Here is a 57671-nt window from a genome sequence, read left to right on the forward strand (position 1 = left end):
TTGAATCCAAGCATCTCGTTGAATTTTATATCTATTGTTTTATTTTTAGTTATATTAAATCCACTGGTTAATGAATCCAACATTATTGGGCTTACTCCTGTCATAAACAGCCTTTCTATTATTGTTTCTGTTCCTTTTTTTATTTCTTCATAGAATTTTCTTACAAATCCATGTTTTGTTACACTGTCTTTGAATAAATCAAGGTTAAAACTCAATAGTTCATTTGCAAAATGATCATATTCGTCTATTAATAAGTATATTGGTTTTCTTATTTCATTCTTTATTCCGTCAAGAAATGAGCCAAGAATATCTGCTGGTTCTGTTAGTTCTTTTTCTATTTTTAGTTTTAATTTATAATCATTTTTAAAATTATCAAGAGAACGTATAACTTTATTTTTAAAACTATTTATTAATTTTTCTTTATTTTCTGTTTGTATTCCAGAAAAATTCATTTTTAAAATATAATAATTGTTTTTTAACGATGTTGGATTTTTTCCTATGTATAATTTTCCAAATAATTTTTCAAATTTCTCTGCATAATTGATATCATAATACTTTGCAAGTGTATCTAAGAACAATGTTTTTCCAAATTTCCTTGGCCTTAAAAACACTATATTTTTTTCATTTAATGATTCTAATTTTTCTATATATTCTGTTCTATCTATGTAATAATAATTTTGCATTATTACTCTTTCAAAATTTTGTTCCCCATATGGTATTTTTTTCTTCATAAACACACCTCTTCTAATAAATAATGACAAAATCAAAAATACTTTTTTATTTTATTCTTATATATCAAGCAGAAAGCCGCTATTTTTTATTTCTTGTTTTATATATTTAAAATTTCAGATAACAATTCATTTTTCCTTTCATTTCGCTTTTATTTTAACATTTTTATCATATATTTGTCAATCAGTTTTAGAAAGATATGTGATTTCCCTACGAAAAGAGTGGATAATCAAGATTAATGAATCTGTTTTTACAGTATAAAATATTTATATTTTATCATATATTTCCTCACTTATTTTGGAAGAGAACTTAAAATATTGATAATAATAAAATAATTTGTGGTAGTTGCAATTTATTATTGTATAAATTGTTATATAATAAAAAAGAGAGGCCATTAGACCTCTCTTTTTTATTTTTAGAAAATAGTCCATGGTATAGAACCAGCTGGAACGTTTTTTACAAATCTTGCATCTTCAATAAATCCTTTTGACTCATTTTCTGGAATTATACCAATAACAGGAACTGGGTTTCCATTTATTGTTGCAATTCCTGAGAAAGTTATTTCAGAAGCTGACTTTGTAACATCTCTGTATATTATTAATTTAAATTGTCCACTTAAATTTGATAAATCAGCTGAAAATTCTGTAGCTTCTTCCGAAATACTTATAGATGTTTCAAATGATATAGTGTTTATATTTTCAACTAACAATGTAGCACCGCCAGTTATTGTAGAATCTAATGCGATATCTAATTTAAATGTTGAATCTAATACTAAATAAATTATGGTACTTTCATCGCTTAATGTAATGTTTTTTGTTAATACAGTTGCTTCTTCTGCTCTATAATTTAGTGAATCAAATTGCATATAATCAGGTCCACTTAAAACTAAAGTGTAATCTCCAGGATCTACAGAATAGAATGTGCCATATCCATCATCTGTTGTAACATAATAATTTGCTCCTTCTCCTGATTTTCTTATAAGAGAAATAAATACATTTGATAATGGTGCTCCAGCATTAGACATAACATAAAAATCATAACTTGCTCCCGATGTGGATGGTAATGTTTCATTTACAGCTGCAGCTGCATTTATTCTTCCATAACCTGCAGCATGATCCCAACCTGCAATATCTATGTCATCTGCAGTATTTTCTATCATTTTTCTTATTTGATATGGTGTTGCATTTGGATGTAATTGTTTTAACAATGCTGCCAAAGCGGAAACATGTGGTGTTGCCATTGATGTTCCGGCCCAATAATCATATGGTTCTGAATAAACACCATATATTTGAGCTGAATGTCTTGGAATAGTAGATAAGACCTTTTCTCCGGGTGCAGCTACAGAGATAGTATCACTTCTATTTGAAAAATCTGTAACTTCATCTCTTGCATTTGAAGCTGCTACTGCTATAACTCCAGGGTATGAAGAAGGATAATGCCAGTGTTGGTCAGTATGATCATTTCCTGCTGCTGCAACAAATACTGCATTGTGGAATAATGCGTAATCTATAGCAAGTTTTAGAGTTTTAGAATATCCTCCGCCACCCCAACTGTTTGATAATACTTGAGCACCGTTGTCAACAGCCCATATAATACCTCTTGCAACATACGCATCACCAATATAGTCTGGTTGGAATATTGGTATTGACATTATTTTTGCACCATATGCAAGTCCAACTACTCCATTTCCATCTTTTTTAGCAGCAATAGTTCCTGCAACATGTGTTCCATGATCATCTCCATCATCACCAGGGCCACCAATTACTGCATCATAATCTTCATCAGGCATTATTAAATTTCCACTAACTGGATCAAATCCTGCTACAAATTGACCGGCTAAATCTGGATGTTGTGCATCAATTGGTGTATCAATAACAGCAACTATAACATTTGTTCCAGTTGCAACTTTCCATGCATCAATAGCGTTAATTTTATTCATTCCCCACAAGCTATCTTCAGAAACACCATCTATATTTTTTGTAATTGTATCATCTATTATTTCAGGTTTAGGATCTATTAAATCTCTTTTAAAACTTGGCTCAACATATTTAATTCCATCAAGCTTTAATGATTTTAATTTATCATAAGCCTCTTTTAATGTTCCGTCAAATTTTATTCCAACAACCTTAATTTCTGGAATTTCAATATAAACTTCACCATTTAAAGCTTTTTTTATTTCTTCAATTGAATCTTTATTTTCGTATCCTACAAGTATTCTCCCTTCAAATACTTCTGCATTATTGAATTCGCTAAACACAACATTGTTATCTTTATCATTTTCATTCGGATTCAACAAAGTGGTCTGACAACTAGCAAAAATGAACAATATTGATAAAAGACCTATTAAAATATATTTTAAATTTTTCATATTCACCCCTCCTTATTATTGTTTTGACCAGTCATCGTCGCTTCTTAGACTGATTTCCCAATATGTTTTATAATATTTCAAAATACCTTTCACATCAAGTCTATCTCCAATAGTGGCATCTGAAGTTAATATATTAGATCCACCTTTATATACATATATTGAAGCTGTACTGTCCGTTGTGTCATATTCAAGACTTAACCCATATTTATCAATACTTGTTATTGTTCCTGATGAGCTAACTAAAGCACTTGCATAAGGATTTAATCCTATATCATTTTCCTCTAATATAGAAGGATCTAAAGGTATAGCATTTAATTCATTTCCAGATAGCTGATCTAATATCATAACATTTTTCACAGCAAATGTTTTTCCAAAAGTATCTGAATACATATCGCCTTTTACAATAAGAATATCACCGATATTTACATTATAAACATTAGAATCAAATTTCAATTTTAATGCCTTATTTGTTATAGGATCTTCTAAATATACATAATTTTTATATACATCTACTACAGAACCAACAATATTAGCACCAAATAAATATGTTGAAAGATATTTATCTTGAGATTCCTCTATGGAATATATATCATAAATATCTGTTCCAGTAGTAAATGTATTAAATGCATCGGCATCCACTCTACCAAATGGATCTACACCATATCCCTGATCTATAGAAATTGATATTGCACTTGATACATCATTTTGAGTATAAGCATATGCAAGATCTATTGCCCATGAATATGTTTTATTAGGAGCAAGTGGCTCATTATACATATATAATCCGTTAGCATTTAGTAAGAACCATTGTTGAGATGCATAATTTACTGCTAAAGGATAAGGGCCCATAACATCATACATTTGTTGATATACCTTACCATCTTCACCTATATATCCAGGCAATAAATGTTGTTCAGATTGAACTAAATCATAAATCCATAATGTATATTCAAAAATAGCATTATTCAATGAATTATCATAAACTTTTGGTCGGAATTCAAAAATAGGTTCTCTTGCAACGTTTGTTGATAACATAGATGGTGAGGTTAACTCTACATCAAACATACCAAGTGGAATTACAGAACCTAAATAATGTAATTTTGTTTCACCATCATCATATACAGCCGTAACACCATAATGAACTTCTTTACCAGGTTCCAACTTAGGACTGTAGTCTCTGAAGATAAAGTTATTTTTTGAATATTGTGACACATATCCAGCCTTTTCCCAATTTAAGCCATCAAATGATCTGTATATATTATATCCATTTGGATATTGATAATACATTCCATCAGGATCAAACGCATTAACAGGGATCCACCATACTTCAACCCATAAATTGGAATTTGGTTGTGCTGCTTCAATATTATAATCTAACTTTTTATTAAATTTTGACTCAAGCAATTTAATCTTATTTTCAACATTTCTTTTAATTAAATTATTTATTTTTACATTAGCTTTTTCAATATTGCTTCCTTGACTATAAAATCCTATTTCCATTCTTCTTGTGTAAGAATCCAAATTAGTTCCCATTCCGTAAGATGCCCAATCTGCAGGTGTATATTTCGGAAGAACTATGTCATTATTATTTAAAATATTTAAATACTTTACAATTTCAATTTGATTATCATTGTAATCATAAACTGTTATATGTAAACCCGTTAACCCATTGTAATCAAAAGTATTAAACACAAATGCCACTTCTGAAGCTCCTGATGTATAACCTCTATCGCCAGTCATAAACCCAGATCCTGGAGTTTTTCCTAAAGATGCATAAATAATATTTATATGATCATTTGATACAGGAGTTGCTGTAATTTCAACAAAAATAGGGTAATTAATTACAACATTATCAATATCTAAAGCTTCTGGTTTATTTTCAGGCGTTGCTCCATTTGAAGCCCAAAGATAGTAATCATTGTATTTATAAACACGAAAATCCACTTCTGGTAATTCTTGTGTATCTGGATCTGGATTTAATTCTGCTTTTCTTAATGTAATATAAACATCTTTTACTTCTCCTGCTTTAAGCTTTAGTCCATCAACTTTTGTCAATGCATGATTCAACTTAGTTGCTTCTATAGTTAATGTTGTAGAATCGGAAGTTAAATTCAATGTAATAGTCGCCATGCCATTTGCATCTGTTGTAGTTGAAATATTATTCACCAAAATATTTGCATTATCAACAGCAGGACCTGATTTTGCATCAGTTACATAAACTACAACAGTAGCATTCCCTGTTATTTCAGATGTAGGTGCAGTATATATGAATCCTTTTTCTGCTATTCCGCCAAATGGATCTTTTGCTACGATTATATAATTTCCATCTTTATTTTCAGTATTAAAGAAATTTGCATATTTTTCCCCTATTAAAGTCGAAGCTTCCTGAGTTCCTGAATATATTTCATATTTTAATTCATCGTTATCATTATCAACAGCATTCCATGTGAATTTAACTACAGAATCATTTACGGCTTCAGATGCAACTTCTGTTTCAAATACTGGTGCTGTATTTGATTTTGTTGTAAATAACCATACAGGACTTTTCGTTTCAAATCCTTTATCATCTCTAACAATAACATACCATGAAACACTATTTCCAGGTAAAAAACCGCTTATTGAAATCTGGGTTTGATCTGTTGTCGCAACAAATGTGTTATTAATATAAACATCAAATTCTAGCGGATCATCATCCACATCAGTTGCAACCCATGATAAGTTAACAACAGCACCGCTTTTAAAAGTTGAATACTCCCATGATACATCATTAGCATTATTATCTGGAATAGGTGTATCTATTTCCGGGAAATGATTATCTCCTTCATATACGCTATTAGCAACCTGAAAATTTATTTCAGGACTTTCGATTTCAATATTTCCTAATTCGACAGCTATAATTTTTACAGAATAATTACCAACTGTAATTAAGTTGGTTATTTGGTATGTTTTATTGGTTGTTGTACCATCTAAAGTAAATTCGCTTTCTCCAGGCTTTTTCATCAATATTTTATATTCATAATCTCTTCCATCTATATATGAAAATATTTCCCATGAAATAATTTTTGATGAATTTTTTAATATAGATGTGTTATTCTGAGTAAGAATTTTTATTTCTTTAACACTTGGAACAACTTTAAAAGTTAACTTGTTGGTTTTAACAGTTTGGTCTCCGGCTATAACTTCAACATAATAATCATAATCCCCTAACTCCCAAAGTATATCTTCTGGAATAGTTACATTTGTTAATTTTAAACCGCTCTTTTCAAAAACCTTTTTTCCAGATTTTTCTACAACTAATTTTGCAGTAAACGAATCAACTCCTGCAACAGACCAGCTAATATCTACAGATGTTTTTACAGGCACAACCCCGTTAATACCAGTAACAGCTTTTGTAATAGTTATAGCTATCGGTTTTTGTTGTGTTAAACATGACGTGAAAAGAAATAGTAATACAAAACTAAGGATTAGAAAAACAAGCTTTTTGCTACTTTTCATCCAACTACCCCCTTTTATAAGATATTGATAATTTACTAATTATTTAAATTTTTCTTTTTTTAATTTAACATCATATTATACAATAATTTTTTACTGTTTTCAAGTTACTTAAAGGTAAATTTAAATAATTAGGAAACCGAATATTAATTAATATAAAAAAGAAGCAACGTTAAGTTGCTTCACTCAAATAGTTTTAATATATCATCTTTTGATAAATTTTTTAGTATGGATTTTTCAACAGTTATTGCAAGATTATACAGATCTGATTTTGCCTTTTTTAATTTTAATATTTTTTCTTCTATTGAATTCTTTGTTATAAATTTATATACAAATACCGGTTTTGTTTGTCCAATTCTATAAACTCTGTCTGTTGCTTGATTCTCAACAGCTGGATTCCACCATGGATCATAATGTATTACATAATCAGCACCTGTAATATTTAACCCAGTTCCACCAGCTTTTAAACTAACTAATAGTAGTTTAATCTCATTATTTCTATTAAAATCTTCAATAATCTCTACTCTTTTTTTTGTTTGACCAATTATTTTACTATATTTTATATTCTCTTCATTCAACCATTCTTCCATAATATTAATCATTTTAACAAATTGCGAAAACACAACTATTTTATGATTTTCACTTAGTACTTCTAATACAAATTTTTTAAATTCATTAAATTTAGAAGATTCTATATTTAACCCAAGCAGTTTTGGATGATTTACAACCTGTCTTAATCTTAACAATCCTTCTAATATGCTAAAGTTTAAATTTCCCTGCGACATAGCTATTTTTTGTCTATATTCATGTAAAATTTGATGATATATTTTCACTTGATGTTGCGTCATCTCGTTAAATATATATTCTTCTGTTTTTGGCGGTAATTCGTTTAAAACATTTTCTTTTTTTCTCCTTAATATAAAAGGATTTATCTTTTCTTTTAATTTTTTTATACTTTCTTTATTTGCATAGGTATATTTTCTGTTAAATTCTTTTCTTTTTCCAAAAAAGCCTGGCATTAAAAAATCAAAGATATTGTATAAATCATTTAGTGAATTTTCTAATGGCGTTCCTGTTAAAGCTAACTTATGTTCGGCTTTTAATTTTCTAATTGTCTTATATAATTTGGTTTCATTATTTTTTATGTATTGTGCCTCATCTAAAATGATATAAAATAATTTTATTTTTTTAAATTCTTCAAATGAATTTCTTATTGTTCCGTAAGTTGTAAGTATTACATCAACATCTTCAGGTATTTCTTTTTGATTATTATGATAAATATAATATTTTATATTGGATGTAAATTTTTCTATTTCATATGCCCAGTTATATACAACAGAACGCGGAGCTATTATTAAAAATTTTCTATTATTTCCTTTTAAAGATAAAATTAAAGCTATAGTTTGAAGAGTTTTTCCGAGCCCCATATCATCTGCCAAAATTCCATTGAAATTGAGTTCTTGAAGATATCTTAAAAAATAATACCCGTATATCTGATAATCTCTCATAGGTATTTTTAATTCAGGAATTTCATACTCTTTTATTTTTTCAAAATTTTTAATATTTTCAATAAACTGTTTTGTTTTATCATCAATGGTATTTATTTTTAATTCTTTGCTATTTAATAAAGAATATATGTTATAGACTTCTATTTCTATTTTTTCATCCTTAAATTTAATTTCTTCTAATTTTTCAAGGATTTTCGGCGGGATTTTTATAAATGTTTCGTCTTTTAATATTATAAAATTATTTTTTCTATTTTTGGCAATATTTAAATCTATTTTTCTATTATCTTTTAATTCAATTTCACCATCAATATCAAACCAGTTATTCTTCAAATTCAGGTTTAATTTCATACTTTTTATTTCATGCATTTTTATATTTTTATTCATTTTTACTATTACGTTTTTATCCAGATTTTTGATTTTATTTTCTATAAAATCAAAAAATGATTCTATTTCTAAAAACCCCTTTCCCTGATTATCCAATTCAATTCCAGCATTTTTTAATGAATTAATTAATTTTTCTTCTTCTTCAAGATTTCTATGTTTGTAATCTTCATAGAATTCTACTTCATTACTATATAAAAATTTTCCTTTCAGATAGAATTTATCTTTAATAAAATTTATATATAAATTCAACTTAGGAATAAATAAATCCTTTTTTATTCCCAATTTATCGTCTATTTCAAGTTCTAACCCGTAACGTTCATATTTTATTAAATGTTCTTTTATAAATTTTTCCAATCCTTCTTTATTTTTAAAAGTAATATATGTTTTTATATTATCGTATTTTGGTAAATGGATAGAAGCTTTTGTTTTTATTAAAGATATCATGTTATTTTCAATATAAGCCATATCATTAATCGAAGAAATAATATTATCATATTTTAGTTCTGGCAATATTTCTATTGTAGCTTTATTTTCTTCTTTATCTTTTTTTAGATGTATTTTTAATTTGATATCTTCCCCCCAATTTATCATTTTTTTATTTCTAAAAAGTACTTTTTTATTATTAATTTTTTTAATATCTTCAAAACTTTTTAAGACAAGTTCATAACCTGGTTTTGTTTCTATATATCCAGGAGTCAATAATTTTTTTATATCGCTTTCATCCTCAGGTACTTTTAATTTTAAAAAATCCATAACTTCATTATATGAGTTTATATCTTTTCTTAAAAGAATTCTGTTATTTTTTTTATATCCCAATTTTACTATCGTTTTTTGTCTGTCGGGATATATTAAATAATATGTATCGCCATAATCTTTAAAATTAAAATAATTGTCTAATCTATAATCCAGTGTATAATCATCATCAAATATACCCAGACTTTCAATATATTTTTCAATTTCAATAATTAAACGAACGATATGTTTACACAAAAACGGTGCCTTTATATTATCCTGGCAAGTACAGTTGTATTTTATTTCATGTTTTTTTTGATTGAATATTAATTCAGGCCTTGCATAATTAAAATATTCAAGGAAAATTACTGAAAATATTGTTTTTTCTTCATCATTGTAAATTGCAAATTCATAATCTTCATAATAATATTGAGCTAATTCAAGTTCCAATGCTTTTTTTATCAATTTTTCTGGAATTACTTTTTTTATATTTTTCAATCTTTCCAGTAATATACCGGTATTTTTTATATATATCTTTTTATCCATGATAATCTCCCCTTTTAAAAACTGAGTTTTTTTGTTATAATTATATATACAAAATTTATATATAAGGTGATAATATGGAGAATTTGACATTATCAATCCAGCCGACTATAAGTTATCTTGGATCATTTTTGGGCGGAATACTGTCATTTTTCAGCCCATGTGTTTTACCTTTAGTTCCTCTGTTTTTCGGTATATTGATACCTGATATTAAGAATTTACCCCTAACGTTAAAACGAGGTATTGCATTCTTTATCGGATTGTCAATGTTTTTTTCTTTACTTGGAGCATTAGCCGGTAGTATAGGTTTTATATTATCAAAATATCAGTTTATACTTAATATTATAGCAGGGATTTTTATTATAGCAATGGGAATATATTATTTAATTGATAAATCATTTTTTAAGGGGTTAAAATTTAATTTTTCAAAATATAAAAATACATCATTTATAAGTGCTTTTATACTTGGAATTTTGATTTCATTCATATGGATACCGTGTTCTGGACCTGTATTGGCCGCTGTTTTAGCCTTTGCCTCTACAACGTCAAATGCTTTTAAAGGTGCGTTTATGCTATTTTTGTATTCACTTGGAATTTCAATACCTTTTTTATTTTTAAGTGGCATAATCAGCAAAATAGTTTCAAAAATTACATTTGGTACCCCTAAATGGGAAAAATATTTAAGAATTACAGGAAGTGTTATTTTGATTTTAATAGGTATTTTAGTTATTTTTGGTAAATTCAATTCATTACAGGGAGTGTGATAAAATGAAAAATTTATTTGTTTTTGCGATGTTTATATTTGCAATATCTATATACAGTTATGCAGCAAACCTTGATGATTTTATTATTCATGATTTTAATACAGCTCTTAAAATAGGTGAGATAACAGGAAAAAATGTTGTCATTATGTTTTCCTCTAAAAGCTGTTATTATTGTAAAAAATTTAAAGAGGATGTATTAACAGATAAGGAAATTCAGAAATGGTTAAGAACAGAATTTATATTCGCTGAAATATATGCAGATAAGAATAAAATTGCAAATTTTAAGAATAAAAGTATGAATTATGTTGAATTATTCGGTGCTTTTGGAATACGTGGAACACCAACATTTTTCTTTTTTGATAAAGAACCACTTGCTCAATTACCAGGATTTGTTGAGAAGGATACTTTTTTGTCCATCTTAAAATATTTTAAATATTTGAAAACAAGAAATATTAAGTATCAGGATTTTGTGAAAAGCAATATAAAAGTTAATATTGAACGCAAAATTTTAAAACTAAAAAAAGAAGATATAGAGTATTTACTTTTAAATGATCCAAATACAAAAAAATACAATGAAAAAATGGATAAATATACAAATGTGATTTTGGATAAGGTTGATAAAAAATTAGAAGAAAACTTTTATGTTATAATTTATGAAAAGTAAATATAAAAAATATTGTTTTTAGTGATTTTCTATGATATTACAATATCCAAAAAGTAAAGTCGCTCAAACCTTGATTGTTAATCTTCAAAAATAGCTCATTATCGCCGGTCGTATTAGACTCACATCCATGTTCGGCTTCACTCAATTTTACGCTTAGATTTTTTATAAAAAATCTAAGGGAAAAGGTGAGCGATAGCTCAAAAGTTTTTTATAAAATCAAAAATATTTAAACCAATACCCGCGGTAGCGTGTATGGACAATCTACGAGTTTTCGCTTACTTGACTTTTTAGACATTGTAATGATATAATATCCATGTAAAATAATAGTAGATATATAATAAAATCAAAGGACGGTTTTATTATGAAAATAACAAAAATAAAAAAATTATATATAAAAAACAAAAAGCCCTTTAATGGGGCTTTTTTACTTTTTTGGAGGTGAAAAGGATGAAAAGGGTTGCTATTGTTGGAGCACAATGGGGTGATGAAGGTAAAGGAAAAGTTGTTAATTATTTCTCAAATAATTATGAATGGATTGTAAGATTTTCTGGTGGAGCCAATGCAGGACATACTATATATTACAAAGGGAAAAAATATGTAAACCATTTATTACCTTCAATTATACCTGAAGGTAATTCAAAAGCTTTTTTAGGAGCAGGAATGGTTATAGATATAGAGCAATTAATAAAAGAACTGGAAATTCTGGAAAATGATTTTCCGGGTGTTTCTTCAAAAATATATATAGATTTAGAAGCTTTTATAGTTTTACCATATCATAAAGAAGAAGATGCAATTTTAGAAAGTTTAAGAAAAAATCCAATAGGAACAACAAAAAAAGGAATTGGTCCTGCATATACTGATAAGGTATCAAGAGAAGGATTCAAAGTTTACCACCTTTTTGATGAAGATTTATTAAAACAAAGACTTGAAGAGATTATTTATTTAAAAAGGAATATATTTGGTGAAAAATATAATTTTATGCCAGAAGATATTTTTAATTACCTGATAAAGCAGAAAAAAAGATTGGAAAAATTGAATGTGAATTTCACTTCTGCAATAGATATGGCTGATGTTTTCAGAAACACTTCTGTATTATTTGAGGGTGCTCAAGGTGTGTTACTTGATCTTGATTTTGGCACATATCCTTTTGTGACTTCCGGTGCAACAATGGCTCATGGTGTTTCTTCCGTCGGTTTTTCAACATTTGAGCTCGATGAAGTATTGGGTGTATTAAAAGCATATACAACACGCGTTGGCGAAGGGCCTTTCCCAACAGAAGAATTTGAAGAAATTGGTGAAGTAATAAGAAAAAAGGGAAACGAATTTGGCGCAACTACAGGAAGGCCAAGACGTGTTGGCTGGCTTGATTTACCCGCATTGAGATATGCAAAATTAAGATCTGGCTTAACAAAATTTGTCATTACAAAAGCAGATGTTTTAAATGGACTTGATGAAATAAAGGTTTGTGTTGGTTATGAAATAAATGGAAAAATAAAAGAAATTCCAACATCATCCTATGATTTTTTTGTGGCAAAACCTATATATGAAAGTTTAAAAGGATGGCCTGATACAAAACATATTAATTTCTTGAAATATATGGCATTTATTGAAGAAAAAACAGGTATTGAAATTTCTCATATATCCTACGGACCTAAAACAGAAGAAATGTGCAGTAAAAATGAGATGATATTTAATATTTAATTACAGATTATGTTATAATAAATAATAGAATAATGCTAATCGTGTATAAGGAGGGGTTTCATGTTGTATAATATGCCAACAAAATTATATTATGGAAAAAATATTATTTCGCAACATAAAAATGAAATGATCTGTGGTGAAAAAGCTTTAATTGTAACTGGTAAAAATTCTGCCAAAATAACAGGCGCTCTGGATGAGGTGATTTCTGTTCTTAATGAATTCAAGATACCCTATGTTCATTATGACGGAATTGGCGAAAATCCAACATATGATATGATCTTAAAAGGAAGAGACATTGGTTTAAAAAACGAATGTGATTTTGTTATAGCTATTGGTGGTGGAAGCCCTATGGATGCCGGAAAAGCTATAGCTGTATTAACAGCAAACCCAGATTTGATTCCTGATGATTTGTTTGATAATAATAATTATGACGTTTCACTACCAATTGTTGCTGTGCCAACGACTGCCGGAACAGGAAGCGAAGTAACTGAATATGCTGTTTTGACAAAGCCAAATGGAAGAAAAACCGGTTTTAAAAGTAATTTAATCTTTCCTGATGTCTCTTTTTTAGACCCTATATATATGTTAAAGATGAATAAAAACCTCACATTAACTACTGCGGTTGATGCGCTGTCCCATGCTGTAGAAGGGCTTCTCTCTAAAAAATCAACTCCAATATCAAATATACTTGCCAGAGAATCCATTGAATTAATATATAGATATTTACCAAAAACTTTGGAAGATCTGGAAAATATTGAATACAGAGAAAAGCTGGCTATTGCATCAACTTTAGCTGGTATGGTTATAGCACAAACAGGAACAATCTTACCTCATTCATTAGGATATAGAATTACAATACATAAAGGAATAAGACACGGACAGGCTACAGCTATATTTTTACCAATAATTGCCAAAGAGGTAAAGAAAGAAAATCCAAAAAAAGTAGAAACTCTTGAAAAAATTTTTGGAACTTTAGAAAATTTTGAAATCTTTTTAAAAGAAATAGGAACATATAATTTTAATATAGTTTTTACTGAAGAAGAATTAGAATTATTTTCTGAAGAAGTTATGAATTCATCGCATATAAAAAATACACCTGGTAATTATGATAAAAATAAAATTAAAGAAATGTATAAAAAAATTGCAAAAATATGATAAAATATTGAATAAGGGGGAAATGCATTGAAAATATATTTTGTAAGACACGGAATGACGAATTGGAATCTTCAAAAGAAATGGCAGGGTAATGTTGATACTACTTTAAATGATGTAGGTTTAAAACAGGCTGAAAATCTGGGGATAAGATTTAAAAAAGAAGATTATGATATTGTTTATTCTTCACCTTTAAAAAGAGCCTATCAAACGGCTGTTAAAATAGCTGATAATATAAAATCAAAACCTATAATCATAGAAGATTTTAAAGAAGCTCGTGTTAAATTATGGAATGGGTATAGTATAACTGAAGTAAAAGAAAAATTCCCAGAAGAATTTAAATTATGGTCTGAAGATCCCTGGGCTTTTGTAAATGGTGTTGAATCATTGGCTGAAGTTCAGCAAAGAAGTGTAAAGGCATTAAAAAAAATTATATCAGAAAATAGTGTTGATAAAAACATTGTGATTGTATCCCATGCTTTATTAATAAAAACACTGATTTGCTGGATATTGAATTTAAATTTAAATCAACACAGGAATTTTATGCTTGACAATGCATCTGTTTCGATTGTGGAATATAATGAAAATAAATTCAGATTACTGAATTTAAATGAAACATGGCATCTTGATTTAGAAAAAATAGAACATCCCAAAACGGTGGAGGAAGAAGTATGAGACTTTATACATATTTTTTACCTGATGAAAATATTGAAACTCATAAGTATTATATAGTTATAGATACATTAAGAGCTACATCCACAATTGCCACCGCATTGTCTGTCGGAGCATCTTATATTGTTGTTGCTAAAAATCCAGAAGAAGCTTTTAATCTTAAAGATAACAATACACTTCTATTAGGAGAAAGGAATGCTTTAAAAATTTCAGGGTTTGATTATTCTAACTCTCCTTCGGAAATACTAAAAAATGCGGCAGCATTTAAAAATAAAAAGGTGGTTTTATGTACTACAAATGGCTCTAAAGCATTAATAACAGCAAATCTTAGAGGAATAACTATAGCAACATCATTATTAAATTTAAAAGCCGTTTTGCAATATCTAATAGCAAAAAAAGTAGATGATATTGGATTTATCTGTAGTGGCAATGAGGGTAATATATCGCTGGAAGATGTATTTACCGCAGGAAGAATGTTAAGCGTATTATCAAAACAAGATATTACATATTTCAATGATGAATCCTATATTGCTTTAAACATGGCTAACATCCCACATACAAGAATATTACAGTATTCAACACATGCTCAGAAATTAAAGAAAATAGGGTTAGATAAGGATTTAACCATGTGTTTTAATGAAGGGCTTTTAAATGTCGTTCCAATTTCCAAGATGAATAAAAATGAGTTTAAATCTAAAATAGATATATAAAAATCTGGAGGTGTGGTATGAAAAAATTTGTTTTAGTTTTACTATTGGTTGCATTCAGTATTTTAAGTTTTTCTGAGATTATAGGTTATTTAACAAAAAATGGAAAAGTATTGGAAAATTATTATCTGGATGATAAAAGGTTTGAAATTGAGTATTTGAATAGAATCAATTCAATGCAAAAAAATGGTCAGCAGTATGATAAAATGAAAGAACCATATTATATGTTATCTACAATAAAAGATATTTTGAATTACAAAATTCTTGAATATTATGCGAAAGAAAGCGGCTATAAAATAGATATGGATAAAATTAATCAGCAAATTGAAACTTTAACTTCACAATATTTGAGTAATCCTCAAACTAAAGAACAAATAATAAAATATTTTGGTTCAGAAGATAAACTAAAAGAATATTTAAAAGATGCATTAGTTTCAAATGAATATTATAAATTTATAGACGAAAATATTGGAAAAGTTACAGAAAAAGATTTAGATGAATATATCAACAAAAATTTCGAAAATATAAAACTAAGAAATGAAAAAGTTCTTACAAGACATATATTGGTTACAGATGAAGCTACAGCTAATAAAATATTAAAAAATATTAAAAACGGAAATATTTCATTTGAAGATGCTGTAAAAAAATATTCAATAGATACACAATCTGCAAAAAATGGAGGAAAAATTGAATGGGTTGCAAAAAATCAGGTTGTTCCAGAATACTTTGATGCTGCAATTAATGCCAAAATTGGCGAAATTGTTGGGCCCATTAAAACAAACTATGGTTACCATATAATTAAAGTTGATGATAAGAAAGTATATAAATCAATTCAGGATATAAAAGCAGATAATGAACTTATAAATAATCTTAAATTAGAAATCAAAAATGAAAAATTATATAAATGGTACACAGATTATTCCAAAAATTTTGGTTATGCATTAAGATATGAGCCACTTCTTTATGAAGATAGAATTGAAAAAGCTAAAACCATAGAAGAAAAAATTACTATAGAAAAAAAATTATATGATGCTATTAGAACAAATGAAAATGCTCCAGAATTATGGAAAATAAGTTACTTAAATTTAGTAAAAGAATTAAATACATCTTTACCCGAAATGCTTAAGTTAAAAGAAACAATAAATACATATAGAAATAGCACATATATTGAAATGTCAGAAGAAGATATAAGTAAAAACATTGATGAACTTGAAAAAAACATAAAAAATATAAAAGATGAAAAAGAAAAGGCTTCAAAAGAAAAATTAAAAAGAGATATGGAAAATCTTTACTATGCAAAAATTATGTATCCGGAACTTTTTACAGAAAATATGGATATAAATAAAACTAAAGATTATATTAATGAATTGAAAAATAAAGAATTTGAAATATTAAAAGGAATATATATGAAAGATAAAGATATGAATACACTTATAAGATTATATCAATTAAACCCGGATGACCCTGAAATTTCATTTGAATATAATTATTCATATTATCAATACATTAAGCAATATATTCATACACAACCTAAAGATGTTATACAACCAGAACTGGAAAAAACACTTCAGGCATTTGAAAAAATATACTCTTCTACAGACAATTCAGATATAAAAGAAAAATCTAAGAAAGTTATAGATGAAATAAAATCTACATTAAAGAATATGATGGATATAAACGGGAAAAAATAATTTTCTGGAGGATTCATTATGGATGCATTGGGAAAAATATATAATGTTACATCAGTGGTAACAATGAATGTTGATAATAAAATAAACGGAATTACTGTAGCCTGGATAACCAGAGTATCAATAAAGCCAGCTATGATTGCAATTTCAATTGGAAAAAAAAGATACTCTTATGAATTATTAGAGAAAACTGATAGATTTGGTATATGCATATTATCTAAAAAGCAAAAAGATATAGCAAAATTATTTGGAAGCAAAAGCGGAAGAATTTTCAATAAATTTAAAAATATTGAATATGAAATGACAAAAAATAAAATTCCAAAATTAAAAGACATTATAGCTTTTTTTGAGTGTAAAATAATTAATAAAACTGATGCGGGAGATCATGTTATTTATATAGGTGAAATTGAAACTGAAGAATTATTAAGTTTTGAAAAGCCGTTGCTATATGGCGAACATGCATTGATATAAGATTCTATCATATGTGTAAATATAAAAACAAGCCGTTTTACGGCTTGTTTTTATATTTCTATTAATTCATATTCTTTATTTCCAAGGCCAATTTGTTGTGCATGATTTAATCCAGCTTCCCAATCAGCATTTGGATGAACAAATTTGAATTTATCCTCCCCTACAAAATCATGAGAATTGTAAATTTTGCTTCCGGGAAGAGCAGGAGCATTTTTAACCAAGTCAACACTCGCCATATCCAGAGCTACAGGATCAAAAGAAGCAGCGATTCCAATATCCGGGACAATTGGATAATCATTATTTGACCAGCAATCGCAATCCGGGGAAACATTCATTATGAAATTTATATAAAATGCGGGTTTATCTTTTACTATAGCGTATGTGTATTCTGCGATTTTCTTATTCATTATTTCAGATGATTCATTCCAGACCACCTGTGCAGCATTATATTGACAAACAGCAATACATTGACCACAGCCAACACATTTATCGTAATCAATATATGCAATCTTTTTTTCATTGAGATGAATAGCATCATAAGCGCAATTCTTTACACATATACCACAGCCAACACAATTCTTATCTACAATTTTAGGCTGAGATGTTGAGTGTAATTCTAATTTTCCTCCTCTGGATGCACATCCCATTCCCATATTTTTTAAAGTACCACCAAATCCAGCCTGCTCATGCCCTTTAAAATGCGCCATGGAAATAATCACATCACTATCCATTATTACGGTACCAATTTTTGCAGTTTTGCAATAATGTAGATTTATAGGAACCTCTACATAATCAGTACCTTTTAAACCATCAGCTATTATAACATGACAACCTGTTGAATGTGGGTTAAATCCATTTTCATAAGCACTTTGAATATGATCCAACGCATTTGATCTTTTTCCAGAATACAAAGTATTGGCATCTGTTAAAAAAGGTTTCCCTCCAAGTTTTTTAATTAATGCCACAATTCTTGCAGCGTAATTTGGTCTTATATAGGCTAAATTCCCAGGTTCTCCAAAATGAATTTTTATTGCAACAAATTTATCTTTAAAATCAATTTTTTCAATACCAGCTTTTTTTACCAATCTTTCCAGTTTGTCGAGTAAGTTCATACCAGGTCTTGTTCTTAAATTTGTAAAATAAACCTTTGAAGCCATAAAAATCCCCCTTTTATAATATTTCAATTTTTTTCAATAAATCTTCATATGTTATTTTAGTATTATTTAGTAGAAAATATTCTTCATTATGAAATTTGATTTTTGAATTCTCAAGTAAAGGCAAATTTTTCCTTTTAAAACCTATGAAATTTGATTTTAATTTTAATGGAACTGTAAGCCTTTCTTTTTTAAATGTAATCATAATATTTTCAGCTATTTTTGTTCTGACAAGATCGCCAAAAGAATCATGATACGGGCCAGCTACTACATTGTCTCGTTCTTTTCCATATAAACATATACCAAGTCTTATAACCTTTTTTCCTGTAGATTCTATAATTTCTGTCATTTTTGCAGCTTTTTCGACAGCTGTGCCTAATGTTTCGGGAACATACTCTCCTTTTTTAAACATAATTTCCAGTTTTGAATTTTTTAATATGACTGTTGGATGGATTCTTATACTTTTTACTTTTAAAAAAGATGTAATTATTGCTGAGTTTATATCTTTATTATAAGAACTTTCAGGTAATCCAGTCATTAGATGAATGCCATAACTTATATTATTTTTTTCAAGCAGGTCAATAGCGGTCCATACGTCATTTAAAGTATGAGGTCTGTTTGCAGCTTTTAAAATATTGTCGTAAAACGATTGAACACCAATTTCAATAAAATTTATCGAATAGTTTTTTAAAATATTAATTTTTTCGCTGGTTATTTCTTCTGGTGATGTGGAGAATCTTATTCCAAATGCCTTATAATTGTTAATTTTATCTTGAGCCCATTTTAAGTAATATAGCATTTCATCCTCTTTCATTCCTGTAAACGTTGCACCATAAAATGCAATATAGGGTTGGGAATTTTCAGGAAAATAATTTATATATTTTTCGAAGGTTTCATTCATTTTGTTTATGTCGGGTTTTATTCTTATTCCTGTTGCAGAATATTCGTTACAAAATACGCATATTTTTTTGCATCCTGCATGTGGAATGAAAATAGGAATTATATATTCTCTTGACAAAATTCTCACCTCAAAAATCATAATAAGACTGTCTAAAAAGTCTAAAATGAAATGAAGGCTCGAAGATTGCCCTTAAAATTATGAATGGAAGCCGTCAAAAAAACAGGACGTTTTTTTGAGTGAAGCTTTTTCATGGATGAAAAATCTGAGCGACGGCTGAGAATGAATAATTTTAAGGATAAGCAATCGAGCTGCCTGAGTGAATTTGACTTTTTGGACATCGTAATCATAATTTTAAACAGGCTATTATAATTTAAATATATTAAAATTATAACATAAAATTCATCTATAATCCAAAATAAATCGACGGTAAAACCGCCGATTTATTATTTTATACCTATTAATTTTTTTACGAAATTTGGTAATGCGAAACTTGCAACGTGAATTTCTTCGTTATAATATTTTAAAGTTTCTTTCTTTTCAAAGTTTTTAATTTTTTCGGGATTAAAATCTTTTAGCGGGTCTAATCCTTTTGATGCAAAAGTATAACTCCACATACCAGATGGATATGTTGTCATGAATCCCATATAAACTTTTGTAACAGGAAATGCACTTTTTATTCTATTGTAAGCAATTCCAACCCAGGCTCTATCATAAAAAGGATCTTCTGTTTCTGCAGAAAATACACCATTTTCTGTTAATGCATTATTACATGCTTTATAGAAATCTTCAGTAAATAGATGACCGCCTTCTCCAGCTGTAGGATCTGTAGAATCTACGATTATCACATCAAAATAATTTTCAAATTGTCTTACATATTCTGCACCATTTTCATTCACTATTTTTAATTTTGGATTGTCAAATTCAACGCTTGTTGTTGGTAAATAATTTTTTGCTGCTTCAATAACCATTGGATCAATTTCACACAAAATAACTTCTTCAACGGACGGATGTTTTAAAACTTCTCTTGTAGATCCTCCATCACCACCACCAATTACTAAAACTCTTTTAGGTTCTGGATGAATGAACATTGGAACATGGACCAACATTTCATGGTACATAAATTCATCAACTTCTGTTGTCATTGTGATACCATCCAATGAAAACACTCTACCTAATTCTGGATTTTCGAATACATCAACACGTTGATATTCACTTTGGCCTGAAAATAATATTTTATTCATTTTCATAAATAATCCAACATCTCCACCTGTGTACCATTCCATATATAATAAATGTCTTCCTGGTTCTAATTTTTTTTCCATTTTTATCCCTCCTTAAACTTCCACTTTATGTGGTGAGTTTTCAGCTATACCTATTTCTTCATAAACTCCTCTTAAATGTTCTATTGTTTGTGCTCTTTGAGAGTTAAATGCTTTTTTTAAGAATTCAAAGCTTTTCCACGGATCAACATGATCACCGCATGTATAAATATCAACAGAAGCATAACCATATTCTGGCCATGTATGAATAGCAAAATGAGATTCAGAAACTATTACAGCTCCACTCACCCCATGGGGTAAAAACCTGTGGAAAGTTGAGGTTACTATAGTTGCTCCAGATTCAATAGAAGCTTTTTTCATTAATTCTTCTATTTTGTCTACGTCGTCTAATATATCTTTGTCACATTCATAAAATTCTGCTATAATATGTCTTCCTAATGATTTTGCCATTTGCAACCCTCCCCATGGAATTTTTTTATTGTATTTCAATCCATAAAACTTTGGCTTTTTTCTTTTTGCTGGCATTTTTTATATAATGTATTTTATCAGATTTAAAATAAAAAGCATCTCCCGTTTTAGCTTTATATTTTGCATCATCTAACCATAATTCAATATTACCTTCTAAAACATAACCAAATTCAGAACCTTCATGATAATTTTCTTCTTCTGTTTGCGCCAATGGTTCTAATTCTACAATCATAGGTTCTATTTTTTTTACTTCTGTATCTGTCATAAGCAATTCTTCCTTTACACCATCTGGCGTATCATAAATAGGAACCCTTTCACTTTTTTTATAAATAACTTTTTGATCTTCAAAATCAGAAAAGAATTCTTTCAAATTTGTACCCAGTGCTCTTAAAATCATTTCTAAACTTTCAAGGGTAGGCGAAGTTAAATCTCTTTCTAATTGAGAAATAAATCCTCTTGTTAAGTCAGCTCTTACAGCTAATTCTTCTTGAGTCAACCCTCTCGAAAGTCTTAATTTTTTTAACTTTTCGCCTATTTTCATAATATCACCTGTGTTTTATATATGTCTTTTGTGTATTTTATAATAAACAGCTCAAAACCTTTTTAAAAAGTCATTTTATCATAAAACAATAAAATTTTACAATAAAAAAATCTTGTTTTTTGCAATTTTATGAGTAGTATAATAAACAGTACGTTTATTATTATAATCTTTTTTTCTTTTTATGTCAACAATATTCTTGTCAAAAACGTATTTTTAATATTAATTTTTTTTTACATATATTCTTTGTTTTATGAGAAATTAATGTTATAATCAAATTAGACGATATGTATTTAGGATATAGGAGGTATTTTTATGGATAAAATTAAGGTAAAAGTTATTTATGAATCTGATGACCAATCTTATGAAAGAGAATTTTCAAAGGAAGAATTTAATAATTTCAATGAATTGGTGAATTTTTTTCAAACAGAAAAAGCAAATTCTGTATTGACAGGAATGAAAATAAACGAAAAAGAAATTCCAATGAAATATTATGATGAAATAAAAAATGCTTTTTTCGAAGGCGGAGAGAATATAGAATTGATATTTGACGATCTTTATGGTCTTGTCAAAAAACTCTTATTGGAAGGAAAACAATACATATTCAAAATAGAAAATTCACTTAGTTCAATATCAAAGGAAATCATGCTGAATACTCAAGAAGGTCATAAAATGATAAAAGCCCTCGCTGAAGGACTACAAGCAATGAATACTATTCTTTCACAGGCATCTAAAGTATTAAATAAAACTTTTATTACAGAAGAAGAAATGGAAAAACAAAAAGAAATTCTGGAAAAAATAATAGAATCACAAAGTATTTCAGATAATGTTGAAATTTCAGATATCATTGATTATGAATTTTCTGAAATTCTGGAAATTTTCAAAAAAGCATTTGAAAGAGCCATCGATGAAATTGAATAAGAATAAAGTATATACACCGGAGGTGTGAAAATGTATCAACCAAATAATTTTCAAACAAATAATTTTCAAAACGCCAACAATAGATATGTTGAAAACATGGTTAAAACTGCAAGTCCAGCAAAATTAGTGGAATTGTTATATTTGAATTCTATAGAGCGTTTAAATAGAGCTGTTAATATGATAAAAAATAAAAAAATTGCAGAAGCTCATAATCAGATTGTTAGAGTTGAAGATATTATTATGGAATTAAATTTATCATTAGACATGGAAAAAGGAGGAGAAATTTCTAAAAATTTAAGAGCTTTATATAATTATATGTATAGACGTCTTTTAGATGCTAATTTAAATAAAGATATAGAAATATTAGAAGAAGTAAAATCACTTTTAAATACACTATTAGAAGCGTGGAGAGAAGCTATGAAGCAGGCAAGCGATGTTGTAAAACAGCAAGTTAATCAAGGGCAAAGGAAAGGTTTGGATATTTCAACATAAATAAATTTCAAAATATAATGCAAAAATAGATATCTATGAAAATATAAAAACAGATGTTAAACATCTGTTTTTATATTTTTTGTGATATAATTTTAATAGGAAGGTAAAATTTTTTTAAGTTAGGGGGGAGTTTTATGGAATTTAAAAAAGCGAGTGAAGTCCCTAAGATTACAATTGTTGATCTCGTAAATGAAACATTTAAAGACTATTCTGTTCCTATAAACTGGACTATGACATCGTTTGAATATGATTTAAGAGAAAATTCGATTTCTCTTGATGATTCCTATATAGTATATGAAGATAATAAACCAATAGGTTTTTCTCTTGTCTCAATTAGAGGAGCAAGAGGAAGAATAGATGCTTTTGGATTCTTGAAAGAATTCAGACTTAAAGGTTATGGTTCGGAATTATTATATTATACTCTGGAAAAGATGAAGTGGAAAGGTATAACTAAAATAACATTAGAAGTTGTTGATGAAGAGACAAGTGCAAAAAAATTTTATAAGAAACACGGATTTAAAGAACGTCGAATACTTGAAAGTTTTATAAAATATCTTGATAAAACTGATGATACAAAATTTAAATATGTGGAAACTGATAATAAATATATACACGATAGAGCGGTAGAAGCATTACATTATATAGGTAGAAATCCAAACTGGCAGCGAGAACCTAAAACGCTCGAATTATCCAGAGAACGTTATAAAATGGAAAGAATCATTCAAAAAGGTTTTACGATTGGTTATGTTGTATGGGGCAAAACAAAAGAAGGAGTTTTTATTGTAGATGTTTCACCAATTGTGGATACTACAAAATATGAAGAAATATTAAAGGATTTAATCAATAGATTTGCAAATATGAATTTTAAAAATATAACTATAGTATCTTTACCAGAAAATGATCCATTATATGAATTAATAAAAAAATATGAATTTACACCATTCTTAAAGCAAGTAGAGATGGAAAAAAGGATTCATTAAAAAAGCAGCGTGATTTACGCTGCTTTTTTAAAAAACATAAATTATTTAAAAAATCTAAAATGACGTCCATTCATTTCTTAACAACCCCATTATTATTTCGTCATGATATTTACCTTCTCTGAATATTTCTTCTCTAAGTATGCCTTCAATTTTGAATCCAACTTTTTCATAAGATTTTATAGCTCTTTTATTAAAACTAAAAACGTGTAACTTTACTTTATTAACATTCATTTCATTGAATATAAAATTTATCAGCACTTTCATGGCATCTGTGCCATATCCTTTATTCCAGAATGGTTTACCCAGAAAAATTCCAACAGTTGTTACAGAATTTTTCCAGTCTACACTAACAATTCCACATCCACCTATATATTTATTGTCTTCTTTTCTTTCTATAGCAAAACTGTAATTATCTGCTTTCATAGGGTTTAGTTTTTCATACCATTTTAGTTCATCTTCATAACGGAATGGAAGAGGTATTCCTGGCATTAAATATTTTTTTACATCAAAATCATTTATGTATTCTAATATATTAGCTATATCATCTTTTGAGTATGCTCTTAATCGAATTAATTTTCCTTCATACATTTGAAATCCCCCCTCTGTTATTTGCGTATATTATAACAAAATTTATTTTGTTTGTCAATAATAAAAATTTACCGAAGTTGTAAATATAAAATTTGCAAATGCTGATCTCGTTCAGACGCTCATTTGCTTATATGATAAAATTATAATAAAAAACTTTGGAGTCATTATTAGGTACAAAATATTTCTCAAAATAATATCTCGTTCAAGCGGTGAAATTTCTAATCTTCAAAATTTTTCATTCTCGCCGGTCGCTCAGACTCGCATCCATGCTCGGCTTTGCTCAAAATCACATCCATGTGATTTTGACCGGCTCCATTCAAAATTTTTTCAGGAAATTTCAAGCTTTCTCTCATATTATTTTTTGAAATATTTTGTTATTAGTCCTAAAAGAATATGATAGTCATAAAAAATTATTTATAATTGTTTGCAAATTTTATCTATTATAAATTATATATGATTAATAATAATAACGAATTATAATCTGAGAAAAGGCTTGAAAATTCCCGAGTTAAATATTTGCGTGAGCTGTCAAAAAAACAGGACGTTTTTTTGAGCGAAACCATTGCATGGATGCAATGTTTGAGCGACAGCGGTAAGCAAATATTTAATGAGGATTAAGAATTTTCACCGCCTGGACGAAGATTGTGATTCGTTATTATTATTTCCTCATATTTCTATAAATTTTTATTATTTACAATAAAAGATAATAATAGTAAAAAAGTATATGATTTAATATGATATAATATATCAGAAAACTTTTTTGGGAGTGATTTTATGATTTTTGATACAATTGCTGCAATTTCAAGCCCTATTGGAACAGGAGCTATAGCTGTTATAAGATTAACAGGGGAAAACACTATTAACGTTATAAAATCTCTTTTTAACATACATGCTCCTGAACCAAAAAAAATGTATTATGGCTGGATTAAAGAAAAAGATTATGTAATAGATGAAGTTACATGGGTTTATCATAAAGGGCCAAAAAGTTATACTGGAGAAGATATGCTTGAGATATTCTGCCATGGCGGTATATTAGTAACAAAAAAAATTTTAGAAAAAATAATGACGTTGAATGTAAGAGAAGCTTTACCAGGAGAGTTTTCCAAAAGAGCTGTTATGAATAGAAAAATGAATTTGTTAAAAGCGGAAGCTATTAATGAATTAATTCATGCCAATTCAGATTTCGCATTGAAAGCTGCAACAAATCAAATGGATGGTAAATTGTCAAAAAGAATAGAGATAATAAAAAAAGAATTATTTAATATTGCTGCCAGAATTGAGGTTGAAATGGATTATCCAGATGATTTTGAAGTTGATAATTTTCAATTTTTAAAATCATTAAATACAATAAAAGCAGAGTTAGAGGAATTATATGAAAACGCTGATAACGGAATATCCGCAATAGAGGGAATTAAAATGGCTATCGTCGGAAAACCAAATGCTGGTAAATCCACATTATTAAATGCTTTGTTGAGAAAAGATAGAGCAATTGTAACAGATATTCCCGGAACAACAAGAGATACGATTGAAGAGAATTTAAATATTAGAGGAATTTTTATAAAAGCTATTGATACTGCAGGGATTAGAAAAACTGAAGATGTTGTGGAGAAAATAGGTGTGACACGCTCATTAAAAGCTATTGAAGAGTCAAAACTTATATTATTTGTATTGGATAATTCAGTTGGCATAGATGAATACGATAAAGAAATATATAATAAAATAAATAAATTAAATAAAGAAGTCATTATTGTTATTAATAAATCAGATATTGATAATGAGGATAATTTTGAAATTCCGTGGAAAGAACATGAAGTTGTTAGAATTTCAGCATCCAAGGGTGAAATAAAAAATCTTGAGGATTTAATATATAACAAATTAAAGGATACTGTAATTACGGATGAATTAGCGCTTACAAACAGAAGACAAAAAAATGCTGTAAAAAAAGCCATTGATTCTATAATTAAAGCTATAGAGGGAATTGAATTAGGATTAACAAATGATGCAATAATGTTTGATGTTAGAAAAACAATAGAAGCTTTAAATGAATTAACAGGGGATGATTATACAGAAACATTATTGGATAATATTTTTGGTAATTTTTGTGTTGGAAAGTAGGTGATGATATGAACTATTTGATTTTATCTATTATTTTAGGACTAATTCCTTTTATACAACTCTTTGTTAAAGGTTGGCTCTTTTTTGGAGTTTCCTTAATAGCTTTTATTATTTATTATCAGATTTTAAAGCTAAAAGGGAAAGAGGTATTTTCATTCTTAGCGGGAACTATAATTGGCAGCGAAGCCATAGCCTTACTTTTTGGATTTACAAATTATTTTATATTATTTTATTTGTTAGTTGTTTCTGGAATTTTTCTTGTTGCCGCAAATGAAGAAAAAAAATTTGATATATTGAAAAATTATATTAGAAATAATAATTTTAAACCTGAAAACTGGAGATATTATCATTTGTTTTTTGGTCGGGGTGAAATTTCCTCAATTGAAGAAATCGGAAAATTGCTTTCTTCAACTTTAGCTATAGGTAATAATTATATTGCTTATTCTTTTAAAATGCCAAACGGCGACTATTTTAATCAGATAATATATAAAAATGAAATCGAGTCTTATAATTTGTATGATATAAAAGGAAATCAGGAATTTTATTATCCAAAAATTAGAGATTTATTTTTACCAAATAAACGAATAAGAACTTTACATAAACCATTTTTAGAAAGTTTTTGTTTAACCATAGCATTAAAAAACGGAGAAGTGATTTCATTTTATGAAGAACCCGATGTTTTACAAAAAATAATAGATGATTTGGATAATTTATAATTTGTAAAAATCTTGAAATATTTTTTTACTTGACAGATAGCGATTTTTGTGGTATTATAATTCACGGACATCTGATGAAGATGATGTGTCGGAGCGTAGCGCAGATGGTAGCGCGCCGGTCTTGGGAACCGGAGGTCGCTGGTTCGATCCCAGTCGCTCCGACCAGAAGGTGGCGTATTTTTTATGTGCGGCTGTAGTTCAATTGGTAGAACACTGGCCTTCCAAGCCAGGGGTTGCGAGTTCGAGTCTCGTCGGCCGCTCCAGCGCCCATAGCTCAATAGGATAGAGCATTGGATTTCTAATCCAAGGGTTGGGGGTTCGAGTCCCTCTGGGCGCGCCACCTTTTTTTATTTAGAGATGGTGGCATTAGTTCAGTGGTAGAACGCCTGACTGTGGATCAGGATGTCGTGGGTTCAAATCCCACATGCCACCCCAAAAAGGGAGCTTACGCTCCCTTTTTATTTTTTTAGTATGTTCTTATTCGGTGTTTTAATTTATTTCCAGCTATTTAAATATGCGATTTGTTCCGGAGTTAATTCGTCAATTTCAATACCCATAGTCTTTAATTTTATTTTTGCAATTTTTATATCAACTTCATACGGCACCGGTTTTACATCAACCTCTATATTCCCTTTATTTTCTTTTAGGTATTTAGCTCCTTCAAGTTGTAATGAAAAGGACAAATCCATTATTTCTACAGGATGTCCATCTCCATTTACTAAATTTACAAGTCGTCCCATTCCAAGCAAATATAACTTATTGCCATTTGGCATTGTATATTGAGTCACACCATTTCTAACCTCTGTTTTTTCAACTTTAATTCTTTCTAAATCTGCAACTTTAACTTCTATATCAAAATGTCCTGCGTTAGCTAAAACCACACCATCTTTCATATTTAAAAAGTGTTTTTCAACAATAACATCCGTATCACCTGTAACGGTTATAAAGAAATCCCCAATTTTAGCAGCTTCATCCATAGGCATGACTTCAAAACCGTCCATAACTGCCTCTATTGCTTTTATAGGATCAACTTCTGTAATAATGATCTTTGCACCCAATCCTTTTGCTCGCATGGCAACACCCTTACCACACCATCCATAACCCGCAATTACAACATTTTTACCAGCAACTGTTAGATTTGTAGATCTTATAATTCCATCCCATGTTGATTGCCCAGTTCCATATCGATTATCAAATAAATATTTCATATACGAATCATTTACATCTATTACAGGAACCTTTAATTCCCCATCCTTTAATAATGCTTTATATCTTTTAATGCCTGTTGTAGTTTCTTCGTTTATTCCCCAGATATTTTCTAATAATTCCGGATATTTTTCTATAATTCTAACCCCTAAATCAGCACCATCATCGATAACAATATTGGGCTTAATGGAAAGCACTTTATCTATGTTTTTCCAGTATAGTTCTTCATCGGTAGAGCGTTTAGCATAAACATTAACGCCATATGTTTTTAGCGCCTCAGCTACATCATCCTGTGTAGACAACGGATTGCTACTTGTTATTGCTACATTTGCTCCTAATTCGTGTAATACAACGGCAGTATATGCAGTTTTTGCTTCAAGATGAATACTCATTGAAATATTAATTCCTTTAAACGGTTGTTCTTCCATATACATATCTTTTAAAGTGTTTAACACTTTCATATGCTGTTTGACCCATTCAATCTTTTTTCTTCCTGATTCTATTAATTCCATTTTTATCCCTCCACTTTCAATGAATTTATGCGATTCTCTTTTTTATTTTGTTTTTTATATTTCCTTAATGTTTTTTGGTTTATCTTTGAAAATGCTATGAGATATAATTATTATACCATACTTAATACGGCTTTATATAAATAAATCTTTTTATCATCAACAGTACAATATGCTTCTAAAGGATCTGCATTTGTTTTAGTAAATATTTCTTTACTTATATTTTTTATTTCGTTTAAAGAAAATCCAGGATGAGTATCTTTTAAATCTTCTAATATTTCCTCATGTTCATGTTTTAATATATCTATTATTATAGCTTTTCCATTTTTATTCAAAACGTTTCTAAAACTTTTTAAAACTTTTTCTGGCTCTAAAAAATGGTGGAAAGCCAATGTAGATATAACTACATCAAATTTTTCTGGTTTTTTCTCCTTATAATAATCATTAGAAATTAAAATTGAATCTTTAATCCTTTCGGCAATTCCCCAAATAGTTTTTATATTTCTTTCTTCCAATCTATTCAGCATGCTAGGAGTTAAGTCTAATGCATAAGGATCAACAGAAATCCCTTTTTCTTTTAAGTTCATTATTATTTTTTCCGTAAAAAACCCCGAACCAGCAGCAACATCAAGAAGGCGTATATGTTTATTATTTAATGTAACTATTTCATTGGATATTTCTTCAACAATAACATTTATACATTTATCGTTTAGATATGATTTTACAATTTCGTCTCTGTCTGGAGCTTCTTCTTCAAAATGTTTTATTTGCTCAATAAATTCATTTATTTCATTTTTTTCATACCCTAATTTTTTTAAAAATATTTCTATTTCTTTAAAAGAAATCTTCATTTTTTCACCGCCTTAAAACCTTTTTCTAAATCTTCAATTAAATCTTCAACATCTTCTATTCCGACTGAAACTCTTATCAATGAATCTTTAATTCCTATTTTTAATCTTTCTTCTTTTGAAATTGCTGAATGAGTCATTAATGCTGGAAGTTCTATTAAAGATTCGACTCCACCTAAGCTTTCTGCCAAAGAAAAAAACTCTAAATTTTCAACAAACTTTTTTGCCTCTTCTAAATCTCCTGTTAATTCAAAAGATAACATGCCACCAAATCCTTTCATTTGTTCTTTAGCTAATTCATGCTGAGGATGGGAAGCAAGTCCAGGATAATATACTAGTTCGACTTTTGGATGATCCTCTAAATACTTGGCTATAATCATAGCATTTTTTTCATGTTTTTCCATCCGTAAGGAAAGAGTTTTAATTCCCCTCATAACCAGCCATGAATTAAAAGGAGATAAAACTGCACCTACGGCATTTTGATGATATTTTATTTTTTCATATAATAATTCATCATTTACCATTATAGCTCCGCCTACAACATCTGAATGTCCGTTTATATATTTTGTTATACTATGTAAGACTATATCTGCACCTAAATCCAGTGGATTTTGAAAATAAGGACTGGCAAATGTATTATCCACAACGGTTATTAAATTTTTATTTTTTGATAATTCTGATAAAGCCTTAATATTGGCAAGTTTTAATAATGGGTTTGTGGGAGTTTCAATCCATATGAGTTTTGTATTACCTTTTATAGCCTTTTCAACTTTATTTAAATCTCTAAAGTCTTCATAACTAGCTTCTATTCCAAATCTTTTTAGTACTTTATCAAATAACCTTTTTGTTCCACCATATAAATCATCAAATGCAATTATATGATCCCCTTTTTCTAATAAAGAAAGAATTATTGTCGTTTCGGCAGCCAATCCAGAAGAAAATGCCAATCCGAATTTTGCATTTTCAATAGAGGCTAACTTTTTTTCTAAGTTATCGCGGGTGGGATTACCACTTCTTGAATATACAAATCCATTTTCTACATCCTCGAGACTTTTTTTAGCAAAAGTTGTAGATAAATGTATTGGGTATATAGCATCACCGTGTTGAGTATCATCTGGCACTTCACCTATATGTACAGCTTTTGTTGAAAACTTCATAATAACACCTCCAAAATTTTTTCATCATTTATTTTAATGTTGTTTTTTATTAGCCAATCATCATTAAATATCTTCGTTAAATAACTTCTTCCACTATCGGGAAATATTATTACAATTTTTTTCCCTTTTATATTATTATCTTTAATATATTTAATAGTTCCAAATAACGCAGCACCAGAAGAACCTCCAACAAGAATTCCTTCTTTTTTGGCGATGAATCTTGTCATAGAAAATGATTCTTGATCTCCAACGACAACCATATCATCAATAGAATCGAGATCTACAGTTTCAGGAATCAAATCTTCACCAATGCCCTCAACTAAATATGTATGTGCATGTTCTAAAGCTTTTTTTATATCCATTCCGTCTTTTACTAATTTATATATAGATCCTACTGTATCAATACCTATAATTTTTGTATTACTGCGTTCTTTAAAATATTTTGATATCCCTGTTATTGTTCCTCCAGTTCCCACACCAGCAAAAATATAGTCTAACTTACCATCAAATTGTTCCCATAACTCTTTTGCGGTTATAATGTAATGTGATTCAGGATTATATTTGTTTTCATATTGATTTGGTGAATATGCGTAAATATTTGGTTTAATATCTTCTTTTAAAATTTCTTTAAGTTTATCCAGGTCATTATTATTTACCAACTGTTGAACATATTCAACAATATTTTTAATTTCTAAAATGTCAATTTTTTTATTCTTTTTCCATATCAATTTTTTTATTACTTCTGAAACGCTGTAATATGAATTTGGATCATCTGGTTTTACATTTGTTGGTGTTCTAACTACAAAAGCTCCATATGCTTTTAATAAATATTCTTTCTCGAGACTTACTTTTGAGGGCATTGTAAAAATCAATTTATTTCCATATTTAATTGCATATAAAGCTAATCCTACTCCGGTATTTCCAGATGTTGGTTCGATTATTATTGTATCGGAATTTATCATGTTTTCTTCTCGGGCTTTCTGAAGCATATATACACCCATTCTGTCCTTTATACTTCCACCTGGGTTAAAATATTCTATTTTTGCATATAATTTATTTTCAATATTAAAATATGATTCAATAGCTTTTAACCTCATTGATGGCGTATTCCCAATTAATCCCAATACATTTTCAAATAAATTCGTTTCCATAAACAACATCCTCCTTGTTATTTTTTTAACTTTCAAATAGGATAAAAAATGTCTATTATTATTTTATCAAATACGATAAAAAAAGTCAACTTTTATTTTGTAACAAAAAAAGGCATGGAATCCCATGCCTTGTTATAAAATATTAAAAATTAATGATAAATAAAAGCTTGTTTATATTAAAGGATTATCCACAATATATTCTTCAACTAATTCTTTATAATCATCTAACCAATATGCATTTGGATTTCTTTTGTAGATCATAAATTTACCTGCATTTTCAGGATTATGAGCTCTCTGATATCTAAAGATTATATGTTCTTTTGTTAATCCAGCCACTTCAATTTTTCCTGTTTCATGAGACATAGCAAATCTTGCTCTTTTTGCAAGTCCTGAAACATTAGCAATTGCTTTTAAAAATATTTGATAGCCTTCTTCTATAGTTAAAGCAAAAGGTTTATTTCCTGCAACAGGTCTTCCCTGAAATACATAATATGGTGGGACACCTATAAATGATAATTTTTTAAACAATTCCATTAGAGTTTTCCAATCTGCATTTACACTTTTTATTAAAGGTGTTTGATTTGCCAGGATAGCTCCAGCTTTGAGTAACATATTTACAGCTTTTATTGCAACATTTGTAATTTCATTAGGATGATTGAATTGTGTCATTATATATATTTTCTTTTCATCGGTAGAATATTTTTTTATCATGTCAATTAATTTATTGTCTTCGATTATTCTATATGGATTAAATGCAACCATTTTTGACCCTATTCTTATAATTTGAACGTGTTCAATTTCGCGTATTTGCTTTATGATATTTTCTAATTTTTCTGTAGATAATAATAACGGATCTCCACCTGTTAATAATACATTTGTTATTTCTTTGTGTTGCTTTATATATTCGAGATCTTCACTTACATCTCTGACAACTTCTGCACCAATGTTTATAAATAACCTTTTTCTAAAACAAAATCTACAATATCCTCCACATACATCATTTACAAGCAACAAAGCTGTATCCCTGTATTTGTGTTGCAATCCTTTACTTATGGTATATGACTTTTCATTTGAAGCATCCAACTTTCCCCATTCGTCTAACTCTCCAATTTGTGGGATTATGAGATTTCTAATTGGATCATTTGGATCATCCCAGTTTATAAGTCCTAAATAATAATCATTTGCTCTGAATTTATATTTTTCTGTAACTTTTTTTAGTTCTTCTTTTTCTGCTTTGGTTAATTGATTTACTTTATCAATATTAACAATATACTTCACACCCAATTGAAATACCCCCTTTTAAAATATTATAATCGAAACATTAGCATAACCAAAACATTAGCATAACCGAAACATTAGCATTTGAAAAGAAAGAATAATTTAGAACATTTATATAAATTATACTAATTAAATTATAACATAACTGTGTCAATATTCAAAAACAACCTGTGGTTTCCCTTTTTTAGGGTGTTTTGTTATTATACAATCTATATTGAAAATTTCCTTCATTATTTTCTCAGTTATAACATTTTCTGGAGAACCAGAATATTTAATTTTCCCATCTTTAAAGATATATATTCTATCAGAATATAATGATGCCAGATTAACATCGTGGAATATTGACAATATACTTTTTTCATATTTAATCGATTCGTCTTTTACCATTCGTATTAATTGCTGAGTATAACCTGGATCTATTTGAGATACAAACTCATCCAGTAATAATATATCAGTATTTTGAACCAGCGCTCGTGTTAACATAACCCTTTGTTTTTCACCACCACTGAGATAATTATAAATTCTATCTTTAAATTTTAAAGTATTTGTTTTTGTCATAATTTTTTCTACGATTTTTTCATCACTGCTTGAAAATAATGTTTCATAAGGAATTCTTCCCGATGAAATTATATTTTCTACTGTAAATTCAAATGATGTGAAGAATTCCTGTGGAACCACGGCTATCTTTTTATACAATTCTCTTTTAGTATAATCTTCTATTTTTTTTCCAGCTATTATAATTTTTCCTTTATTTTTCTTTTCTAATAATGTTAATAATTTTAATACAGTAGTTTTACCTGAACCATTTGGTCCAATTATTGAAACGAATTCTCCTTTTTTTATATACATATGATCTATTTTTAACCTAAAATGATTATTATATGAAAACTCAAGATTTTCAATTTCTAATATTTTCATATTTTTTTTCCTCTTTTCATAATAATAATAAAAATAGGAGCTCCTATTAATGATGTTGTTATACCTATGGGTAATTCTGTAGGTCTGAACAAATATCGTGAAAACAGGTCTGCAAACCCCAGGAATATTCCTCCATATATTAAAGCTCCTATTGTAGAGTAATGTATATCTGGACCTGTAATTTTTCTTACAAGATGAGGTATTATCAGACCAACAAATCCAATTATTCCAGCTTTTGATACAACTATAGATACTGCCAGAACATTAATGCCAAGTACTATTAATTTTATTTTTTCAGGATTTATTCCGGAAAAAATTGAAATGTCATCTCCCATCGCTACAACTTCTATGTGCTTTTTTAATATAAAATTAATTGCAATTTGTAAGAGTAAAAATACAATTAATATTGTCAGGTCAGACCATACAATATTTCCCGTACTTCCCATAAGCCAGAAGTTTATATGTAATAAATTTTGCCAGAATAAGACAGTAAACAGAGTAGAAATAGAATTAAATACAAATCCAACGATAACTCCACTTAATATTAAAGATATAACAGGAAATTTTTTACCTTCTCTTGCTAATGAAAAAGTTATTATTGTTGCAGTTAATGCAGAAATAAATGAAAAAAATTCTATCCCAAAAGGCAAATCAATCCCATATACACTTTTAAGTGCAGTGTATATAATAGCGCCAAAACTTGCTCCGGAGGATATACCAATAATAAATGGATCCGCAAGAGGATTTTTTATTATCATTTGAAAATCATTTCCCGCAATTGCTAAGATTGCACCAATAATAATCGTTCCCAATATTCTTGGTAATCTTAAATTGAAAATTATTTTATTATACAAAGAATTTGAAGATACATTAAAAAAGGATAAAACAACATCTTTAAATGGAATCTTAACTGTTCCTAATGATGTAAATAATATTATAGAAAATAGTATAAAAATTAGCCCAAATATCAGGGAAAAAAACGGGGAAACTTTCCCCGTTTTTAATATTTTCATCTGTTTTCACTGAAGAGTTTGTTGAGCTCTCCTAACAAATCTATTAATCCAGTATTTGGCAAAGAAGCTTTATTTCCGTCTATTATAAACACCTTAGAATTTTTCACGGCATTAACATCTTTAAATTGTTCTGCATTCATTATTAGATTATAAGCGCCTTTATCCCCAGGATAATAAGAAGGAACCAAAATTATATCCGGATTTTCCTTTACTACAAATTCTGGCCCTATTGCAAACCAACCATTGTTTCCTGTATATGGAGCAGTTACATTTATTCCACCAGCATATGTAATTAATTCATTTAAATACGAACCGGTACCACATGTCCACATTTGTGATACACTACCGTATGCGGATAAATATATTACCTTTGGCTTATTTTTCCACGAAAATGAATTTTTTGCAATGTTTAACATTCTAACTCTTAACTTTCGCGAATAGTCCTGAGCAGTTTTGCCTTTTCCAAGTATTACACCTACAAGGGATAAATCTCTAAACATTTCATTTAATGTGGTGGGATTTATTACAAAAGATTTGATTCCAAATTTTTCTAATTTTGATACTTCGCCTTCCTGAAAACCACCGGTTAATAATACAACATCTGGATTTAGAGAAATTATTTTTTCCACATTTAGAGGCATCATATTTCCTATTTTTTCAACATCTGTTATATAAGAATCAAAATCTGTAACACCTACAACTTTATCTTTTGCACCTAATTTGATTATAAAATCAGAAATGGCTGGAGCTGCAACAACAATTCTTTCAACTTCTTTGTCAAATTTCACTACTCTTCCTAAATCATCCACAAGAGTTACTGGTTGAAAAGCAAACAAAGATAATGATAACACCAATAATAACGTCAAAAATACCTTTTTCATATATAATCCCTCCTATAAAAAATCTATTTTCCATCTTCTTTTCGCGAGAAGATGGAACAAATCCCTTTAAAATAGGTCTCCCGGCTTGTGGTTCTCTCTACTCTCAGCGCCTTCCCAGAGAAATGTTTCCAGTGGCATAAGTGCTGATTTCGTCCCCACTCACGGTGGCGCGCCCGCAACGGATTTTCACCGTTTTCCCTTACATTTTAAAGGAATTTTATTTAATTGTCAGTGATATTATAACATGAAAAATTAGTAAAGTAAATATTAAAAGTAAAAATTAAAATATCCTTTTTCTAAAACATAAAAAATCCCCGGGAAATCCCGGGGATTGATGACAAATCTTTAATTTGTTACAAGATTACCAAAGTTAATCCATTTATAGTCTTTTTCTAAATTCAAAGTATAAGGTGCTGAATTATTATCTTGTAGTATGACTACACCGTTATCTCCATCAGATACTATAGAATAGTATTTTGCTCCTGCTCCACCATTTCCTACATAATTAACGCTATATCCTGTTCCCTGAGTGTTATACTCTCCTGCTACATAATCATTATCACTATCCGGATCATTACCTGAAGTATGTAAAGCATCTGCATTAGTTAATGTTGTAACATCTGCTACTCTCATTATAACAACTCCTCTATTGCCTGCAGCTAATTCATAATATCCGGCCGCTCTTTGAACAATACCTGTAATTATTGCATCATCAAATCTTACTCCACCTTGTAATGTCCAGGTTAAAGCATCTGTCCCGTCAAAAGCGTATTTTACTACTGATAGTCCTTGCGTACCATCTGCTATGAAAACATAATCATTAGCTGTATCAACGTATAAATCAAAAGCGGTTCCCGATGTATCGTATCTATCCTGTGCATGATCTCCTGTATCTGGAAGAGCTGGGGAATTTGCTGTTGATATATCAAATAATACAACACCAGCTTCACCATCTGCAATTAATAATGCGGGCTGGTTACCTGCTGTGACTGCGTCATAATCTGCATCATAACCAATAGCCATCATTACACCAACATTACTTGAACCTGTACCTGTATCTATAAAGGTATTAACATATACCGGTACTCTCGTTCTTGCCTGCGTTGTTATGTCAAATACTGCTAATCCTTTAGGACCATCTGCTACATATAAATATTCATCTCCACTCAAATCAAAATTACCATCTGTTGCATATGGATAAACATCATATGCATAACCATCTGTATCAATATTGCCTATTAATGTTATATCTGCTGCATTTTCAAATGGCGTGTCATTACCATCAGCATCAGCATTTATTACAGCAATTCCTTTAGGACCATCTGCTACATAAATCAGGTATTCTTCATTACCAGCACCGTCATCATGTACCTGATAATATACTGCTCTTGCATAACCCTGAGTATTTACTGTTTTAAGTAGAGTTGGAGCTGCAATGTTAGCTAAATTAGCACCAGCATCATATATTTTAACACCTGCTGCGCCGTCTGCTACTATTAAATATCTGTTTCCAGTAACAACTGTATCTCTCGTTACAGAACCTACATCAAAACTACCTGTTAATGTGAGTGCATTTACATCTATTATATTCAATCCATTATAACCGTCACCTATGAACCCTGTACCTCCATCAATCACTATACCTTTTGCATAACCATCTGTATTATATCTTCCAACATAAGCCAATGACGTTTTGCCAAGTTTTACCATTCCATTTGACCCATCTGCTACGTATACATAATCTCCCTGAACATCTACACTTTCTGCATATCCTGTGGTATTGTATGATGTACTTACAGATGGATTTGTTTTATCGCTTACATCTACTTTATACACACCATTTTCTCCTGCTGCAACATATACATAATCACCATCCGCTACAACATCAAGTACATTTGAAATATCACTTAATGTTCCTAAAATTGCTGGATTTGTTACATCACTTATATCAATTATTACAAGGCCGCCTGTATCAGCTGCTACATAAGCTACTGTGCCATCAACTGTTACGGATTTTGAATCTCCGCTTATTGAAAGTTGTGATTTTTGAGTTAATGTAAATTCACCTGATGGATCATCATCATCAGTATTTGCATCATCAGTTGTACCTGGATCAAATTGAACTATATATAATCCTTGAGAACCTGCAGCAACAAGTATATAGTGATTACTACCTGAACCATAATAAGCTACACCTTTTGCTTCGTCCCCAACATAGAAAGGATTTAAAGAACTATCCAATTGGAATTGTGGAGTTGTATTATCATCATCATAAAAAGCTACTTTTAATCCTTTATCTCCATCGGCTATTGCCACATATCCCTCTGAGTTAATATCAAATTTTGCGACATCATATACATATCCTTCTGTATCTATTACATTATCAACAGAGCCTCCATCCTGTTCTATTACAGGATTTGCCGGAGTACTTACATCTATTACAAATACACCTTCATATCCGCCAGCTACAAATATTTTATCAAGTGTCTGTGTTGAAAAACTATATGTTGTGTTTGAACCTGGAAGTTGAGTTTCTCCACCTTTTCCATCCTTTGCCACAACCTTCCAGTAATATGTTGCTCCTCTATCCAGTGATAAGGATGGTGTGATGGAAGTTGTTAAATCTGTTGCTATTTTGGTTGAAGCTACTAAATTGTTTACGTCTGTTTGGTTCGTTCCTAAATAAACATCATAAGTTACACTGTCACCATCAGGATCTGTTGCATCATCAAAATCAAGTGTTGTTGTGATTGATTGGTTACTTGCACCATCTGCTGGCGTTGGACCCGTTGCAGCAAATACAGGTGGTGAATTTTCTGTTGGTAAATTTTTACCATAATTTCTTGCGAATATTATGAAATCATATAAATCTATTTTCCCATCTGAAAAGGCTATGCTATATATGGAATTCGTTTGCCAATCTCCTATTGGTGCTATTTCCGATGGATAAATATCAAAATCTACATCATATGATGCGTCACCTAATTGAGTATCATAATGATCTAAAAACATTAAAAAGTCATCGATATCAACAGTATTATCTCTTTCATCACCTGTTGTATCCGGATCATCAAAATCTCCCAATAAAATTGGATCATATACTACTATATTTCCACCATATGTATCAGCAGAAACAGTGTTTAAATTGCTATCTAATAATGTAACATCAAGTGTTGTGTTCCCTTGACCCTTTGGATTTACATCTTTAGCAATAATATATATTCTTATTATATCTTCATCTTCAATTGTTAGTGTAGAACCATTTTGTGTTGTAAAGGTTATTAATAAATCTCCAGGGTTATTTATTGGATCTGAAAGCAATGTATTTACTGCTGCAGAATTTAATAATTGAACACCATTATTACCTTTGGATGTATCAATGTCTATTAATGTGTTTGGATAGTATAAATGAATTTGGAAAGTTTCAACATTTGAAATGTTTTTTGCATGAATTACTATAGATGCTTCATCCCCTGATCTTAAGGTAATTGCATCAGAAACAGATAAACCATCTTCGTATGGTGCTGTTGCTTTTGTTATTATTCTGTTTGTTTTTTCATCAAGCAATGCTGCTTTGGTGAAAATTTTATTTTTTTCAGGGTTTAAATAGTTTCTTTTAATTGAAAAGAGTTTTTCTCCTTTAAAAATATCTCTTTGAGCCTTTGAAAACATTACAACAGTTTTGTTGGTATAAGACTTTACCAACATTATGGAACTGCTTTTATCATATACAAATGCATTTTCTGGAATAGATGTGTTAAATTCCAGTTCCACTGCTGACGCGTTTACCTTTGAATAAATATCATAATTTGTTCCTAAATCAACACTTACATGATTTGTATTTAGCAGCTCTACTGGTGTAGTTTTAAAACAACTGGAGAGTACAAGTACAATAAAGACTAAAATAAAAAACAAAACACCTTTTTTCTTAATAAACATATTTTCACCTCCATGTTTTTTGAAAATCACATTAGTTATATCGTCTATACACATCCTTACTTTAATAAAAATTTATTTTTATATTTAAACAATATGAATTATCGCTTTATATTTAGACAACATAAATTTTCATTATGTTCAAAATTTTTTAAAAAAAGAGCATTTCTTTCGAAATGCTCTGTCGATGTTTTATTTTTATTGTATTGTTATAATGCCTATATCTGCAATATCCACATCTAATTCATTTCCTGCTGGATCTACAATTCTTGTGTTATTTGTGAATTTCACCTCGGTATTTCCTCTACCTCCTATTGCTGTGAATGTAATTTTGATTATATCACTATCATTTATAGTAAATGGTGAAAAAGATAATGTTGTAATTTTTAATTTTCCATTGTTTATATTTATTATTAAACTTCTTCCTGTTAATTCTCCTATAGCCTGAATTCCACTCTGGGAAATACTTAATTTTGTATTATCATAATCGATTTCAATATCAAATGCAAGAATATTTTCTAATTTCTGACCGTGAATAATAAATTCACCCTGTTGTCCAGATGTTACGATGGCATCTTTGAAATATAATTTTGGTGTGAGTGGACCTATACTTTCTCTAACAGTAAATGAATATGTATCACTTGTATTAATTCCACCTTTTCCATCTTTAACTATTACTTTCCAGTAATAAGTTTGTCCTAATTCCAAATTTGAAACATTAAATGATGTTGTGGTTAGGTTTATTTTATATGGTTCTGTTAAATTTTGATTTGTTCCAAGGTATAAATCATAGCTTAATGGGTCGTTATCAGGATCAGTTGCACTCCAGGATAATGTTATATCTGGATCCACATTTTGAGCATTATTTAATGGTTCTAATAATATCGGCTTATTAGGCGGATTATTGGTTTCCTGAGATGTGGTAAATGAAAATGTATCGCTTGGTGTTTCTCCGCCTTTCCCATCTTTTGCAACTATTTTCCAGTAATATGTTTGATTCATTTCAAGATTGATGTTATAGGTATTTCCGCTATAATTTGTTTCTACGGGAGTTGATAGAATTGGGTCGGAACTTATGTATATATCATATGTTAAAGGATCGTTATCAGGATCTGAACCTTCCCATTTCAGCATTACATTGGTTGATATGTTTTGAGCATTATTTATTGGTTCTAATAATACAGGTTTTAATGGTGGATTGTTTTCATTTATTATTTCATTTATTGTAAATTGCCATAAATCACTTTTTGATATATTACCGTAATCATCATAGGCCGTTATATACCAGTAATATGTTCCGGGAGTTAAATTGCTTATATTATAATATTTCTGAGAAATTTTGCTTATTTTTAATGTTTGGTCTTTTAAATCTCCAAAATATACATCGTAATATACATTATCGCCGTCAGGATCAGAGGATTCCCAGCTTAAAGCCACTGAATAGGCAGAGATTTCAGATTTGTTTGTTGGATATGGATTATACGGTTTCAACGGCGGTCTGTTAGATGGTATTGAAATATTATTTGGATCAATGTTTCCTGTATGTTTTTTATCTCCTAAATATATAGGCCAGGATGAATCCAATAAATTCAATGATTGACCATAAATACCGTATAAATACCCATCAATTGTTCCAAATATTATAACACCATTATTATCAATGTTTGGAGAGTGTCTTATTTTTTTATAATCTTTATACCATTTCATTTCTCCGTTGTATACTATAAATTTTTCATCTGTTGTTATATATTTTGTGTCTTCCATTAATATAAGGGTATATGGATATCCTCCCAATGATAATTTCTCTAAATGATCAATATAATAATAGTATTTATAAAGTGTTCCTGTATCCGTTTCAAAGTATAGGGATTTATCATTTCCCAATAAAATATAATTAATTATTTTCTCATCTATTTGTTTTTTAAAATTTGGCTGCCCTGATCTGTTGTAAGAATATATTTTATTATCTGCAGTAGCAAAGTATAAATTTTCATTTTCATCCATGGTCAATCCTGTTATTATTACTCTTTGAAAACTCAGTTTAAATCTTTCTTCACCATCAGAATTGTAGCTGTACAAATGATTATTTATTCCGAAATATATGTTGTTTTCTTTATCTACAACTATATTTGTTGTTGGCGCTCCATTTAAGTTTCTCTTCCATATTTCATTTCCAAATGCTCCAAGTTTATATATTGTTCCTATATCTGTTATTACGAAAATTTCACTATTTGTTCCCAGAGAAACCGGCTTGTTTATTGCACTATCAAGTTTAATTTTTTCATATAAAGTGCCATCCGAATTAATTATATATAAATTTCCATTATCATTTCCCACAATAATTTGATTTAAAGGATTTATTACAACAGGAGAGTTTATAAATCCATCTGTATTAAAACTCCAGATTTCATTACCATATGAATCGTAGGCATATACTTTTCCTGAACTTGTTGAAAAATATATATAATTTTCATCTGAAATAGCAGGTGAATAAATTATAGCCCCTTCAACATATGTTTTAAATTTCAATTTGGCAGGTTCTGGAACTGTATTAAATGCAAACACCTGACTTTCACTTTCAATTTCTCCATCATTAGCAATTATTTTCCAAAAGTACTTTTTGTCGTTTTCAAGTGTTAATTCATATGATGTTGATTGTGTTGTGGTGATATATTCCAAATTATCATTCTCACCAAGATAGATATCAAAGGATAAAGAATCATCTTCTGGATCTTCAGCATTCCATTCTAAATTTACCGTTACCGGAATTTCTATACTTTGATTTTGGGGATAAATCAAAGTTGGAATATCTGGTCTTGTATTATTTCTTATATATGAATCTCTGTTTCTATATGGGTTTTTTCCATATACGGCCCATAGATCTTTTAATATATTTTTTTCTTCTATAGATATTGCATATAATTTTTCGTCTGTTGCAAAATATAATAGGCCATCGTTTAGCAAAGCATATGTTTTTATATCATTAAATGTTGTACTTAATATTTTATCGGAATTTTTGAAAATCCCGTTGTTTGAAAGAACATATAAATTTTTATTTTCAGAAATTATCATTGTTTTTGGAAATATATCATTTGTAGAATATGTCTCCAGAATATCTCCCATTTTATTAAGTTTGAATATATTATTCTGTCCACAGGCATATAGAAATTCGCCATCATATAATATTTCACCATTTATATTTTCTGGTAAATTAATCGTCCAATTTTTTGTGCCATCTTTTTTATAACTATGCAAAAATACTCCTTCTCCAAAATATAAATTAAAATCTTCATCATTAGAAATATTTGTAGTTATTACGTTATCTAAGGACAATTCTTTAGATATTTTTCCTTTAGGTTTTGTTATTATTATTTTTCCTTTATTGTCAAGATTTCCAGAAAGAACTATATATCCATTTTCAATTATTACCGGTGGAGAATCTGGAATTATATTATAACTTTTCTTCCATTTTAATAATCCGGTTTTTATATCATATACATATAAAATTCCATTTGATGTAATCACATATAAATTTTCTTCATTTTTATAATTCTCACTGGCAACAATTCCAGAAATTGCTTCTGATATTTGTATTGTGTTTTCTAAATTAAATGCCCGAAGATTTATAATGTTTATATTTCCAGCATAATCTGGAATAAATAGTAAGTTTTTATACAATATACTTCCACGTTTTAAACCTTCCAATTCTATTGACCGATCTATTGAATTATCTGTATTCAATTTATAAACACTATTTTCAGAAATTGCTATAAGTTTATTATCGAACATAAAAATATCTTTTATATTTGAAATATTGCTTTCCCACTGAATAGTATCAGGTGATTTTTTTGTTTTAAAATATAATTCATCACTCGCTTTAATTCCATTATAATTATCTTTAGCAACTATTTTTAAATAGTAATTTGTATCAGGATTTAGCTGAAGCGGAAACTCTGTTGATGTAATATTTGTTGCAATTTTTGTATAATTTTTTGTATAATTTCCAATATATATATCATAAGTTAAATTGTCACCATCCGGATCGCTTCCAGTCCATTTTAATGTAATGTCTGAAGGAACTATAGAGTTTTTTGCAGGATATTCTATTGAAGGCATGTCAGGATTTCTATTGACGTCTTTAACGATGATATTTAAAAATCCACTAGCACTATCTTTTGTATCACTTACAAGAATTTTTTCCTGTATTTTTTTTTGAGTATTATCATGTTTTACAAAATCATATCCAGGTTTAAAAATATATGTGTTCCCCTGTATATATGCACCATTATTTGTAAGAATTTGATATTCAAATTGTTTATCTTCCATATCTGATACAAAAATATCTAAATTTAGTTCAAATTCTTCTCCTTCTTTTACTGTATAAGTTTTTGAAGGAAAATCAATTATCGGTGGTGTATTTAAACTCGTTTTAAAAGTCCATATATCAGATAAAGCTGTTGCACCATAAGAATCAAACGTTTCAACTTTCCAATAATATTTTTTCCCCAATTCCAGCTTGTCTATAATATATTCATTTTTAGATAAATTTGTTGCTATTGGTGTTGTTAAAGGAGTAGAATCTGATATATAAAGATTGTATAAGATATTATCCCCATCAAAGTCTATACTTTTATTCCATTGAAATTTTATATTATATGGATAAACATTGTTGTTATTATTTTCTGGATATATCAAAAATGATTTAATAGGTTTATTATTAATCTCAATAGTTTCAAAATTAGCCTCCTTTGATGATTTATTCCCTTTTATATCCACCGCTTCAATTTTCCAGTAATATTTTTTTCCTTCTTCAAGCTTATCTATTTTATATGAATTAATAGCTAAATTCTTTACTTCCTTAATTTTTACGCCATTAGAAAATAGATAAAAATTGTATGATAGCAGATCCTTTTCTGGATCTTTAGCTATCCATTGAAAAATAACATTATCTGGATTTATTTTTTCATTATTAGATGGTGTTAGACTTTCTATTATTGGAGGTTGATTTTTAAATATACATCCTTGTAATAAAAATATAATTATCAGAAAAATTAATATATTTATTTTTTTCATGAATACCACCACCTATTTCGTCTATTTGAAAATTCAGTTCATAATATTATCGTGTTATTTTTCTATAAAGATTAACAAATAACCTATCTGTTTATTATTTTATAATTTTCATATTTCTGTTTTTGTAATATTCTCTTAATTGAAATTATTATAAATATGTAGTATAATTAATTTTGAAAAAAGCGTGCTTTAACTATATAAGTTAAAAAAATAACAAACAGAAGGGGGCGTTTATATATGAAGATAGTGATTATAGGTTGTACACATGCAGGAACAGCAGTGGCTATTAACTCAGCAAAATTATATAAAAATGCAGAAATCACAGTATATGAAAGGAACGATAATATTTCATTTTTGTCCTGTGGTATTGCATTACATGTTCAAGGTGTGGTAAAAGATCCAAAAGGACTATTTTATTCATCTCCTGAGCAATTGAGAAATATTGGTGTAAATACAAAAATGCGTCATAATGTAAAAAATGTTGATTTAAAAAATAAAAAAATTGTTGTAGAAAATCTTGAAACAAAAGAAGAATTTGACGATACATTTGACAAATTAATAATCACAACAGGTTCATGGCCAATTGTTCCAGATATCGAAGGAATACATATGGAAAATATTTTGTTATCAAAAAACTTTTATCATGCGCAGGATATAATTAAAAAAACAGAACAAGTTAAAAATATTATTGTTATAGGAGCAGGATATATAGGTGTTGAACTTGTTGAAGCTTTCAGGGAACACGGGAAAAATGTTACGCTTATAGATATAGAAGATAGAATATTAAGCAGATATCTTGATAAAGAATTTACAGATGTTGCAGAAAAAGCTCTATTAGAAAATGGAGTAAAATTAGCTCTTGGAGAAAAAGTTATTAAATTTGAAGGTAAAGATAATAAAGTAAGAAAGGTAATTACAACTAAAAATGAATATGAAACAGATATGGTTGTATTAGCTATGGGATTTAGCCCAAACACTGCCCTGTTTAAAGGTCAATTGGATATGCTTGAAAATGGTGCAATTATTGTAGATGAATATATGAGAACAAGCGTTAATGATGTATTTGCTGCAGGAGATTCATGTGCTGTATATTATAATCCAGAAGGCAAATACAGATATATTCCTCTTGCAACAAATGCTGTAAGAATGGGAACAATAGCAGCATACAATTTAGCAAAACCAACATTAAAATATCCTGGAACTCAAGGAACATCAGGAATAAAAATATATGGTAATAATTTTGCTGCAACTGGTTTAACAGAAAGTATGGCTAAATCGCAAAATTTGAATGTTGATTCTATTATTATTACAGAAAATAACAGACCAGAATTTATGCCAGAATATTATTCTTTAACATTCAAAGTTGTATATGATAAAAACACAGAGAGAATATTGGGTGCTCAAATAGTATCAAAAGCCGATTTAACACAATCTATAAACACAATGTCAGTTGCTATTCAAAATAAAATGACAATAAAGGATTTGGCATTCATAGATTTCTTTTTTCAACCACACTTTAATAAACCATGGAATTTCTTAAATATTGCAGGATTAGAATATATTAAATAAAAATATGGCGCATGCGCCATATTTTTATTATATAACACCACTAATTGCTTTAACAGGACATCTACTCTGGCATAAACTACAACCAAAACATTTGCTTTCATCAACTATAACTTGTTTATTTTCTTTGTCTACAGTAATTGCCCAGTATGGACATACCATTTCACATAATTTACAGAAAGTACATTTGTTAAGATCTATTTGTGGATATTTTGGTTCAAATATAACTTCCTTTTTCTTTAATCCAACCTTTTTTACCTCTTCTATACTACTAAATCCATATTTCTCAAGAGCTTTAGGTAATTGATCAACTATAGTTTTGTATAGCTGTTTTCCTCTGATCAATGCAGCTGATAGCATTTGAACAGCATCTGCTCCAGCCAATAAGTATTCTAAAACATCATCAGCAGATGCAATCCCACCTACACCTATTACTGTAATTTCAGGAACAGCTTCTTTTATTGTATTTACAAGTGCAAGTCCAAGGTTTTTAATTACAGGGCCTGAAATCCACACCTGCCCTTTATCATTACCTATTAGATTTGTTCGGTTTTTTAAATCTACAAGCATAGTTGGACCTAATGAATTTATTGCAACAATACCTGTTCCCCCATTTTCGAGAACCATTTTAGCAAACGCTACAGGATCTGGAATATGCGGGCTCATTTTCATGAATATCGGCTTATCTGTGTGAGACCTTATTGTTCTAACTGTTTCTGCAATTGTATCTAAATTCTTTCCAACATAATGCGTGGAAATTTCAAATGCATCTGCAAATTTATCCAGCTGTGGAATCAAAATTTCCATATCTTCCTTGGTGTAACCTGCGCTGACTATTAAAGGTAAATCAAGTTCTTGTTTTAATTTTGGTAATATTTCATTTATCCACTTTTCCGGTGGTAATTCAGACCATAATTCTGCATTTACAATATAATTATTGGTGCCGTATATACAAGGTCTTGGAACTTCTGCAGCCTTAGTAGATATAGTTTTGGTAACCATCCCTCCAACGCCAAGTCTTGCAAGGTATAGCATCTTTTCATCATCACCAACTAATGGACCAGATGCTGGCATTAAAGGATTCTTCAATTTTATCCCTGCAAATTCTGTACTTAAATCCATAATTTCCCCCCTATTATCATAATTTTCTCCACAAGTTTTCGGCAATTTTTTTTGCTTCATTATAAATTTTTTCAACTTCAAATTTTACTTCTCTATCTTTCATTAAAAATTCGCCATTAACAATAGTATCAGCAACATCCAGATTATCCCATATCCCAAAAAATACATGACCTAAAATATTACTTTCATCAATAGGTGTAAATGGTTTATACTCAAAAGATATCATATCAGCCTTGTATCCTCCTTTTATTCTTCCGAGTTTTATTCCAAGCATTTCACCAACAAGATTATAAACATTATCTATATTTCTTTTTAAATCCTCAAAATTAAAGAATAATGGATTATTATATCTATATTTTTGGGTAAAATATAGATTTAAATACTCTCTTGTAATGTTATATCCTAAACCATCATTACCCACAATAGTATTTATTCCTTTTTCTTTTAATAATTTATAATTTGGTAATCCCACAGCATTATTCATATTTGATGTTGGATTTAAAGCCACATATATATCATATTTAGACATTATTTCAGCTTCTTTTTTATCAATATGTACACAATGAGATAATATAGAATTTTTTGTTAGTAAATTAAATTCTTCCAATCTTTCAACTACTCTTTTTCCGTATTTATTTATAGAATCTTCCTCATCTTCTATACTTTCAGCTACATGAATATGTATAGGTGCACCATTTAAATTTTCCGATACTTTTTTTAATGTTTCGTTTGATAATGAAAGTGATGCATGAAGTCCAAACATACCTGCATATTTTTCTGAAGAATTTTTTAGAAATTCACTGTTTTCTTGTATACATTCGTCTACATCAAATCTATCACTTGTTTCAAAACAAAAAATCCCTCTTATTCCTATTTCATCGCTTAATCCTTTTTTTAATTCATTTAAAGTGCCTTTTATTGATATTCCACTGGCGTGATGATCTATTACAGAAGTAATTCCATTTTTTATAAGCTCAATGCCACTGATTAAAGAGCTATAATATGTTATTTCTAAGTCTATTTTCGAATCCAATTTCCACCATAATTGTTTTAGTATATCAGAAAAACTTTTTGGGTTAAATTCTACGCTCATTCCTCGAGCAAATGTTGAATATATATGAGTATGACCGTTAACAAATCCTGGCATTATGAGTTTTCCTTTAAAATCTATAATTTCTTCATTATCTTTTTTTTCAAAATTTTCCATTGAACCTACTTCTAATATGTCTTTATCAAATCTGATATACTGATTTTCTTTATATGTTTCATAATCAAAGATATTACAATTTATAACGGCCTTTACCATCTTATCTCTTCCCTTCTTAAAAAGCGTCCTCTAATTCTGCTTCCTACAAGATTTTCATCTTTTATAACAAACCTTCCTCTTGAAATAGTTGTTATAACTTTTCCTTTAACCTTTATATCCTCATATACTGTATAATCTGCATTTGAATGATGCGATTCTATAACCCATTCCTTTTCTGGATCAAATATTACAATATCTCCATCAGCTCCCGGTAACAATGTTCCTTTTTGTGGATATAACCCATAATACTTTGCAACATTCTTTGTGAATTTATCAATTACTTCATTTTCAAACAACGTGTACATTAACGAGAATGAAAATTCAACCCCACCAATGCCCATAGGCATAATATTTGTGTATTCTCTTTTCTTTTCTAATGAATTAAAAGGGCAATGATCTGTACCAATCGTTTGTAAAAATTTTATATTTTCAATTAATTTTTTCCTTTCTTCTTCACTTCTCAATGGTGGCGTCATTGAGTATAAATATCCATTTTTTTGTGTAAATTTTTCGTCATTAAAATAGAAATAGTGAGGACAGCTTTCCAACACAAGATTTTTTCCTATAATATCTTTGAATCTTTTTTTTAATGTTTCAAGAGAATATCCACTTGAAAGATGTACTATATATAATTGCCCATTATAATATTCCGATATCTCTGCAAGCTTTACCACCTCAGTTACCTCGGAAAGTGTTGATCTAACTTTAGAATGTTCTTTCATCGGGATATTTTTCAAGTCCTCTATTAATTCATTATTTTCAGCGTGAACTGTTACAACAATTCCGTATTCTTTTGATAATTTCAAAAGTTTTGATATATATTTATCTCCTGTCATTCTTGAACCATAGGTTGTAAATAGTTTTATACTCGATATGCCCAACTCTTTACATTTTACTATAAGGTCCTCTGGGTCAATAGTTGGATTTGAAATTGTAGCATGAAATGCGTAATCTGTCAAACTCTTTTTAGCAAGAATTTTTCTTTTTTCAAATGCTTTTTCAAGTTCTTCTAAGTTTTTTATTGGATCAAGAAAGTCTATATAAGATGTAATTCCACCAAAAGCAGCTGACGTTGAACCGGTTTTAAAATTATCAACAGATGTATATTTGCCAACTGTTAATTCAAAATGAACATGAGGATCGATAAAACCGGGAAGTATAAACTTCCCGGAAACATTATATTCTTCTTTTGATTTTAGATATGAAGAGGAAATATCTTTTATTTTTCCATTTTTAATGTATATATTTCCATCTATAAATTCATTATCAATATAAATTTTTCCATCCAGTATTGCTAAATCAAACATATAAGATCACTTCCTAATTATCTTCCACCCATTAACAATGTCATAACAGCTTTTGCTGTATGGATTCTGTTTTCTGCCTCGTCAAAGATTATAGAGTGTGGTCCATCAATAACTGAGTCAACAACTTCTTTACCTCTATCTGCTGGTAAGGCGTGCATATATACAGAATCAGGTCTTGTTAATTTCATTTTTTCTTCATCACATATCCAGTCTTTATGTTTTGCTGTTTCAGCTTTAATTTCTTCAGGATCGTTTGAGACAAAGAATCCTCCCCAATTTTTTGGGATAACAACATGTGCATCTACAAAAGCATCTTCCATTTTATGAGAAATATTCAATTTTCCTCCATATTTTTCCGCATTTTCCTGTGCTTGTTTTACTATATCTGGCATTAAATCAAACTTTTCAGGATATGCTAATGTTACATCCATACCCAATCTTGTAAATAATAATATCTGTGATTGAGGTACAGACAATGGTTTTAAATGACTTTCTGCATATGCCCAGCTAATTCCAACTTTTAAACCTCTTAAGTTCTTTCCAAATCTTTCCTGCATTGTCATAACATCTGCTAAAACCTGGAATGGATGATAAATATCATCCTGTAAATTCATAACAGGAACCTGAGATACAGAAGCCATACCTCTTAAATATTTGTTTCCTTTTCCAAATTCACAGGCTCTAACCGCAATACCATGACCCATTCTTGCAAGAACTCTCGCTGTATCTTCAGGTGTTTCACCGTGAGAAAGTTGCATCATGCTTGGGTTTAAGAAATTAGCATGCCCCCCTAATTGTGCGATACCTGCTTCCATTGAATTTCTTGTTCTTGTTGATTGATCAAAGAAAATCAAAAATAATGTCTTATACAATAAATATGGTGTTGGTATATTAGAAGCCATTTTAATTTTCAAATCTCTTGCGAGATCCAACATCATTTCTATCTCTTCATTTGTAAAATCCTGTGTTGTTATGAAATGTCTACTTTTTTCTGTTTTGAAAAATGCTGACATAATGTCTACCCCCTTGATATATTTTTATGAATTTTATGATTATCAACCTGTCCAAAAAATCTAAAATGAAATGAAGACTCGAAGATTGCCCTTAAAATTATGAATGAAAGCCGTCAAAATTACATGGATGTAATTTTGAGCGAAACAATACACGATGTATTGTTTGAGCGACGGCTGAGAATGAATAATTTTAAGGATTAGCAATCGAGCTGTCTGAGTGAATTTGGATTTTTAGACACTCTTTGTAATTATTATTTTATTTTTTCTACCAATGTTTTTGGGAAATTAGCATAAAATGCTGCTGCTTTCACAAGATGTTCGATCTTTACTTTCTCATTCGGAGCATGTGCATATTTTTCATCACCTGGACCAAAACCAACTGTTGGAATATTATAAACACCAGCTGTAGCTATACCATTTGTGCTAAATGTCCATTTATCTATTAAAGGTTCTTTTCCAAATGTTTTAATATATGCTTCTTTTGCTGCTTGTACAACATCTGAATTCTCTTCAAGTACCCATGTTGGAAAATACTTTTCAACAGGATATTCAATTCCGGTATATGCAGGTTTTGAATATGTCAATTCCACTATTTCTGCATTAATTCCTGTTTTTTTAAATATTTCTCTTATTTCTTCAAACGCGCTTTCCTTTGTTTCACCAGCTGTAAGTCTTCTATCAATGTGAATTACACACTCATCTGGAACAGCATTATGTGAAGGTGATTTAAAGAATATTTGAGAAACAACGATTGTCCCTTTTCCAAGGAAAGGATCATAATGAAGATTTTCATTTAATTTTTCTATTTCATTTATAATTTTTGCCATTTTATAAATAGCATTATCTCCTCTTTCTGGAGCACTTGCGTGTGCAGAAAGACCAACAGTTTTTATCCTGAATTCTATTCTTCCTCTATGCCCTCTATACACATTCAAACTTGTTGGCTCTGTAATAACTACAAAATCCGGTTTTATTTTATCTTCTTCGACAATGTATCGCCAGCATAATCCGTCACAATCTTCTTCCATAACTGTCCCAGTTACATAAACGGTAAAGTCATCTAATAAATTTAATTCTTTTAAAATTTTCATTCCGTATACCATGGAACACATACCTGCTTTTTGGTCAGATGCTCCTCTTCCATATACCCATTCATCATCCCAATCGCCACTAAATGGGTCTTTATCCCATAAATCAGGGTTACCAACTTCAACAGTATCAATATGTGCATCCATTGCAATAACTGTTTTACCATTTCCTATTCTTCCAAGTATATTGCCTAACCCATCAATTTTCACTTCATCAAATCCTACTTTTTCCATTTCTTCTTTAATAACCTGTATAACTTCTTTTTCTTCTCCAGAGTAACTCCTTGCTTTTATCAATTTGCTCATAAACTTAACAATGTCTTCACGGTATTTTTCTGCTAATTCTAATGTTGTCAAATTTATCCCTCCCTGCATAAACTTTATAAAATTATATAACTTTTATTTTAAAATTAAAAACCTGTACAATTCTCATTAACACTATTTTATCAATTAGAATTTGAAATATAGTTGATTATCTTGTTTATTTATAATATTCCTCTTGATAACACTATTTTTATAATGAAACGTATCATTATCTTTAATGTTTTATATATAATATTTGTATAAATTATTGTTTGATAATATGTATATTTCAGCTGTTAGTATATGATACAAATTATTTATAATAGATAAAATCTAAAATTCTTTCATTTTCAAATTTGATATTTTTTTTTGATAGAGTTATAATTTTTAATATCTTGGGGAATGGGTAATTAAATTGAAGGGGTGAAAAAATGTTTGATACAGGAAACACAGCATTTATGCTTCTTGCAACAAGTCTTGTTATGCTTATGACACCTGGGCTTGCTTTCTTTTATGGTGGATTAGTTGGTAGAAAAAATGTTCTAACTATTATGATGCAGAGTTTTGTTTCTATGGGATGGACTACTATTTTATGGGTAACTTTTGGATTTACTATGAGTTTTGGTAATGATATTTTAGGAATAATTGGAGATTCCAAATATTTATTTCTTCATGGAATTTCTATAAATACACCATTTGGTGCAAATACAGGAATACCAATGATTGTATTTGTTGCATATCAGATGATGTTTGCTATAATCACACCGGCTTTAATAACAGGTGCTTTTGCAGATAGAGTAAAGTTCAAAGCTTATATGATTTTTTTGACTGTTTGGCTTATTTTTGTTTATTTCCCTCTTGTTCATATGGTTTGGGGAGGAGGATTGTTTCAAAAGTGGGGAGTTTTAGATTTTGCAGGTGGTATTGTGGTTCATGCAAGTGCTGGTGCAGCTGCATTAGCTTCGGTGTTTTTTGTAGGTAAAAGAAAACAAAAGAATGTAAAACCACATAGTATTCCACTTGTTGCACTGGGAACCGGATTATTATGGTTTGGATGGTATGGTTTTAATGCTGGTAGTGAGTTAAGGGTAGATGCTGTAACTGCAAATGCTTTTTTAAATACTGATGTTGCAGCCTCATTTGCTGCTATTACATGGTTGATTTTAGCTATAATTTTTGAAAGAAAACCTAAAATACTTGGTATGCTTACAGGAGCTGTTGCCGGTTTGGCAACAATTACACCAGCTGCTGGTTATGTAACAGTTCAAACTTCAATGTTAATAGGAATAATCGCTTCTATTGTTAGCTATGCTGCAGTATTATATAAAAACAAAAAAGGCTGGGATGATGCTTTAGATGTATGGGGAGTACATGGTGTAGGTGGATATCTTGGTATAGTTCTATTAGGATTATTTGCTACGAAAAGTGTTAATAGTAATGGCGCTAATGGTTTGTTATACGGGAATGCAGGTTTTTTCTGGAAAGAATTTATAGCAGTAACTTTAGTTTCAATTTATGCATTTATTTTTACATATATAGCATTATGGCTTATAAACAGAATTACACAGGTTAGAGTTAGCGGTGAAGCTGAAATTGAAGGATTGGATAAAAACGAATTTGGCGAGGAAGCTTATTTATAAAAATGATAATATATGTTTTCATAAAAAGTGACTCCTTATGGAGTCACTTTTATTAAATTATATGTTTTTATATAAGAAATTATGATTAAACTTTGTCTTTTTATTTAAGAATGAAATATAATTATTTTAATCACTTTTTATCCTGGTAGTAATTGCAAAAAGTTTTTATAGAACAAATTTCACATTCCGGATTTCTTGCTTTACAAATATTTCTTCCATGATATATTAACCAATGATGAGCTTTTCCCCATAACTCTTGTGGAATATTTTTCATTAAATCTTCTTCTGTTTTTTTTACATTTTTTCCATTTGCCAAACCTATTCTATTTGCAACTCTAAAAACATGTGTATCAACAGCAATAGCATCTTTCCCAAACGCAACACTTAACATTACATTTGCGGTTTTTCTTCCAACTCCAGGTAATTTTATTAGTTCTTCTCTTGTTTCTGGTATTTTTCCATTATATTTTTCTAATAACATCTTACACGTATTTATTATATTCTTGCTTTTTGTTTTATATAATCCCACACCCTTTATATACTTTTCCAGTTCTTCTGGTTTTAATTTAGCAAAATCTTCTGGTGTTTTGAATTTTGAAAACAATGTTGGAGTTACTTTGTTTACTTGATTATCTGTAGTTTGAGCTGATAACATTACAGCAATTAATAATTCAAATGTGTTTTTATATTTTAGCGCTGTAGTGGAATTAGGATATGTTTTTTCTAATATTTCCAGTATTTTTTTTATTTCTTTTTTGCTTTTTTTCATTATACATATCATCCTTTCGATTATATCATTTCTTAAATTATATCATATCTCTATTATTTAATTTGAGAGTTTGAATTATTTTAGAACATCGTGTGTAGGTAATGTGTTGATTAAAAATATGTTATAATTATTATGTATATATAAATTTTACTAAAAGGAGATTTTTATATGAAAAAAAAGGAATTAATTTTAAACTTAATTAACCAAAAAAAATTTGATAAAGCTGCAACATTAATTGAAAATATAAATGATATAGTTCAAAAAAATAACTTAAAGGGATTGTTATATTTTAATAAAGGTGAAATTCAGAAAGCAAAAAACTTTTTTGAAAAAGCTTTAAAAGTTGATTCTGAAAATGATGATGTTTTATTTAATTATGCGTATATACTGAAATTAATGAATAAAGATTTAGATTCTTGGAGATATTTAATGAGAATAAAAAATAAAGATTGGGCAACGTATGATTTGTTAGGAGATATAGAAATAAACAATAGAAGTAAAGCTGCTGGTATTAAAAATTATTATATTGCGTCAACTCTAATAAGAGATATATCTATGAAAAAAAAATATGATCTTGCTAAGAAAACTTTTTTTAAAAATATAAAAATAGCTTTTTTATGCTTACCAGGTCTTGACACTTTCATAAAACCCATTTATGAATATATATCATTTTTATATCCGTCTAAACTTGTAATATCAAATAATAGTGAAGAGTTGAAAAATGCTGTTGAATGGGCAGATGTTATATGGTTAGAATGGGCTAATGAAGTAGCTAACTTTGTTACAAATAACATCGATTTAAAAGAGAAAAAAGTTGTATGTAGATTACATGGATATGAAGTTTTCACAAATATTCCAGGTCAAATAAATTGGAATGCTATTGATCATCTCTTTTTTGTTGCAAAGCACAAAAGAGAAATATTTTTTAAAAGATTCGGTGAGAAAATAAATATTAAAAAAACAAGTATTTTAAGAAATGGAATTGATTTAAGTAAGTTTCAATATCTTAATAAAAAAACTCCCGGAAAAAAACTTGCAATAATAGGAAATATTAATTATAGAAAGGGTTTTGAAATCTTATTATGGGCTTTTTATGAATTAATAAAAAAAGATGACGAATATAAATTATTTATTAGAGGAGATTTTCAAGATATACGTTATAAAATAGCTATAGAAACAATGATTGAAGAATTAAATCTAAAAAAATATATAAAGTTTGTTCCAAGAGTTGAAAACTTATCTATGTGGTTAAAAGATATAGATTATATTATATCATCTTCAATAGAAGAGTCTTTTCATTATACAATTGGAGAAGCTATGGCTATGGGAATAAAACCTGTAATACATGCTTGGAAAGAAAGTAGAGAAATATGGCCAGAAAAAAATATTTTTAGAAACACTGAGGAGTTTTTAGATATTATATTAAACCAAGAATATAACTCAGAAAATTATAGACTTTTTGTAGAAGATAAATATCCTATAGAAAAACAATTGTTTGAAATTGAGAAATTACTTGATAGTTTTGAAAAAGACTTAAATAACTCAGAAAATTATATGCTAAATAATAATAGAATTTTAAGATTTAATTATTCAAAAACATCAGAAAATAAATATATATGGTATTTAATGAATGAGTTTGGAAGATTTCAATATGGCGGTGGTGAAAGAGTTTTAGTATCTTTTTCAAAAGAGGCTAAAAAATATGGATATAAACTTATTTTTATTTCAAATAATTATACAAAAAAATCTTTGGATATATTAAAAGATCTTGGATTTGAAGGAGAAATATTGATTATAAATACACCTTTAACAGAATATCCCAGAGATTTTATTAAAATTAGAAATTTTATTGAAGAATT

42 protein-coding genes, 4 tRNA genes and 1 riboswitch (1 of these 47 running past the window's edge) are annotated in these 57671 nt (G+C 28.9%); of the genes, 20 read left to right on the forward strand and 26 right to left on the reverse strand.

The genetic code is table 11. The annotated features are described in order from the left end of the window. The 4 genes from XO12_RS07030 to XO12_RS07045 form a co-directional block, all read right to left on the reverse strand. On the reverse strand, positions 1-731 hold a 731-nt coding region (locus XO12_RS07030), incomplete at its 3' end, for an AAA family ATPase (RefSeq protein ID WP_175419993.1). A 413-nt stretch (positions 732-1144) separates the two neighbouring features. Next, positions 1145-3097, reverse strand: coding sequence for a S8 family serine peptidase (locus XO12_RS07035; protein WP_175419994.1), 1953 nt, complete (start codon positions 3095-3097; stop codon positions 1145-1147). A 15-nt stretch (positions 3098-3112) separates the two neighbouring features. Then, on the reverse strand, positions 3113-6592 hold the full coding sequence (locus XO12_RS07040) for a hypothetical protein (protein ID WP_175419995.1): 3480 nt from the start codon (positions 6590-6592) through the stop codon (positions 3113-3115). A gap of 179 nt (positions 6593-6771) precedes the next feature. Next, positions 6772-9759, reverse strand: a complete 2988-nt coding sequence (locus tag XO12_RS07045; protein ID WP_175419996.1) for a DEAD/DEAH box helicase — start codon at positions 9757-9759, stop codon at positions 6772-6774. A gap of 74 nt (positions 9760-9833) precedes the next feature. Here XO12_RS07045 and XO12_RS07050 point away from each other — a divergent pair, with 74 nt between their 5' ends. From XO12_RS07050 to XO12_RS07085, 8 genes are all read left to right on the forward strand, one after another. Beyond that, on the forward strand, positions 9834-10520 hold the full coding sequence (locus XO12_RS07050; protein WP_047266571.1) for a cytochrome c biogenesis CcdA family protein: 687 nt from the start codon (positions 9834-9836) through the stop codon (positions 10518-10520). Between the two features lie 4 nt (positions 10521-10524). Next, positions 10525-11184, forward strand: coding sequence for a thioredoxin fold domain-containing protein (locus XO12_RS07055; RefSeq protein WP_052913278.1), 660 nt, complete (start codon positions 10525-10527; stop codon positions 11182-11184). 447 nt (positions 11185-11631) lie between these two features. Continuing rightward, positions 11632-12885, forward strand: a complete 1254-nt coding sequence (locus tag XO12_RS07060) for an adenylosuccinate synthase (RefSeq protein ID WP_047266572.1) — start codon at positions 11632-11634, stop codon at positions 12883-12885. A 60-nt stretch (positions 12886-12945) separates the two neighbouring features. Then, the gene (locus XO12_RS07065; protein WP_175419997.1) at positions 12946-14040 is read left to right on the forward strand and encodes an iron-containing alcohol dehydrogenase family protein; all 1095 of its coding nucleotides are present in this window, start codon (positions 12946-12948) and stop codon (positions 14038-14040) included. A gap of 27 nt (positions 14041-14067) precedes the next feature. After that, positions 14068-14712 carry a histidine phosphatase family protein gene (locus XO12_RS07070; RefSeq protein ID WP_047266574.1) on the forward strand — a complete coding sequence of 215 codons (645 nt, stop codon included), beginning with the start codon at positions 14068-14070 and terminating at the stop codon, positions 14710-14712. Continuing rightward, entirely contained in the window at positions 14709-15419 is a 711-nt protein-coding gene (locus XO12_RS07075) for a 2-phosphosulfolactate phosphatase (protein ID WP_052913279.1), read from the forward strand. The genes XO12_RS07070 and XO12_RS07075 overlap by 4 nt, the downstream gene beginning before the upstream one ends. 17 nt (positions 15420-15436) lie before the next feature. Then, a complete protein-coding gene (locus XO12_RS07080) occupies positions 15437-17107 on the forward strand; it encodes a peptidylprolyl isomerase (protein WP_052913280.1) in 1671 nt (556 codons plus the stop codon). An 18-nt stretch (positions 17108-17125) separates the two neighbouring features. Then, positions 17126-17575 carry a flavin reductase family protein gene (locus tag XO12_RS07085; protein WP_047266575.1) on the forward strand — a complete coding sequence of 150 codons (450 nt, stop codon included), beginning with the start codon at positions 17126-17128 and terminating at the stop codon, positions 17573-17575. A 50-nt stretch (positions 17576-17625) separates the two neighbouring features. Here XO12_RS07085 and XO12_RS07090 read toward each other — a convergent pair whose 3' ends face one another. The 5 genes from XO12_RS07090 to XO12_RS07110 form a co-directional block, all read right to left on the reverse strand. Beyond that, positions 17626-18732 (reverse strand): DUF362 domain-containing protein, encoded by a 1107-nt coding sequence (locus XO12_RS07090; RefSeq protein ID WP_047266576.1) that lies wholly within the window; start codon positions 18730-18732, stop codon positions 17626-17628. 13 nt (positions 18733-18745) lie between these two features. Then, entirely contained in the window at positions 18746-19747 is a 1002-nt protein-coding gene (locus XO12_RS07095; protein WP_175419998.1) for an elongator complex protein 3, read from the reverse strand. A gap of 326 nt (positions 19748-20073) precedes the next feature. Then, positions 20074-20952 carry a polyamine aminopropyltransferase gene (gene speE / locus XO12_RS07100; RefSeq protein ID WP_047266577.1) on the reverse strand — a complete coding sequence of 293 codons (879 nt, stop codon included), beginning with the start codon at positions 20950-20952 and terminating at the stop codon, positions 20074-20076. Between the two features lie 12 nt (positions 20953-20964). After that, positions 20965-21360, reverse strand: a complete 396-nt coding sequence (gene speD / locus XO12_RS07105) for an adenosylmethionine decarboxylase (protein ID WP_047266578.1) — start codon at positions 21358-21360, stop codon at positions 20965-20967. A 25-nt stretch (positions 21361-21385) separates the two neighbouring features. Beyond that, complete coding sequence (locus XO12_RS07110; protein ID WP_047266579.1) at positions 21386-21919, reverse strand: cupin domain-containing protein; 534 nt, start codon at positions 21917-21919, stop codon at positions 21386-21388. A gap of 312 nt (positions 21920-22231) precedes the next feature. Between XO12_RS07110 and XO12_RS07115 the strand changes: the two genes are divergently transcribed. The 3 genes from XO12_RS07115 (at position 22232) to XO12_RS07125 (ending at position 24309) form a co-directional block, all read left to right on the forward strand. Beyond that, positions 22232-22837, forward strand: a complete 606-nt coding sequence (locus XO12_RS07115; protein WP_047266580.1) for a hypothetical protein — start codon at positions 22232-22234, stop codon at positions 22835-22837. Positions 22838-22867: 30 nt separating this feature from the next. Further along, positions 22868-23329, forward strand: a complete 462-nt coding sequence (gene fliS / locus XO12_RS07120) for a flagellar export chaperone FliS (protein WP_047266581.1) — start codon at positions 22868-22870, stop codon at positions 23327-23329. Positions 23330-23463: 134 nt separating this feature from the next. After that, on the forward strand, positions 23464-24309 hold the full coding sequence (locus tag XO12_RS07125; protein ID WP_047266582.1) for a GNAT family N-acetyltransferase: 846 nt from the start codon (positions 23464-23466) through the stop codon (positions 24307-24309). A gap of 54 nt (positions 24310-24363) precedes the next feature. On the opposite strand, the gene XO12_RS07130 is transcribed toward XO12_RS07125, so the two are convergent. Then, positions 24364-24897, reverse strand: a complete 534-nt coding sequence (locus XO12_RS07130; protein ID WP_047266583.1) for a GNAT family N-acetyltransferase — start codon at positions 24895-24897, stop codon at positions 24364-24366. 774 nt (positions 24898-25671) lie between these two features. On the opposite strand from XO12_RS07130, the gene mnmE reads away from it, so the two are divergent. The 6 genes from mnmE (at position 25672) to XO12_RS07160 (ending at position 28163) form a co-directional block, all read left to right on the forward strand. Next, complete coding sequence (gene mnmE / locus XO12_RS07135) at positions 25672-27012, forward strand: tRNA uridine-5-carboxymethylaminomethyl(34) synthesis GTPase MnmE (protein WP_175419999.1); 1341 nt, start codon at positions 25672-25674, stop codon at positions 27010-27012. An 8-nt stretch (positions 27013-27020) separates the two neighbouring features. Continuing rightward, complete coding sequence (locus tag XO12_RS07140) at positions 27021-27728, forward strand: hypothetical protein (RefSeq protein WP_047266585.1); 708 nt, start codon at positions 27021-27023, stop codon at positions 27726-27728. An 89-nt stretch (positions 27729-27817) separates the two neighbouring features. Then, positions 27818-27893, forward strand: a tRNA-Pro gene (locus tag XO12_RS07145). Positions 27894-27915: 22 nt separating this feature from the next. Further along, a tRNA-Gly gene (locus tag XO12_RS07150) sits at positions 27916-27991 on the forward strand. Further along, positions 27992-28068 (forward strand) — tRNA-Arg (locus XO12_RS07155). A gap of 20 nt (positions 28069-28088) precedes the next feature. Next, a tRNA-His gene (locus XO12_RS07160) sits at positions 28089-28163 on the forward strand. A gap of 59 nt (positions 28164-28222) precedes the next feature. Here XO12_RS07160 and XO12_RS07165 read toward each other — a convergent pair. The 10 genes from XO12_RS07165 to XO12_RS07210 form a co-directional block, all read right to left on the reverse strand. Further along, positions 28223-29446 (reverse strand): adenosylhomocysteinase, encoded by a 1224-nt coding sequence (locus XO12_RS07165; RefSeq protein ID WP_175420000.1) that lies wholly within the window; start codon positions 29444-29446, stop codon positions 28223-28225. Positions 29447-29556: 110 nt separating this feature from the next. Further along, complete coding sequence (locus tag XO12_RS07170) at positions 29557-30294, reverse strand: class I SAM-dependent methyltransferase (protein WP_047266586.1); 738 nt, start codon at positions 30292-30294, stop codon at positions 29557-29559. After that, positions 30291-31448 carry a PLP-dependent aspartate aminotransferase family protein gene (locus tag XO12_RS07175; RefSeq protein ID WP_047266587.1) on the reverse strand — a complete coding sequence of 386 codons (1158 nt, stop codon included), beginning with the start codon at positions 31446-31448 and terminating at the stop codon, positions 30291-30293. Before XO12_RS07175 ends, XO12_RS07170 begins: the two co-directional genes overlap by 4 nt. Then, positions 31445-32599: a PLP-dependent cysteine synthase family protein gene (locus XO12_RS07180; protein WP_217683667.1), complete on the reverse strand. Its 1155-nt coding sequence runs from the start codon at positions 32597-32599 to the stop codon at positions 31445-31447. The genes XO12_RS07175 and XO12_RS07180 overlap by 4 nt, the downstream gene beginning before the upstream one ends. 171 nt (positions 32600-32770) lie before the next feature. After that, positions 32771-33883 (reverse strand): KamA family radical SAM protein, encoded by a 1113-nt coding sequence (locus XO12_RS07185; RefSeq protein ID WP_047266589.1) that lies wholly within the window; start codon positions 33881-33883, stop codon positions 32771-32773. A 144-nt stretch (positions 33884-34027) separates the two neighbouring features. Continuing rightward, on the reverse strand, positions 34028-34795 hold the full coding sequence (locus tag XO12_RS07190) for an ABC transporter ATP-binding protein (RefSeq protein ID WP_047266590.1): 768 nt from the start codon (positions 34793-34795) through the stop codon (positions 34028-34030). Then, entirely contained in the window at positions 34792-35808 is a 1017-nt protein-coding gene (locus XO12_RS07195) for an iron ABC transporter permease (RefSeq protein WP_047266591.1), read from the reverse strand. Before XO12_RS07195 ends, XO12_RS07190 begins: the two co-directional genes overlap by 4 nt. After that, complete coding sequence (locus tag XO12_RS07200; RefSeq protein WP_047266592.1) at positions 35805-36689, reverse strand: ABC transporter substrate-binding protein; 885 nt, start codon at positions 36687-36689, stop codon at positions 35805-35807. The genes XO12_RS07195 and XO12_RS07200 overlap by 4 nt, the downstream gene beginning before the upstream one ends. Before the next feature lie 52 nt (positions 36690-36741). Further along, positions 36742-36924, reverse strand: a riboswitch (cobalamin riboswitch). Positions 36925-37034: 110 nt separating this feature from the next. Continuing rightward, entirely contained in the window at positions 37035-40628 is a 3594-nt protein-coding gene (locus XO12_RS07205; protein WP_047266593.1) for a hypothetical protein, read from the reverse strand. Between the two features lie 195 nt (positions 40629-40823). After that, complete coding sequence (locus XO12_RS07210; RefSeq protein ID WP_175420001.1) at positions 40824-45698, reverse strand: PQQ-binding-like beta-propeller repeat protein; 4875 nt, start codon at positions 45696-45698, stop codon at positions 40824-40826. Positions 45699-45935: 237 nt separating this feature from the next. On the opposite strand from XO12_RS07210, the gene XO12_RS07215 reads away from it, so the two are divergent. Further along, complete coding sequence (locus XO12_RS07215) at positions 45936-47267, forward strand: FAD-dependent oxidoreductase (RefSeq protein WP_175420002.1); 1332 nt, start codon at positions 45936-45938, stop codon at positions 47265-47267. A 27-nt stretch (positions 47268-47294) separates the two neighbouring features. Here the strand turns inward: XO12_RS07215 and XO12_RS07220 are convergent, their stop codons facing one another. From XO12_RS07220 to XO12_RS07240, 5 genes are all read right to left on the reverse strand, one after another. Next, a complete protein-coding gene (locus XO12_RS07220) occupies positions 47295-48386 on the reverse strand; it encodes a 4Fe-4S binding protein (RefSeq protein ID WP_175420003.1) in 1092 nt (363 codons plus the stop codon). Positions 48387-48402: 16 nt separating this feature from the next. After that, the gene (locus XO12_RS07225; RefSeq protein ID WP_175420004.1) at positions 48403-49692 is read right to left on the reverse strand and encodes an amidohydrolase family protein; all 1290 of its coding nucleotides are present in this window, start codon (positions 49690-49692) and stop codon (positions 48403-48405) included. After that, positions 49686-50999, reverse strand: coding sequence for an amidohydrolase family protein (locus XO12_RS07230; protein ID WP_175420005.1), 1314 nt, complete (start codon positions 50997-50999; stop codon positions 49686-49688). Before XO12_RS07230 ends, XO12_RS07225 begins: the two co-directional genes overlap by 7 nt. Positions 51000-51016: 17 nt before the next feature. Further along, positions 51017-52012 (reverse strand): ornithine carbamoyltransferase, encoded by a 996-nt coding sequence (locus XO12_RS07235; RefSeq protein WP_047266599.1) that lies wholly within the window; start codon positions 52010-52012, stop codon positions 51017-51019. Between the two features lie 251 nt (positions 52013-52263). After that, positions 52264-53475 carry a YgeY family selenium metabolism-linked hydrolase gene (locus XO12_RS07240; RefSeq protein WP_047266600.1) on the reverse strand — a complete coding sequence of 404 codons (1212 nt, stop codon included), beginning with the start codon at positions 53473-53475 and terminating at the stop codon, positions 52264-52266. A gap of 359 nt (positions 53476-53834) precedes the next feature. Between XO12_RS07240 and XO12_RS07245 the strand changes: the two genes are divergently transcribed. Continuing rightward, entirely contained in the window at positions 53835-55043 is a 1209-nt protein-coding gene (locus tag XO12_RS07245) for an ammonium transporter (RefSeq protein ID WP_047266601.1), read from the forward strand. 130 nt (positions 55044-55173) lie between these two features. On the opposite strand, the gene nth is transcribed toward XO12_RS07245, so the two are convergent. Further along, entirely contained in the window at positions 55174-55812 is a 639-nt protein-coding gene (gene nth, locus XO12_RS07250; RefSeq protein WP_175420006.1) for an endonuclease III, read from the reverse strand. Between the two features lie 168 nt (positions 55813-55980). On the opposite strand from nth, the gene XO12_RS07255 reads away from it, so the two are divergent. Then, on the forward strand, positions 55981-57671 hold the 5' portion of the coding sequence (locus tag XO12_RS07255; protein WP_175420007.1) for a glycosyltransferase. Its footprint extends 916 nt past the window's final position; the window shows 1691 of its 2607 coding nt (coding positions 1-1691); its start codon is at positions 55981-55983; the stop codon falls past the right edge of the window.

Source organism: Marinitoga sp. 1154, assembly GCF_013363285.1.
GTDB lineage: Bacteria > Thermotogota > Thermotogae > Petrotogales > Petrotogaceae > Marinitoga.

Excerpts from the sequence above, each read along its gene's own strand:
- XO12_RS07035 (WP_175419994.1), bottom strand. The coding sequence starts at position 3,097 with ATGAAAAATTTAAAATATATTTTAATAGGTCTTTTATCAATATTGTTC.
- XO12_RS07040 (WP_175419995.1), bottom strand. The coding sequence starts at position 6,592 with ATGAAAAGTAGCAAAAAGCTTGTTTTTCTAATCCTTAGTTTTGTATTA.
- XO12_RS07045 (WP_175419996.1), bottom strand. The coding sequence starts at position 9,759 with ATGGATAAAAAGATATATATAAAAAATACCGGTATATTACTGGAAAGA.
- XO12_RS07050 (WP_047266571.1), top strand. The coding sequence starts at position 9,834 with ATGGAGAATTTGACATTATCAATCCAGCCGACTATAAGTTATCTTGGA.
- XO12_RS07055 (WP_052913278.1), top strand. The coding sequence starts at position 10,525 with ATGAAAAATTTATTTGTTTTTGCGATGTTTATATTTGCAATATCTATA.
- XO12_RS07060 (WP_047266572.1), top strand. The coding sequence starts at position 11,632 with ATGAAAAGGGTTGCTATTGTTGGAGCACAATGGGGTGATGAAGGTAAA.
- XO12_RS07065 (WP_175419997.1), top strand. The coding sequence starts at position 12,946 with ATGTTGTATAATATGCCAACAAAATTATATTATGGAAAAAATATTATT.
- XO12_RS07075 (WP_052913279.1), top strand. The coding sequence starts at position 14,709 with ATGAGACTTTATACATATTTTTTACCTGATGAAAATATTGAAACTCAT.
- XO12_RS07080 (WP_052913280.1), top strand. The coding sequence starts at position 15,437 with ATGAAAAAATTTGTTTTAGTTTTACTATTGGTTGCATTCAGTATTTTA.
- XO12_RS07085 (WP_047266575.1), top strand. The coding sequence starts at position 17,126 with ATGGATGCATTGGGAAAAATATATAATGTTACATCAGTGGTAACAATG.
- XO12_RS07090 (WP_047266576.1), bottom strand. The coding sequence starts at position 18,732 with ATGGCTTCAAAGGTTTATTTTACAAATTTAAGAACAAGACCTGGTATG.
- speE (WP_047266577.1), bottom strand. The coding sequence starts at position 20,952 with ATGGAAAAAAAATTAGAACCAGGAAGACATTTATTATATATGGAATGG.
- speD (WP_047266578.1), bottom strand. The coding sequence starts at position 21,360 with ATGGCAAAATCATTAGGAAGACATATTATAGCAGAATTTTATGAATGT.
- XO12_RS07110 (WP_047266579.1), bottom strand. The coding sequence starts at position 21,919 with ATGAAAATAGGCGAAAAGTTAAAAAAATTAAGACTTTCGAGAGGGTTG.
- XO12_RS07115 (WP_047266580.1), top strand. The coding sequence starts at position 22,232 with ATGGATAAAATTAAGGTAAAAGTTATTTATGAATCTGATGACCAATCT.
- fliS (WP_047266581.1), top strand. The coding sequence starts at position 22,868 with ATGTATCAACCAAATAATTTTCAAACAAATAATTTTCAAAACGCCAAC.
- XO12_RS07125 (WP_047266582.1), top strand. The coding sequence starts at position 23,464 with ATGGAATTTAAAAAAGCGAGTGAAGTCCCTAAGATTACAATTGTTGAT.
- XO12_RS07130 (WP_047266583.1), bottom strand. The coding sequence starts at position 24,897 with ATGTATGAAGGAAAATTAATTCGATTAAGAGCATACTCAAAAGATGAT.
- mnmE (WP_175419999.1), top strand. The coding sequence starts at position 25,672 with ATGATTTTTGATACAATTGCTGCAATTTCAAGCCCTATTGGAACAGGA.
- XO12_RS07140 (WP_047266585.1), top strand. The coding sequence starts at position 27,021 with ATGAACTATTTGATTTTATCTATTATTTTAGGACTAATTCCTTTTATA.
- XO12_RS07165 (WP_175420000.1), bottom strand. The coding sequence starts at position 29,446 with ATGGAATTAATAGAATCAGGAAGAAAAAAGATTGAATGGGTCAAACAG.
- XO12_RS07170 (WP_047266586.1), bottom strand. The coding sequence starts at position 30,294 with ATGAAGATTTCTTTTAAAGAAATAGAAATATTTTTAAAAAAATTAGGG.
- XO12_RS07175 (WP_047266587.1), bottom strand. The coding sequence starts at position 31,448 with ATGAAGTTTTCAACAAAAGCTGTACATATAGGTGAAGTGCCAGATGAT.
- XO12_RS07180 (WP_217683667.1), bottom strand. The coding sequence starts at position 32,599 with ATGGAAACGAATTTATTTGAAAATGTATTGGGATTAATTGGGAATACG.
- XO12_RS07190 (WP_047266590.1), bottom strand. The coding sequence starts at position 34,795 with ATGAAAATATTAGAAATTGAAAATCTTGAGTTTTCATATAATAATCAT.
- XO12_RS07195 (WP_047266591.1), bottom strand. The coding sequence starts at position 35,808 with ATGAAAATATTAAAAACGGGGAAAGTTTCCCCGTTTTTTTCCCTGATA.
- XO12_RS07200 (WP_047266592.1), bottom strand. The coding sequence starts at position 36,689 with ATGAAAAAGGTATTTTTGACGTTATTATTGGTGTTATCATTATCTTTG.
- XO12_RS07205 (WP_047266593.1), bottom strand. The coding sequence starts at position 40,628 with ATGTTTATTAAGAAAAAAGGTGTTTTGTTTTTTATTTTAGTCTTTATT.
- XO12_RS07210 (WP_175420001.1), bottom strand. The coding sequence starts at position 45,698 with ATGAAAAAAATAAATATATTAATTTTTCTGATAATTATATTTTTATTA.
- XO12_RS07215 (WP_175420002.1), top strand. The coding sequence starts at position 45,936 with ATGAAGATAGTGATTATAGGTTGTACACATGCAGGAACAGCAGTGGCT.
- XO12_RS07220 (WP_175420003.1), bottom strand. The coding sequence starts at position 48,386 with ATGGATTTAAGTACAGAATTTGCAGGGATAAAATTGAAGAATCCTTTA.
- XO12_RS07225 (WP_175420004.1), bottom strand. The coding sequence starts at position 49,692 with ATGGTAAAGGCCGTTATAAATTGTAATATCTTTGATTATGAAACATAT.
- XO12_RS07230 (WP_175420005.1), bottom strand. The coding sequence starts at position 50,999 with ATGTTTGATTTAGCAATACTGGATGGAAAAATTTATATTGATAATGAA.
- XO12_RS07235 (WP_047266599.1), bottom strand. The coding sequence starts at position 52,012 with ATGTCAGCATTTTTCAAAACAGAAAAAAGTAGACATTTCATAACAACA.
- XO12_RS07240 (WP_047266600.1), bottom strand. The coding sequence starts at position 53,475 with ATGCAGGGAGGGATAAATTTGACAACATTAGAATTAGCAGAAAAATAC.
- XO12_RS07245 (WP_047266601.1), top strand. The coding sequence starts at position 53,835 with ATGTTTGATACAGGAAACACAGCATTTATGCTTCTTGCAACAAGTCTT.
- nth (WP_175420006.1), bottom strand. The coding sequence starts at position 55,812 with ATGAAAAAAAGCAAAAAAGAAATAAAAAAAATACTGGAAATATTAGAA.